Here is a 56,726-nt window from a genome sequence, read left to right as displayed (position 1 = left end):
GGCTCGGCTGGTCGCCCGGACCTCGCCGGACGTCATCGTCCACTGCGCGGCCAAGGTCGGGGGGATCAAGGCGAACGCAGCCGACCAGACCGGCTTCCTCATGGACAACATCGCCATCGACAGCGCGGTCTTCCGCGCCGCCATGCGCCTCGGCATCCACAGGCTCGTCTACCTGGGCAGCTCGTGCACCTATCCGCGGAACCACCGCCAGCCCCTCGTGGAGACCGATCTCCTGCAGGCTCCGCTGGAGCCCACGAACGAGGGCTACGCCCTGGCCAAGCTCGCAGGGACGCGCCTGTGCCAGTTCGCGAGCCAGGAGCGAGGTCTCGCCTACCGGGCAGTCGTCGCGTCCAACCTCTACGGACCGGGCGACCACTTCGAGGGGGACAGGGCGCACCTCGTCGCAGCGGCCCTGTCGAAGGTCCATGCGGCTCACCGCAGGGGGGACCCGACGGTGACCGTCTGGGGCGACGGCACGGCGAGGCGGGAGTTCACCTACGTCGGCGACCTCGCCCGGTGGATCGTGCAGAGCCTCCACCGGCTCGACGAGATGCCACCGGTGCTCAACGCCGGTGCAGGGACCGACCACAGCGTCACCGAGTACTACGAGGCGGCCCGTGCCGTCATCGGCTACGAGGGGAGCTTCGTCTACGACACGACGGCGCCCTCGGGAATGCACCAGAAGCTCATGGACTCCCGGCCGGCGCAGCGCTTCGGCTGGAACCCCACCACCACGCTGGAGGACGGCATGCGAGCCACCTACGAGCACTTCCTCGGCGCGGCGGTGACCGCGTGACCACGACCCCCGCTCAGGTCTCCGAGCTGCGCGTCGACCGCTTGAGCGCAGCCCCGGCCCCGTTGGCCCTGCCCCTCGCCACCAGCACGTGGGACCACCGCGAGTACGCGGCCCTCCAGGAGGTCATCGCTTCGGGCCAGTTCACCATGGGTGCGCACGTCCACGCCTTCGAGCACGCCTTCGCAGAGCAGTTCGGCGCCGCGCACGCAGTGATGGTCAACTCCGGTAGCAGCGCCAACCTCCTCATGGTCGCAGCCGCCGTGCTCGACGACCGGATCGACCTCAACCCTGGCGACGAGGTCCTCGTCACCGCCGTCTCGTGGGCGACGACGTACTACCCGCTGGCCCAGTACGGGCTGCGTCCGGTCCTCGTGGACGTCGACCCGCTGACCCTGAACATCGACCTCGACGCCGCCAGGGAGCGCTGCGGCCCGCGCACCAAGGGTCTGATGGCCGTGAACCTCCTGGGCAACCCCAACCGCTTCGACGACCTGCAGCAGCTGGCGGACGACTGCGGTCTGGTGGTCCTGGAAGACAACTGCGAGTCGATGGGGGCGACCTTCGACGACCGGTCTGCAGGGACCTTCGGCCTGATGGGCACCTTCAGCACCTTCTTCTCCCACCACATCTCCACGATGGAGGGGGGCGTCATCGTCACGGACGACGACCACCTCCGCGACATGCTCCTGTCCCTGCGCTCCCACGGGTGGACGCGCAACCTCCCGGCGGACAGCGCTCTGCGCTCCGCGGGCGTCCACGGGTTCCACGACCTCTTCCACTTCGTGCTCCCCGGCTACAACGTCCGCCCGCTGGAGATGTCCGGGGCCGTGGGTCTCCACCAGCTGGAGAAGCTCCCGACGATGGTCGCCATCCGCCGGGCGAACGCCGATGCCTTCCGGGACGCGATGTCGTCGGTCCCCGGTGTCCGGCTCCAGCAGGAGGTGGGAGAGAGCAGCTGGTTCGGCTTCTCCTGCGTCCTCGAGGGGCACCTTGCCGGTCGCCGCGACGAAGTCGTCGCCGCGCTCGCAGCCGCCGGTGTCCAGACGCGGCCCGTGGTCGCCGGGAACTTCGCCAGGAACCCGGTGATGCGTCACCTCAACGCCGACGTGTCTGCTCCCCTGCCGAACGCCGACCAGGTCCACGTGGACGGCTTCTACCTCGGCAACCACCACTACGCCCTGGACGGCGCGCTGCTCGAGGTCGCCGACGTCCTCGGCGGTCTGCGCTGACAGCACCGGCGCGGCTCCTCCAGCGACGGTCCCGGCTGCGGTAAGCAGCGGTGGTCACGCAGGCGCACCGGAGAGCCAGCCGGACACCCCCTACCAGACCAGAGGAAGCACACATGCCTTTCAAGGTCGTCGTCACAGGCGCCACCGGCTTCATGGGGATGCACCTCACGAGCCGCCTCATGTCCATGGGAGCAGAGGTCGCGATCGTGGTCCGGGGCACTTCACGCATCCCGGAGTGGATGGCCTCGAGGGCCCACGTGATCACAGCGGACGCTTCCGGCTCCTGGACCGGGGAGGTCAGGTCGTACGCGCCGGACGTCTGCTTCCACCTCGCGGCGCAGTCGATCCAGGTCCACGACGACTCGACCGTCGGCCACCTCCTCGACGCCAACGTGATCATGGGCACCCAGCTCCTCCAGGCGCTGTCGCACCTCGAGGGCGTGCGCTTCGTCAACGTGGGCAGCGTCTGGCAGCACCACGACAGCCGCCCGTACGGTCCGTCCTCCCTGTACGCGGCGACGAAGCAGGCCTTCGTCGACATCGTGCAGTTCTACGCAGAGTGCTGCGGTGTCAGAGCCGCGACCGTCGAGTTCCCCGACACCTACGGCCCGGCTGACGAGCGGAAGAAGCTGCTGCGGCTCCTGGTCGACGCCAGCGAGACGGGCGTCGCGCTGCAGATGTCGCCGGGTGGGCAGGTCATCGAGATGATCCACATCGACGACGTGGTGGACGCCCTGCTCGCCACCCTCTCCGCCGCGAGCCACGAGGCCCCGAGCTTCCGAGTCCCGGGCGAAGTCCTGCGGCTCAAGGAGTTCGTCGGCGTCGTCTCCCTCATGCTCGGCGCCGAGGTGCCGGTGCACTGGGGAGCCCGTCCCTACCGTCCTCGGGAAACCATGGAGACGTGGAACCACTTCCCGTGCGTAGCCGACTGGGAGCGCAAGCGGAGCCTCTTCACGGAGCTGCCGGTGGCCCTCGCCTCCCTGCGAGACAGGGCGAACACCTCGGTGCGCATCCCCGCTCAGCCCACCAAGCAGCCTCTGGAGATCACAGAAGTCTCCATCACCTCCTCTGACCGACTCACCACCTCCTGATCCTCAGCCCAGAGCGGAGACACCATGGTTTCGTTGCTCGTGCCCACCTATCGCCGGTGGGAGTCAGGAGACAAGCAGCGGGTCTGGGGTGACCTGCGAGTCCTCCTGGCCTCACTGAAGGAGTACGCACCCGGCTTCGAGGTGATCGTCGCCTGGGACGGCCCGGAGGAGCCGCGGCACCTCCCCGACAACCCCTCCGTCCGCCTCCTGAAGCGGCCTGAGGGGCTCACGACCTGCAGCGAGGCGTGGAACTGGTGCACGGACCAGACGGACTCAGAGGACCTGGTCTTCGTCGGTGACGACACCATCTTCCACCCCGACTCCCTCCGGCTGCTGCTCGAGGACGCGCTCATGCTCACCCAGCACGTCGACAGCCTCCGGGTGGGCATGGTGGGTGTCAGGTCGAACTTCGTGAAGGGCGCCCAGAACATCCGCGAGGCCAACGGTTCCGCTAGGGCCGGGATCGGGTTCGCCTCCGAGGGCAGCGTCGTCGAGACGGCCATGATCGCCCCCGTCGTCGCCTGGATGCAGCGCAGCGTCTTCGAGGAGGTGGGGCGCTTCCAGGCCACCAACTGGTTCCAGGACGACCTCATCTCGTGGGACCTGCAGCGGCTCGGATACCGGCACTTCGTGAGCCGCTCCTACGTCCACCACGTCGGCCAGCGCGGCACCGGGCAGGGGAAGAGCAGCCAGGACCTCCTGGACGAAGGCCTGTCGTGGCTCCGGAGCAACCGCCCCGATTACCTCACCCAGGTCCTCGGCATCCCCGCCTGAGCCGCGCCCCGGAGCTACCGGCTCAAGCCCTCGGCCCACTACGCCGATGAGGTGACATGAGCACCAGCACCGAGCACCGCGACGTCGTGCTCTCCATCGACGCGCCGCGCAGCCGGCCTTCTGCCCTCCAGCACCACCGCCTCGAGGACATGAAGGGCGGCTGGTTCATCGGGGACTTCGCACCCGCGGCGATGCGCTGCGCTGGTGCTGAAGTGGCTGTCAAGCACGTGCGAGCAGGGACGCACGAACCTCTCCACGAGCACCGGCTGGCCACTGAGGCGACCGTGGTGGTCGCAGGACGCATCCGCATCGGCGGCGAGGAGTGGCGCACTGGCGACATCATCGTGGTCCTTCCCCACACCAAGACCGACTTCACGGCGATCACCGACGCCGTGCTGGTGGTCGTCAAGACCCCATCCGTGATCGGTGACAAGTACGCCGTGGCGCTCGCCCCTGATCAGGTCGGGCTCGGCTGAGACGGCGCCGGGATCTCCTGCCTCGGCAGCCTCGCAGCACGAGCGCCGGCAACGCCGGATGACGGCGGGCATCGCGCGAGGGACTGTTCGTCGCGGGTGATCTGACCGGTTCTCCGGGTCTCGTCTCGTGGGCCGTCCAGGACGGCCCCCACCGTGCGGGGTCGTGCGACGACGTTCGTGACGCTGCCGCGACGCCCGCAGTGGTGCCTGTGAGTTGCCCGTCGTGACGCCCGCAGCTGCCGCACCTGTGCTTCGGAGACGACATGCGGCAGTGCACCCCAACACGGTCGTGGAGGCACTCCAACACGGTCGTGGAGCGCGCGCAGGGGTGTCTGTCACCTGCAGCTTCCACCTTCATGCAGGCAGTCCGTACAACACGGCCATCACACCGGTGGCGGACGACCTCCGGAGCCAAGTTCCGCTCCTGCGAGGTCGGCCGGGACAGCCGCTCGGGGACGGTACGCGCCTGCGGAGCTGCCTTCAGGTCACGAGGTGGGCGAGGACCCGGCTCCCGAGACGAGAGGTCTGCGAGGCGAGGGACTCAGCAGGTGAACCGGCGATCGATGTGACCGCCGCCTCCAGGCGCGCCGTCTCTGGCATGACGTAGGTGTAGGTGCGCTCGGAGTCGGCGACCGCAACCGTGAGCAGCACGGAGTCCTCGATCCGCCGCTTGGGCGCGGCTCCTCGACTGCTGCCCCCGTCCTCCGCCTGACGCGTGCTGGGGAGCTCCAGGACGCGGCCGGATCCCTCCGCCGAGCGGTCCCGGAACGTGATCGGCATGCTCATCGCGACCTCCTCGGTCATCGGGTCAGTGCTCCTTGCACTGTGTCCATCGGCCATCCGGCTGTCGCGTTCAACGCTTTCAAGCACAGATGCGGGGCACGTCACCCGGTCGGGCGTCCGGCTGGGTGACGCCCTGTTGCCGGCACACCGTCAGGGATCTTCTGCGGCACCGCGTGGCAGTCGAGTGCGCCCCCCTCGTGAAGGCGCCCGGCGTCGTGGACCGGGTGCATGCTGCCCTGGTCTGTGGAGCCTCGAAGCCTCAACGGCTCCAGCCCCCCCGTGAGCGTCACGCCTCTCAGGTGGAAGAGAGTCAGGTCGAAGACGCTCGCCCCAGTCACCGTGGGCCCAGCACGGAAACCCGTCATGGCATGCCGTGCCTCGTCAGCCAGCGCGGGGAACGGTGGCGCGTGGCCACCGTCAGTCGCGCGGGAGAGCGGAGCCTGGTCGGCGCGCCGCTCGCGAACAGGGGCGGCCTGGCGCACGTGGTGACGAGGCTCAGGCGATGGGCAGCCGCTCGCCTCGCCTGGGGCGTCGTCCGCAGCCGCCACCGCGCGGAGGATCCGCTCGGCGACGGGCAGCGCGGCGAATGTCTCTTCGTGGCCAGAGCGTCGCACACGGTCGCGATCTGACTGAGCATGAACGACGATGACGTGTCCTGGTGACGGTGCTGCACGGGCGCGGACAGCAGGACCTCGACGAACGGGCGGGCAACCCCACAGGCCCCGGGAGCGCTGGAGCGATCCACGCCCTGCGCACAGATCGGCACTGAGCTCGTCATCGCGAGGCCCTCGACCGCCAGGGGTCCACCTCGTGGCAAGAGCGGGCGCGTTCTGGGTCCAGCGGCTGGGTCAGCTTCTCGTGGCGAGACGGGGACTGGGGCAGGTCGACGGCGGGCGGAGATCTCCGTGCCGGCAGGCGGTGGTGCCGATGACCGCGTCAGGACGCCGACCAGAGGTGAGGACCACCGAGGCGCTGGATCGACCGCAGGTCACCGTCTGCAGCGAACGAGCGGCGCTGCTCTCTCGCGAAGTCTGCCACGGAGCCCAGCCCAGCGGTCCTGCCGCAGCCGCCCCGCCTGGATCTCGCGAGGATCTCCAGCTCTCAGTGCGCGTGGAGCGGCCAAGGGGCGTTGGTGGCAGCGGTGGTCCCGGTGGGGAAGTCACGGGACCACCGCTGCAGTTCGAGGAGCCCCGACGACGGGGCTCGGACCGGTCGAGCCGGCTCAGGCCAGCGCGGCCCAGCTGCCGGGCTCGACCGGCGATGCCGGCGCGGGGATGGCTGCGGGGACGGGCCCTCGCACAGCGGCCTCCGACGTCTCGGGCAGCGTCGCCATGGGCATCGCGGCGGCGTGCGCAGCCACGGCGGCGAAGTACGCCTGGCGCCGGCGGTCCACCACTCCCCCGGGCCGCTCGGCCCGCGCGACCAGCGCGGGCTCGAGGGCCGAGTTCATGCCGTCGCGCATGAGCAGCAGGGCCTCGGTGCGCAGCTGGCTGATCCGCGACTCCGTGACACCGAGCTCAGCCGCGACGTCGGTCACCGAGCGGTCTTCCAGGAACAGGCCGGAGACCACGGTGCGCAGCCGCTCGGGCAGCGAGGCGACGGCGGCGTGCAGGTACTTGACCTGCTCGTTCTGCAGGAGGTGCTCCTCGGGGCCGGGGCCCTCGTGCGGCAGCACCTCGGCCACGACGCCGTCGTAGGCGTCCATGCTCACCAGCGCGCGCTCGGTGGTGGCGCGGGCGGCGTCCAGCTCCTCCGGCGAGCAGCCGAGGGCCGCCGCGAGCTCAGCGCGCTCGGGCTTGCGTCCGAGCTGCGCGGCGAGCGTCTCCTCGGCGGCCGCCACCTGCCGGGTGCGGGAGCGCGCCCCGCGGGGCGCCCAGTCCATGGAGCGGAGCTCGTCGAGCAGCGCGCCGCGGATGCGCAGCGTCGCGTACCGGCTGAACGGCACACCCGTCTCGGCGGCGTAGCTCATGGCCGCCTGGGCCAGCGCCGCCATGCCGGCGGAGACGAGGTCGTCGCGCAGGACGTGACCGGGCAGGCGCGCCATCGTCTCGCTGACCTGGTAGCCGACGATCGGCAGGTGCGCGCGGACGAGCTCGTCGACCTCGCGGCCCGACCGGCGGGGCCGGTTCGGCGGGGTGCTCGCTGAGTTGCTCACGGAGAGTGTTTCGGCCGGTCGGGTGACTTCCTTGAGCCACACGGGTCACAGCCGGACCAGCAGCTCTTCGTGCACGTGCGGCGCGCGCCGAGGGAACGGCGTGGTCGGGCCGCGACGAGGCGTCCCCGTCCGCAGAACCCTCAGGGACGGGGGGCCGCCGCCGATGGACTGGCGAGCAACAACCCGACCGTCGTGCTGAGGAGGTGTCCATGGGCGTCGCCGAGGTGTCCAACGTGCTGTGGCGCGAGCGCGAGCAGCTCGACCTGCTGCTGTTCAAGCTCGAGGAGGAGCAGCTGGTCCTGAACAGCGGGCGCACCCGCTGGGTGGCGCACGCCACCCGCGAGGTGGAGATCGTGCTGGAGCAGGTGCGCCAGAGCGAGCTCCTGCGCGCCGTGGAGGTGGACGCGTACGCCGAGTCCGTCGGTCTGGGTCCCAACCCCAGCCTGAAGGACCTCGCGACGGCCGCCGGCGAGCCGTGGAGCGAGCTGCTGCTCGCCCACCGCGACGCCCTGGTGGAGGTCACGGACGAGATCCGCCGCCTCTCCGAGAGCAACCGGATCGTGCTGTCCGCCGCTGCGCGGGCCACCCACGAGACGCTCCTGAGCATCAACGGGACGCTCGAGACCTACGCCCCCACGGGTCGGATGACTTCCGCCGCCCCCGCCAACCTCGTCGACCGATCCCTGTAGAGGACCCCCACATGAGCTCCTTCTCCGGCCTGTCGACGGCGCTGTCCGCGCTTCAGGCGACCCGCAAGGCCATGGACGTCACGGGCAACAACATCGCCAACGTGGCCACTCCGGGCTACACCCGCCAGCGGGTCGACCTCCAGGCGGCGACCACCGCCGTCGGCCTCATGACCACCGGTCAGCAGGGCGGCAACGGTGTCGTCCTCACCGGCGTCTCGCGCCTGGCGAGCTCGTTCTGGGACGCCCAGGTGCGCTCCCAGACCTCGCTGCACGCCGACCTCGCCTCCCGCGCCGACGTCCTCAACAACCTGCAGGACCTCACCGGTGAGCCCAGCGACACGGCGCTGTCCGGCAAGCTCTCCGCGATGTGGTCGGCCTTCGCCAACCTGGCGGCCAACCCCACCAAGGACTCCGCGAAGTCGGTGGTCATCTCCGCCGCGCAGGACGTCGCCCAGACGCTGAAGAACTCCTCCGCCGGCGTCGTGTCGATGTGGAACGACCAGCGCACGCAGGCGACGTCGCTCGCCAACGAGGTCAACGCCACCACCCAGGCCGTCGCCACCTACAACAAGCAGATCAAGGCGACGGTCGCCGCCGGCAACAGCGCCAACGAGCTCATGGACCAGCGCGACCAGCTGGTGACGCGCCTGTCCGAGCTGACCGGCGCCACCACGGTGCAGGCGGCCAACGGGGTGGTGGACGTCTACCTCGGCTCCAACGCCCTGGTGCAGGACGGCTCCTTCAACACCGTCCAGGTCTCGGCGCCCACGACGACCAACACGCTGCCCCCGACCGCCTCCCCGACCCTGCAGTTCGCCGACGGCACGCCCGCGTCGGTGCGCGGCGGCCAGCTGGCCGGGGTGCTCGACGCGCTGCGCGTCGGCGGCACCCTCGACACGGCGTCCGCCAAGTACGACGCCGTGGCGGCCGCGGTCTCCACCTCGGTGAACGCCGCCTACGCCGCCGCGTTCAACCCCTCGGCCACACCGGCTGACCCGGTGCAGCCGTTCTTCACCGGGTCGACGGCCTCGGGCGTCACCGGGCTCACCGTGGCGGTCTCCCTCGCCGGTGCGCCCACCACGCCCGGGACGACGGCGCTGCGCACCGGCAACTCCACGCTCGGCTCCGCCGACGCGTCGGTGGCGCTGGCCATGAGCAAGCTGGGCAAGGCCACCGGGAGCCCCGACAACGTCTGGGCGACCTACGTCTCCCAGCTCGGCGCCGACGCCGCTGGCGCCACGTCGCGCACCACGGCGACCGCCGCCACCCTGAGCAACACGGTGGCCTCCCAGCAGTCCGAGACCGGGGTCTCCCTCGACGAGGAGACCGCCAACCTGCTGACGCTGCAGCGCGCCTACCAGGCCGCTGCACGGGTGCTCACGTCCGTGGACGAGGCGCTCGACACCCTCATCAACAAGACCGGTCTGGTCGGGAGGTAACGGACATGAGCGGACTCAGCCGGGTGACCCACCGGACGATCCAGGAGCAGTCTCTCGCGAACCTGCAGAGCAACCTGGCGTCGATGGCCACCCTCAACGAGCAGATCTCCACGGGCAAGCGCATCAACAAGCCGTCGGACGACCCGACCGGCACCGTCGACGCGCTGCGCCTGCGCACCCTGCAGCGCGACAACGTGCAGTACGGCAAGAACGCCGACGACGGCCTGGCGTGGCTCAACGCGACCGACACCGCGCTGAAGTCGACCACGGCGCAGCTCAACGTCGCGGTCAACCGCACGCTGCAGGCCCTGAACAGCGGCACCCAGAACTCGACGTCGCGCGCGGCCCTGGCCGCCGAGGTGGACGGGGTGCTGTCCGCCGTCAAGGGCCTAGCCAACAGCACCTACTCCGACCGCAGCCTCTTCGCCGGCACCGCCACGGGCGCTGCCGTCACGGCGTCCGGTGCCGCGGGGTCCCAGACGTTCGCGTGGGCGACGACGGGGGCGGGCACCGTGCAGCGGCAGATCGGCCCCGACGACTCCGTGCGCGTCGACACCGACGGCACGGCGGTCTTCGGTGCCGACTCGGGGTCCGACACCTCCGTCTTCACGGTGCTCCAGGGGCTGTCCACCGCCATCAAGACCGGTGACGACGCCACCACGCGGACGCTGCTCACCAAGCTGCAGGACCGCCAGGCCGTCGTCCTCACCGCCGCGACCGAGCTCGGCGCGCGGCAGAACCGGGTGATGGCTGCTCAGGACGCCGTGGCCGACCGCGACGTCTCCCTCACCAAGCAGCTCTCGGACGTGCAGGACCTCGACTTCCCCAAGGCGGTCATCGCCCTCACCTCGCAGCAGACGGCCTACCAGGCGGCGCTGCAGGTGACGGCGAAGACGCTGCAGACCAGCCTGATGGACTTCATCCGATGACGATGACGACGGGGAGTACGGTCGACATGACGAGCACCGCTGTGCAGCAGGACACCGTCCAGGACCAGGTGACTGTGGAGGACCAGGTGACCGTGGTCGTGAGCGGCCCCGAGGTGCACTTCTCCGCACCGCTGCTGGGCCTGGAGCACCTCACCCGCTTCGTGCTGGAGCAGGTCGAGGAGGACAGCCCGCTGTTCTCCCTGCGCAGCGTCGAGGACGCCGGCGTCAGCCTGCTGCTGCTGGCCCCCGAGGCCGTCTTCGAGGACTACGCGCCCTCCATGGACGCCGTCTCCCGCGCCGCCGTCGGCCTGCCCGCCGGTGACCAGGGCCTGCTCCTGACCGTGGTGAACGCCGCGGGGGCCGAGTCCCTGGAGCAGGCCACGGTGAACCTGCTCGCGCCGATCCTCATCAACCCCAACAGCGGCACGGCGGCGCAGATCGTGCTGACCGGTAGCGCCTACCCGCTGCGCCAGCCGCTGTCCGCCTGACGGGCGGCAGCGCAGAGCACCACAGCGACGACGAGGGCGCCGCGCAGGGACTCCCCCGCGCGGCGCCCTCGTCGTCGTCCTGCTCGGTCCGGTGGTCGTCGCCGGCGGCGTCAGACGCCGTCGGCCGCGGCCAGCGAGGACGCCGAGCCCGACAGGTCGGAGAGCTCCGACAGGATGCGCAGGTGGCGTGCGCGCAGCGCCTCGACGTCGGCGGCGGCGCGCGCCAGGGTGGCCTTCGCCTCCTCGCGGGTGCGCGCGGCGTCGGCGGCGGCCTCCTCGCGCAGGCGCGACACGTCAGCGGCGGCCTCGGCGAGCAGCCGCTCGCGCTCGGCTGACGCGGCGCGGCGGTCCTCCTCGGCCTCGGCGCGCAGCTGCTCGGCGGCAGCGCGCTCGGCCGCGGCGCGCTCGGCAGCGGCCTCCTCCTCGGCGCGCGCCTGCGCCAGCACCCGCTCGGACTCCTCGCGGGCCGCGGCGAGCGCGTCGGCGACAGCTGCGGCCTCGGCCTGGGCCTTGGCCCGCAGCTGAGCAGCTTCGTCGGCCGCCTGCTGGCGCAGCTGCTCACCGTCCTGCTGCGAGGCGCGGAGCATCTCGGCGGCCTCCTGGCGCAGCTGCTCGCTGTCGTGCTCCGCGGCGCGGAGCAGCTCGACCGCCTGCTCCTGGGCGGACACGAACACCTGCTCCGCCTCGAGCTCGGCCTCGGCCAGCGCGGCGGTGGCCTGCGCGTGGGAGTCGACGCGCAGGCGCGCCGCCTCGTCGAGCAGCTCGCACGCGCGCTGCTCGGCCGTGCCGACGATGCCCGCGGCCTCGTCCTCAGCGCTGCGACGCAGCGTCTCGGCGGCCTGCTCCGCCGTGGTCAGCTCGTGCTGGGCGTCCGCGCACAGGGTCTGCGCCTCCTGCTCAGCGGCCTCCAGCAGCGCGGCCGCCCGTGCCTGGGTGCGCTCGGTGAGCTGCTCCAGGCGCTGGCGCACCTCCTGCGTGTGCTCCGCGGCCTCGGCGTGGCTGCGCCGGCGGGCCTCGTCGACGAGCGCGATGGCCTGCGCAGCAGCGGCGGCGACGTCGCTCTCGGCCTGGGTGGTCAGCGCTGAGGCGTGCTGGGCGGCGGCCACGGTGACGCGGTCGGCGTCGGCGCGGGCCGCTGCCGCGAGGGCCTCGGCCTCCTCGCGGGCCTGCTCCCGCAGCGCGGTCGCCGCAGCCTCGGTCTGCACCCGCAGCGCGGTCGCCGCAGCCTCGGCCTGGTCGCGCAGCGCGCGGGCCTCGGCCTCGGCGTCCTCGAGGGCGGTGCGGGCGCGCTCCTTGAGGCGCGCGACCTCGGCGCGCAGCTCGCTGGCCTGGGCGACGGCGCTGGACACCACGTCGCGGGCCTCGGCCTCGGAGCGCTCGCGCAGCTCCTCCGCCTCGACCTGCGCTCGGCTCAGCTCGGAGCGGGCGCCGGCCAGCTCGGCGCGGGCCTGCGCCACCTCGTCGGCGGCCCGGTCGCGGATGGCGGCGGCGTCGCGCATGACCCGCTGCACCTGGGCCGCGGCCTCGGCGCGGGCCGCTGCGGAGGCGGTCTCGGACGCCGATCGCTCGCGCTGGGCGCGCTCGGTGGCGACCTCGACCACGCGGTCGGCCTCGGCGCGGGCCGCGGCGACGATCGCCTCGGCCGCAGCGGTGGCACCGACCTCGATGGCGTGCCGCGCACCCTCGGCGTCCTGCAGCAGCGCGTCACCGCGCTCGCGCGCCCGGGACAGCAGCTCGTCCGCCGCCAGGTGGGCGGCGCTGCGGACCCCAGCGGCCTCGGAGGCAGCGGCCGCGGCGATCTCCTCAGCCTGCTCGCGGGCCTGCACCATCACCTGGTCGGCCACCTGGACGGTGTCGGCGTGCAGCTGGTCGGCCTCGTCGGCGGCGGTGCGCCAGAGCCTGTCGACCTCCTCGCGCGCCTCGGCGAGCACCTCGGCGGCGCGGTCGCGGGCGGCGTCGACGAGGGTCTCCGCGTCGGCCCGGGCGACGGTGGAGTGCTCGCGGGACCGCAGCACCTCCTGCTCGGCGTCAGCGCGCATCGCCGCGGCGGACTGGCGGGCCTCGGCGAGCACCTGCTCGGCGTCGCGCTGGACGCTCTGGCGCAGCGACTGCACGTGGTCGCGGGAGGTGGTGGCGTGCTCGCGGGCGCCGGTGAGCAGCTGCTCGGCCTCGCGGCGGACCTCGCCGGCGGCGGTGCGGGCCACCTCGAGGGCGGCCTGGGCCTCGTGGAGGGCGCGCTCGCGCGCCGCGGCGCCCTCGGCGTGCGCGGCGGCGAGCAGGGCGTCGGCTTCCTCGCGCAGGCGCGCGGCCTCGGTGCTGGCCACCTCTAGGGTGGAGCGGGCCTCGGCCTGGGAGCGCTCGCGCAGCGCACCGACCTCGGTGCGGGCGCTCGCGATGAGCTTGTCGGCCTCGGTGCGAGCGACAGCCAGGACCGCGTCGGCCTCCTCGCGCAGGCGCGCGGCCTCGGTGCGAGCCGCCTCCAGGGCGGTGCTCACCTCCACCTGGTACCGCTCGCGCAGCGCGTCGGCCTCCTCGCGCAGGCGCGCCGCCTCGGCGGTCGCCTGGGCGAGCACACGATCGGCGTGCGCGGTGGAGCTGGCGGCGCCGGCCTCGGCCACAGCGATCAACCGCTCGGACTCGGAGCGGGCGTGCTCCAGCAGCGCCTCCGCCTCGCTGCGGGCGGCCACCATGAGGCGCTCGAGGTCGCGCTGCACGCTCTCCCGCTCGGCGTGCAGGGCGCTCAGCACCGCGGAGCGCTCGGCGTCCATCGCCTCGCGGGCCAGGGCCAGCTCCTGCTCCGCGAGCGCGCTGGCCTCAGTGCGGGACAGCTGCGCGGCGGCCACGGCCTCCGTGCGCAGCACCTCCGCCTCGGCGCGCAGCACCTCGGCCTCGGCGCGCAGCTGCTCGGCGAGCGCCACCGCCTCGGCGCGGAGGTGGTCGGCGTCCTGCTGGGCCTGGGCGAGGACCTGCGCGACGTCCTGCGCAGCGACGTCGCGCAGCGCCTGGACCTGCTGGTCGGCGAGCGTGCGGAGCACGTGCGCATCCCGCTCCGCCGTCGTGCGGAGCTCGTGCGCGTCCTGCTCGGCTGCCGAGCGCAGCAGCGCCGCGTCGTGCCGCGCGTCGTCGTGCAGCTGGGCGGCGTCACCGCGGGCCTGCACCAGCAGGTGGTGGGCGGCGGCGGTGGCCTCGTGGGCGCGCTCGTCGGCCTCGGCGCGCAGCCGCTCGGCCTCGGCGAGGGCGGCGTCGCGGCGGGCCTCGGCCTGCACCACCGCCTGCATGGTCTCGGTGCGGACGAGGTCGCGCTCGGCCTCGGCGTCGGCGCGGCTGCGCAGCGCGCGCTCCGCGACGCTCTCCAGCTCGGTGGTCCGCGCCGCGGCCGTGGCGGTCGCCTCCTCGACGACGACGTCGGCGATGGAGCGCAGCACGCTGATGCGGTCCTGCAGCGCGGTGGCCTCCGCGCCGATCTGGTGGCGGCGGTCGCGCAGCGCCCCGAGGTCGGTGCGCAGCAGCAGCACCTGCTCCCGCAGGGCGGTGCGCTGGGCCTCGACGGCCTGCACGGCGCGGCGGCCCTCTTCGGCGCGGTCGGAGACCTGGGCCACCTGCGCCTCGGCGTCGGCCTCCGCCTCGGCCACGAGCTCGGCGGCGCGGACCTCGGCGGCGCGCAGCACCTCGGCGGCCTGGAGGGTGGCGGCGGCGCGCTCGGCGTCGGCCTGCTCGGTGGCGCGCGCCAGCGCGGCCCGGGCCTCGGCCTCGACCTCGGAGCGCACCTGCTCGGCGTGCTTGCGGGCGAGCTCCAGCAGCTCGGCGGCGCGCTCGTAGGAGGTGCCCGACCGGGCGTCCCGCAGGTCGATGACCGACGAGGCCGGGTGGGCCGCGTGCGCCGTGTGGTCGGCCTGGCGGCGCGGCGAGGGCAGCGCCGCGGAGCGGCTCGTCACGGGCAGCGGACCGGTGGTGACCTCCAGGTCCACGCCGAAGTCGTCGTCCAACCCGCTGCCGTAGCCGTCCTGGGCGTCCCAGGGAGACAGCGGGGCCGGACGGCCGGTGCGCTCAGTCTCCATGCACGGATCGTGACACCCCGGACGCTCCCAGTGTGGGAACTCGGCTTCCTCGGCCTGTCACGCACGACTGGATCACGGGCCGGGACGACGGCGGACGACGGCGGAGGAGGGGGCCGGACCCGCAGGTCCGACCCCCTCCTCGTCCAGCCCAGGGCCCACCCGGCCCCCGCCGGGCGTCAGACCAGGACGATGGAGAGCGTCCCGGTGCCGTAGCCCTTGATGGAGACCGACCAGTCGACGCGACCGCCGAGGGCGGTCAGGTGACCGAGCACGTCGGCCGGGACCTGCTCGCCGAGGGCGTGGTGGGAGTACAGCTTGAGGTGCGCCGCGTCACCCACGTTGAACAGCGCCGCCATGACGTTGAGGACCTCGGCGGCGTTGGTGCGCAGGTTGGGGAACAGCTCCTTGTCGTCCACGGCGTCGGCTGCGGCGCCCGGGGGCAGCAGACCGATGGCCGCGCCCACGTACGCCGCCATCGGCAGGTCGAACGCCACGACGGCGCGCAGCTTGGTGGTGGCGTCGACGTAGGTGCCGACGACGCCGACGTGCCCGGTGGGGCGGTTGCCGTCGGCGAACGCGCACTCCTTGTTGAGGAGGCCCACGAGCATGTCGCGGGCGTCCTTGGCGACCGGCAGCTGGGTGGCGCCGGTGCCGGTGGTGGTGACGTGCTCGAGCTCGGCGCTGGCCTTGCCGCCCCCGAGGACACCGCCGAGGGCGGCCTCGAAGGTCTCGGCGGTGAAGGGCTTGGCGATGAGGAACATCGCGCCGGCGGCGGCCGCGGCGGCGCGCATCTCCTCGCTGCCCTCGGAGGTCACGAAGCCGAACGGCACGTCAGCGCCCTGCGCGCGCAGCGCGCGCAGGCACTCGATGCCGGTCATCTCGGGCATGTTCCAGTCGGACAGCAGCAGGTCGGGTGCCTCGCTGCTGACCTTCTCGAAGGCGTCGCGGCCGTTCTCGGCCTCGACGATCGTGTGGTCGTCGAAGCCGGCCTGGCGCAGGGTGCGGATCACGATCTGCCGCATGACGCGGCTGTCGTCAGCGATCAGGATCTTCACGGTGGGGTTCCTCGGGTCGGTGCGGGTGGTCGGGGGGGGTGGGTGGGGGGTGCGGTCGCCCTGGGCTGGACGGGACGGTGCGTGCGCCGGCTGGTGCCGGCGCGGGTGCGTCAGGGCGTCAGTGCTGCAGCGGGACGCTGGACAGGACGATGTCGACGCTCTGGCCGCGCCAGATGCTCTGGATGACGTGCGCGTCCTCGCCGTGGGCGGGCGGGGTGGCACCGACCAGCGGCAGGGTCAGCGTGGAGGCCTCGGGCAGCAGGGCCTTGAGGCCGCCGCCGACGACGTTGGCGAGCTCGCCGAAGCCGTCCTCGACGTCGTCCTGGGACAGGTCGCCGACGGTCTCCTCGCCGAGCAGGCAGCGGGTGAGGTCCTCGGCGACGCTGCGGTCGCAGGTGATGACCACGCGGCCGCGCCACGGGCCGTCGATGCCCACCCAGGCGCTGTAGGGGGAGGCGGGCGCGTCACCCTCGAGGGGGATCAGGAACTCCTCCGCCCCGATGAACGACAGCCAGATCTCCTCGGCGACGGCGCGCACGGAGTCCTCGGGGAGCAGCTCCGCCGCGGTCATCGTGCAGGTCTCGCCCGTCTCGAGCAGTCCCTCGCTCACGGCACCTCCACCGGGACCAGGCCCAGCAGCGACAGCTTGTCGCGCAGGGCGTCGGGGGTGAACGGCTTGATGAGGTACTCGTGGGCACCGGCGGCCAGCGCCCGGACGATCTGCCCGTGCTCGCTCTCCGTGGTGACCATCATGAGCGTGACGTCGCGCCAGGCCGGGTTGGCCCGGACCTGGGTGACGAAGGTCAGCCCGTCCATGACGGGCATGTTCCAGTCGATGCAGGCGAGGTCGGGGACCCGCCCGGAGTTGAGGAGGTCGAGCGCCTCCTGACCGTCGCCGGCCTGCTCGACCTCGTACCCGAGGTCCGTGAGGATGCCGCCGACGATCCGGCGCATCGCGCGCGAGTCGTCGATCACCAGAGCGTGCACTGCACTCCCCTTCTCAGTGGTGTCTCCCGCCGCGGTCCTGCAGCGGGTGGTGGTGGTTGGTGTGGTCAGCCCGCGATGGGCCGGTAGGCGGACGTGCGGCCGAGCGCGACGCGCTCCCAGGCGGTGTCGACGCCGAGCGTCGTCTCCGCGGCCCCGAGGAAGAGCCACCCGTCGGGCTTCATGACGGCGCGGATGCGCCGCAGGATGTCCTGCTTGGTGGGCACGTCGAAGTAGATGAGGACGTTGCGCAGGAAGACGACGTCGAACGGGCCCATCCGCGGGAACGGCTGCGCGAGGTTCAGCTGGCTCGCGGTGACCATGGCGCGCAGGGCGGGAGCGACCTCCCACTCGGCACCGGCGCGGGAGAAGTGGCGCACGAGCATGGGGGCGGGCAGGCCGCGGTTCACCTCGAGCTGGCTGAAGCGCCCGGCGCGGGTGCGCTCGACCATCTCCACCGACAGGTCGGTGGCCGTGATGGCCAGGCGCGAGCTGCCGCCGGGGATCGTCTCGGAGGCGACCATCGCGATGGTGTACGGCTCCTGCCCGCTGGAGGAGGCCGCGGACCAGACCCGCAGCTTCTCCCCCGCGGGGCGGGAGGCGAGCAGCTGGGGGAAGACGGTGGTCCCGAGCTGGGAGAACGGGTCCCCGTCGCGGTACCAGGAGGTCTCGTTGGTGGTGAGCGCCTCCACGATCTTCTGCGTGGTGGCGCGGTCGGGGTGGCGGCGCGCCTTCTCGACCAGCTCGGCCACGCCGGCGGCGCCGGCCTTGCGGGCCAGGGGCAGCAGGCGGGCCTCGACGAGGTACTCCTTGCCGGGCGCCAGGACGATGGCGCTCTCCCGCCGGACCAGGTCCGAGACGAAGGAGAAGTCGGCTGCAGCGAGCGTCATCGCGCACCTCCGTGCGAGGAAGAGGCCGTCAGGGACGGGGCAGGGGCGGACGTGGGGGTGGAGCTGGAGGCCGCGGGTGAGGGGCCGCGCGGCAGGCGTTTCACGATGGCGTCGGCCACGCCGGCCAGCGGCACGACCTCGTCGGCGAAGCCGGCGGTGGTCACGGCGCCCGGCATGCCCCAGACCACGGAGGACTCCCGGTCCTGGGCGATGACGTAGCCGCCGGCCTCGCGGACCCGGCCGGCGCCGAGCTTGCCGTCCGACCCCATGCCCGTGAGGACGACGGCGAGAACAGCGCCGTCGTAGGCCTCCACGGCGGAGCGGAACAGCGGGTCGACCGCGGGGCGGCAGAAGTTCTCGCGCGGCGCCTGGCTCAGCACGGTGCGCCGGTCGCGCTTGTCGCCGGAGACGGTGAGGTGCCAGTCGCCGGGGGCCAGGTGGATGGTGCCGGGGCGCAGCGGGGTGCCGTCCTTCGCCTCGACCACGTCGAGCGCGCAGGTGCGGTCGAGGCGCGCTGCGAACTGCGTGGTGAACAGGGGCGGCATGTGCTGCACGAGGAGCACGGGCACCGGCAGGTTGCGGGGGAGCTTCGGAAGCACCGCCGAGAGCGCCTCGGGGCCGCCGGTGGAGGACCCGATAACCAGGACGGCCGGCGTGCGCACCGCGCCGGAGCGGGGCGCGGGCACCACGGGCGCCGCCGCGGGGACGCCAGCACCGCCGGCGGGGCGGGCCGACACGGGGGCGGCCGGGCCGGCGCTGCGGCCGGTGAGGGCGAGCAGCTTGGGCAGCAGCTGCTCGCGCACCTGCGCCATGGAGGCCTGGACGCTGCCGACGTTGGCGGGCTTGGTGACGTAGTCCGACGCCCCGGCGCTCAGCGCCTCGAGCGTGGCGCTCGCGCCGCGGTCGGTCAGCGTGCTGAACATGATGATCGGCAGGCGCCGGTCGGTCTTGCGGATCTCCTTGACCGCGGAGATGCCGTCCATCTCGGGCATCTCGATGTCCATGGTGACCACGTCGGGTCGCAGCGCCGCGATCTTGCCGAGGGCGAGACGGCCGTTGGAGGCCGTTCCGACGACCTCGACCTGCGGGTCACCGGAAAGGCAGTCTGTGACGATCTTGCGGATGACGACGGAGTCGTCCACCACGAGGACCTTGACCGGCGGCACGCGGGGCCTCCCCTTTGTCAGCGCGTCCCGCGGAGCGGGGCGTACTGAGTCCATCGGCCGGGGAGGTGGCCGGGTTGAGCGACCGCGCCCGACTTCTTCGTCAGGTGCGGCCGCTCCCCGCGGGGTGGGGGGGCTCAGAGGCCGGCGAGCGCTCCGCCGGTCACGGTCCGCCAGGGCCGGGAGAGCACCTCGAGCGACTCCTCGCCGAGCATGTCGCCGACCAGAGCCGCCTGGACGCACCCGGCGACGGCGTTCCAGCAGCCGGTGGCGCCGTCCGCGGCGGTGAAGCCGCCGTCGAGGAAGGCCTGCACGGCCAGCAGCTGGGCAGCGGCCGCAGCTGCCGTGCGCCCCGACGCGTGGGCGGCCCAGCAGGCGTCGTGCATCGCCAGCGACCAGGAGCGCTGCTCGGCGCCCGGGCCGGCGGCGCCGCGCCCGGAGGCGCGCCCGGCGTCGACGGCGGCGCGCCAGCGCTGCCGGCCCGGACCGTCGAGGTCGCGCAGGGCCCGCAGCAGCTCGGTCAGCGCCGGCCCCCAGGGAGCGGCGGGGTCGGGGGCGAGGTCGAAGGTGCCCGGGACCGCTCCGGCGACGGCGCGCTCGTAGGGCTCGGTGAGGCGTCGGCGCAGCGCGGTCGGCAGCTGCCGCGAGGCGTACCAGGCCAGGGCGGCGTCCGCGAGGACGTCGGCGGCCAGCGCGCGCTCCAGCGCGGCGCCACCCGAGGGGTCCTCGTGGTCCAGGAGGTCGGCGGCACCCGCGGCGTCGACGGCCTCCTCGCGCACGAGGCGCTCCAGGGCTGCGGCGTTGCCGACCATCGAGCTGCGCAGGTGCTCGGCGAGCGCGGCCAGTCGCGCCCTCTCGACGGACTCCGCCGTACCCCCCGGTCCAGCCGTCGCAGCGTCGCTCACGCCGGCGGGCAGCGAGGACAGCTGCGGGGCACCGCCGGCGAGCTCGCGGGCGAGCGCTGACTCCTCGGCCGCCGTGAACGGGTCGCGGGTGGGGTCCGCGGTGCGCAGGGGGTGGTGCGCGGCGAGCAGCGCCCACTCGGCGACGTCGCTGCGCAGGGCTGAGACGAGGACCGCGGCGACCTGGCGGCCCCCGGGGATCCGGACCAGGTCGTAGCCGAGAGTAGCGGCGCTGGTGAGCGTGTACGGCATGGACGGAGTCTGCCGGTCACTCTGAGCCACCACCACCGCCGGAATCGCGTTCTCACCCGGACGCGCTAACGCAGCGTGACGGCGACACCGTCGTCACTGCCGTCCACCGAGCGGAGCCGGCCGAACCGCAGCCGCGGCTGGCCCGACGACGACGAAGGGCCCCCGACCTTCGCAGGTCGGGGGCCCTTCGTCGTCGTGCGGGCGGTGGCGTCAGCCGGCGACGGCGCGCTGGACGTCGAGCGCCAGCAGCAGCCGGCCCTCGGTCTTGTAGGCACCGCGCAGCAGGTCGCGGACCTCGCCGTCCAGGGTGTCGGGCACCGGCTCGAAACTGCGGTCGTCGAGCTCGACGACGTCCGCGATCGAGTCCACCAGGAGGCTGATCGACTCGCCGTGCAGCCGCACGACGATGTTCACCGCGTCCTGGCCCTCCGGCCGCGGGGGCAGCGACAGCCGCGCCCGCAGGTCGATGGCCGTGACCACCTCACCGCGCAGGTTGATCAGGCCGGCGATGGCGGCGCTGTGCAGCGGCACCCGCGTGACCTTCTGGGCCCGCAGCACCTCCTGCACCTGCTCCACCTCGAGGCCGTACAGGGCCCCGGCCAGCTCGAAGGTCAGCATCTGCGCGCCAGCGGTGCGCGTCGCCGCCTTCTTCGTCGTCGTCAGGGCAGCCACGTCAGACCTCCACCACGTCGGCAGCGCTGAAGGCGCTGTGCGAGAAGAACCCCGGGTCAGCGGTGAGGATCGCGGCCCTCACGTCGAGCATCTCGGTCACGTGGCCGGCGATGACGGCCGAGCCGAGCAGGCCGTGGTCGTCGATGTCGGACAGCACCGAGGCGGTGGCGCCGTCGACCACGTCGAGGATCGACTCCACCACGATGGCCACGCTGCGGCCGCCCTGGTGGGCGTCGGAGTAGACGACGACCTCCAGGTCGGTGCGGTCCACCTCCGAGTACGAGCCGAGGAAGCGGTCGAGGCGGACGATCGGCAGGATCTCGCCGCGGTACTGCACCACCTCGCGGGAGCCGACCACCTCGAGCGTCGCGGCCGGGATGCGCTCCAGGCGCGTGACCATGTCGAGCGGGATCGCCACCTGGCGGTTGCCGCCGATGCCGGCCACGAGCAGCCGGTCACCGCCGCCGGCGACGGCGTCGGTGTGCTCGTCGCGCTCGGCCTCGAGGCGCTCGGCGGAGATGCCGCGCATCGCGCGGCGCGCCAGCGACTGCACGTCGAGGATGAGGGCGACGGCGCCGTCACCGAGGATGGTGGCGCCCGAGAAGATGCCGACCGCCTTGAGCTGGTTGCCCAGCGCCTTGACGACGATCTCCTCGGTGTTGAGGACCTTGTCGACCACGAGGCCGAACCGGCGCCCCTCGGAGGCGAGGACGGCGATGGTGATGCGGCCGCCGTCGTCCTTGGGGCCGGAGACGACGCCCAGCACGTCGGCGAGGTTCACCAGGGGCAGCAGCTCGCCGCGCAGGCGGTAGACCGGCGCGCCACCGACGCTCTCGATGAGGCGGGGGTCGGCCTCGACGTCGAGCGTCACCAGCTCCTGCAGGTTGACCTGCGGGATGGCGTACTGCTCGGTGCCGGAGACCACCGTGAGCGCCGGCATGATCGCCAGCGTCAGCGGGATCCGCAGGCGGCAGGTGGTGCCGCGACCCTTGGTGGACTCCACCTCGATGGTGCCGCCGATGGCCTCGACGTTGGTCTTCACCACGTCCATGCCCACGCCTCGGCCCGACACGTTGGTCACGGCGGCGGCGGTGGAGAAGCCGGGGGCGAAGATCAGCTGGAGGATGTCGTTGGGCGCCATCCTCTCGAGGCGCTCCTGGGTGATGACGCCCTTGCGCACCGCCGAGGGACCGATGATCTCGGGGTCGATGCCCTTGCCGTCGTCGGAGACCTCCACGACGACCTGGCCGCTCTCGTGGCGGGCCGCGAGGCGCAGGACGCCCTCGCGGGGCTTGCCGGCGGCCTCGCGGTCAGCGGGCGACTCGATGCCGTGGTCGACGGCGTTGCGGACGAGGTGCGTCAGCGGGTCCTTCACGGCCTCGAGCAGCGTCCTGTCCAGCTCGGTCTCACGACCGACCATGTCCAGGCGCACCTGGCGACCGCACTGGGCGCCGAGGTCGCGGACGACGCGGGGCAGCTTGGCCCACAGCGCGTCGATGGGCTGCATGCGCGTCTTCATGACGCCCTCCTGCAGCTCACCGGCGATGAGGTTGAGGCGCTGCGCGGCGCGGGTGAGCTCGAGGTCGTCGGTGAGGATGGCGACCTGGCGCAGGATCTGGTTGCGGGCCAGCACCAGCTCACCGGTGAGGCGCATGAGGTCGTCGAGGACGTCGACGTCCACGCGGATCGAGGAGTCCGCCGCGCTGCGGCGGTGCTCCCCGTCGGCCGCGGGCGGGTGCGCTGCCGCGGGCGCAGCAGCCGGAGCGGGCGCGGGCGCCGCAGCCGGAGCTGGGGCCGGCGCGGGAGCAGGAGCCGGCGCGGCAGCGACCGGCGCGGGAGCCGGAGCCGGGACGGGCTCGGGGGCGACCTCGGCGACGGGCTCGGCCACCACCTCGGTCACGGGCTCGGCGACGGGCTCGGCGACCGGCTCGGCCACCACCTCGGCCACCGGCGCGGCGACGACCTCGGCCACCGGCGCAGCGGCGGGAGCCGCGGCGGCGGGGGCGCGGCCCTCGAGCACGGCCTTGATCTGGTCGACCGTGGCGGTGACGTCGAGGTCGCCCTCGGAGCCCTGCTCCTCGAGGTTGCCGAGCAGCGCGCGGATGGTGTCGACCATCGCGAGCAGCGCGTCGGCCGTGGCCGGCTCCATGACCATCACGCCGTCGCGCAGCTTGGCGAGCAGGTTCTCGCCGACGTGGGCGACGCTCTCCAGCTTGGACAGCGCGAGGAACCCGCTGGTGCCCTTGATGGTGTGGATGGTGCGGAAGACGCTGGCCAGCAGCTCTCGCGAGCCGGGCGCCTGCTCCAGCGCCACCAGGTCCCTGTCGAGCTGGTCGAGGTTCTCGTAGCTCTCGACGAGGAACTCGCCGATGATCTCATCCATGCCGTCCATGCGGCTGCCTCCTAGTCCTGGATCTGGCGGGTGGTGGAGCGGGGTCGTTCGGCTGGTCGGGGGACGGGGGTCACAGGCGGAAGGTGCCGACGGCGGCACGCAGCTCGCGGGCGGTGTGGGCGAGGTCCGCTGCCGTCGTCGTCGTCTCCGACGCCGAGGCCGTGGTCTGCACCGCTGCGGTGGCCACGCCGGAGATGTTGGCGCTGATCTCCTGGGTGCCGGAGGACACCTCGGTGACGCTGCGGACCATCTCGGCGGTCGTGGCCGACTGCTCCTCCACCGCCGAGGCGACGGTGGCCTGGAGGGCGTCGATCCGGCCGATGACCTCGCTGATCTGCTGGATCGCCGCGGTGGCGTCAGCAGCGTCGGCCTGGGCGGTGTGCACGCGGGACACGATCTGGTCGGTGGCCTGGGCGGTCTGGCGGGCCAGCTCCTTGACCTCCCCGGCGACCACCGCGAAGCCCTTGCCGAGCTCACCGGCCCGGGCGGCCTCGATGGTGGCGTTCAGCGCCAGCAGGTTCGTCTGCTCGGCGATGGAGGTGATGAGCTTGACGACCTCGCCGATCTCGCGGCTGGAGGTGCCCAGGCGAGCGAGGATCGCGTCGGCCTCGTGAGCGGTGGCCACGGCGGCACCGGCGGTCTGGGCGGCGGTGGCCGTGGAGGAGGCGATCTCCCCGATGGCGGAGGTCATCTGCTCGCCGGCGGCGGCGATGGTCGACATCGAGGAGGAGATCTCCTCGGAGGCCGCGGCCACGAGGCGCGCCTGCACCGAGGACTCCTCGGCGCCCGCCGACAGCTGCGTCGAGACGGTCGTGAGGTTGTCGGAGGCCACGGAGACGTGGTCGGCCCGCAGGCTGATGTCGCGGACGACGGCGGCGAGGTTCGCGATGGACGCATCGGTGGCGCCGGCCAGCTGGCCGACCTCGTCCTTGCTGGTGATGCCGGTGCGCTGGTCGAGGCGGCCCTCGGCGAGCCCCACCACCACGGTCAGCAGGCGGCTGAGCGGGCGGGTGATGCTCCGGCTGATGAGCACCCCGAGGAGGACCACCAGGGCCAGACCCACCGCCGCCACCGCGACGAACACCACGAGGCTGTGCTGGTAGGCCGCCTCACCGGCGGCCACCATGGCGTCGGCGGAGTCGGCCTCGGCCTTCTGCACCGCGTCCAGGGCGGTGAAGGCGGCGTCCGCAGCCGGGGTGACCTTGCTGTCGCGCAGCGCGTTGTAGCCGTCCACGTCCCCGGCCACCGCCAGCGCGACGGACTGGTCGCGCACGGTCCCCCACGCCTCCACGGCGGACCACAGGGCGGTGCGGTCCCGCTCCGCCGCCCGCGGGGCGGTCGCCTCGTAGGCCTTCCATGCCTCGCCCATGGCCGTGACGTCCTTGCTCAGGCCGTCCACGGCGCTCTGCTTCTTGGCCGCGCCGGCGAGGGCCACCCGCAGCACGTCAGCGCGCACGGTGAGCATGCTGGAACGCACCTGGGCGATGCCGGCCACCGAGTCGAGCTGGGAGTTGACCTCCGTGGCGCGCTGCTGCGCAGCGGACAGCTCGACCACGGCCGAGACCACCACACCGCCGACGAGCAGCACGCTCGACAGCAGCATGATCGTGAGCTTGACCGTGATCCTCAGGTCAGCGAAGCGCGTGGTCACCGTCGTCGGTCTCCTCGGGGAAGGTCCTCGTGGGGAGGACTGCAGTGCTTCCATCGGCGGGAGCGGGCACCGACCTGAGGGCCTGGGCACCGGCAACTGCTCCGCACCCGTTCAGACCCGTGCGCCCTCGAGCGCGGCACGGGGGCAGCGGGGGTCTGCCCGACGGCCGACACCCGGCAGGTGTGGCCGCCCTCAACAGGAGCGCCTCCGGTGCCGATGAGGAGGCATGTCCTCCACCACCAGCCCGCGCGCCGACGTCGAGAGCGCGGGCCGCGACCGCTGGACACCGGTGCGCCTGGCCGGTGCGGGCCTGGGAGCGGTGTACCTGCTCGTCGGTGTGGCCGGCTTCGTGCTCACGGGCGTCACGTCGTGGTCGATGCACCACAGCGAGACCCTGCTGGTGTTCCAGGTGAACCCGGTGCACAACGTCGCCCACCTCGGGCTGGGGGCGGCGCTGCTCGTGGGCGCGGTGCTCGGCACCGAGACCGCGCGCGGCGTCGACCGCCTCGTCGGGGTGGTCTTCCTGCTCCTGGGGCTCGTGGGCCCGTTCGTCATGGGCGGCCACGCGGACCCGCTCGCGCTCAACAGCCCCGACCACGCGCTCCACCTCGGCACGGCCGCCGTGCTGCTGGGCGTCGTCTGGGCCACGCGCACGCGCCGGACCGCCTGAGCGGCACCGCCGTGAGCCAGCTCGCCGACCCCGGCGCGCCAGGGCCCGCCGGCCCGCCGCCGGCCGCCCGGCGAGCCCTCCGGCGGCTGCGCGGAGCAGCCGCGCGCACGGTGCACCGCGCCTCCGCGCAGACCCCCGTCATCGTCAAGGTCGGCGGTCCCGTCCTGGCGGTGTCGCTGGGCATGGCCCTGTACCTCGAGGGCGCGCTGGACACGAGGGAGTGCGGGGCCGCACCCGCGTGCACGGCGATGACCCAGCAGGTGTCGCTGGTCACCACCGACGGCACCGCGCTGATGCTCGTGGTGCTGTGGCTGGTCTTCAGCGCGTTCGTCGGGCGGCGTGCCAAGCGCCTCGCCGACGTGGCACGGCGGGTCTCCGAGGGGGACCTCACGGCGCGCGTGGGCGGCTCCGCGGCCGGTGCGGGCGGTGAGGACGGCGGCGTCGGCCCCCGGCCTCCGCGCGACGAGCTGATGCTCGTCGGGGGCCAGTTCGACAGGATGCTCGACACCCTCGTCCTCGAGCAGCAGCGCCTGCGCTGCCTCACCGACGAGCTGGAGCACCGCGCCACCCACGACGCGCTCACCGGGCTGGGCAACCGCCAGCTGCTGCTGCGCCAACTCGAGGGGACGCTGGCCGAGCAGCGCAGCACCTCCCTGGCGGTGGTGAAGGTGGCGCTGGACGACCTCGCGACCATCGACGCCACCCTCGGCCACGACGTCGCGGAGCTGGTGGTGAGCACCACCGCGGCGCGCCTGTCGGCCGCCGTGCGCGGCGAGGAGCGCGTGGTCCGCGCCTCGGGCTCGGTCTTCGCCGTCCTCGTGGAGGACGTCGCCGACCCCGCAGACGCCGCCGCGATCGCGCTGCGCCTGGTGGACGTGGTGGACAGGCCGGTGGAGGTGGAGGGCGCGTCCATCGTCATCAGCGCCCGGGCGGGCGCGGTGCTCCACCTCCCCGGTGACGACCGCACCGCCGAGGACGTCCTGCGCGACGCCTCCCTCGCGCTGCACGCCGCCCAGGGCGGCTCCGGTTCCGGGACGACGATGCGGGCGGCGGTGTTCACCCGCTCCCTGCGCGAGGAGGCGCTGGAGCGCTCGCGCCTGGCCGACGAGCTGCGCGCCTCCCTGGCGGGCCAAGACGGCGCGGGCGACCTGCTGGTCCACTACCAGCCGTACGCGCTGCTCTCGCACCCCGCTGCGGTCGCCGGGTTCGAGGCGCTCGTGCGCTGGCAGCACCCCCAGCGCGGGTTGGTCCCCCCCGTCGACTTCGTGCCGGTGGCCGAGGAGGTCGGGCTCATCCGGCCGATCGGCCTGAAGGTCCTGCAGGACGCCGCGGCCCGCTCCGCCGCCTGGCACGCCCTGGCCCCCGCCCGGGCGTGGACCACGAGCGTCAACCTGTCACCGCAGCAGCTCCTCGACGTCGACCTCGTCCACCGCGTCACCGACGTGCTGGCGCGCACGGGGCTCGCGCCGCACCTGCTGGTCCTCGAGCTGACCGAGACGGCGATGATGCTGGACCTCGACGGCGCGGCGCGCCGCCTGCAGGCGCTGCGCGACCTCGGCGTGGGCATCGCCATCGACGACTTCGGCACCGGGTCGTCGTCGCTGTCCTACCTGCACCGGCTGCCGGTCGACGTGGTCAAGCTCGACCGCGCGTTCATCTCCCGCCTCGAGGACGACGCGACCGCGCTGGCGATGGTCCGCGCGGTGCTCGACATCGCCTCCGCGCTGGGCCTGACCACCATCGCCGAGGGCGTCGAGACGCCCGGCCAGCTGCGCATCCTCGGCGACCTGGGGTGCGACAAGGCGCAGGGGTACCTGCTCTCCCGTCCGGTCCACGCCGACGTCGCCCTCGACCTCCTCACGGGCGCCCGCCCCCTCGGCGCCGCCTCCCTGACCGCCCCCGCTCCTCGGGTGGGTCGGTGATGAGGACGACGACGGACGGTTCCAGCAGGCGCACGCCCGCCGCCGAGGCGGCTCGCGGCCTGGGGCTGATCGGGCTGCTCTCCTCGGCCTTCGTCCTGGTGTCCACCTTCACGCCCGGCCAGCACCTCGCCGTCGACGGCGCGGGCGTCCGCTGGGTGTGCCTGGCCACCGCCGTCCTGGCGGCGTCGATGTACCTGCCGGTGTGGGGCCGGCTCCCCCACCGCGCCACGCTCGCCATGGTGCCGCTGGCGCTGGCGCTCATCGCCGTCCACAACAGCGTCGGTGGTGACGACCCCTACCGGTACGGCGTCTTCTACCTCCTCCTGTACGTGTGGCTCGGCATCCACCACCCGCGGTGGACCTCGCTGTCGACAGCGCCGCTGGCGCTGGTCTCGTACACGGTGCCGCTGCTGCTGCTGCACCACCCGGGCTCGGCCTGGACCGCGGTGTACGCCGTCCCGGTCTTCGTGGTGGTCGGTGAGGTCATCGCGGCGCGCTCGCGGGCGCTGGGGCGCGCCAACGCCGAGCTGCGCCGGCTGGCGCACACCGACCCGCTGACGGGTCTGCTCGACCGCCGGGCGTTCACCACCTCCGCGGAGCGGCTGAAGGCGGGCGGCGAGACCGGCGTCCTAGTGGCCTTCCTCGACCTCGACGGCTTCAAGCCCGTCAACGACCGCCTCGGGCACGCGGCTGGCGACGCGCTGCTGCAGCGCATCGCCGCCTACCTCGTGAGCGACGTGCGCTCCGGAGACCTCGTGGGGCGCCTGGGGGGCGACGAGTTCGCGCTGCTCTTGCGCGGCGCCTCCGCGTCAGACGCGGAGGCCGTGGTCGAGCGGGTGCGGGCGGCGGTGGTGGAGGCCTCACCGCCAGGGGTCCCCGTCGGCGCCAGCGTGGGGCTGTCGCGGCTGGACGACCACCCCGACGTGGAGACCGCCCTGCGGGCCGCCGATGCCGCCATGTACGAGGTCAAGCGCGCCACCCACCGCGCGAGCGGGAGCGCTCCCCGGCCGGAGACCTCCCCGGCGGAGCGCTCCCGCGCCTGAGCGGAGGGCGTGGGATTCGAACCCACGGACTGGCATGACCAGTCAGCAGTTTTCAAGACTGCCCCGTTCGGCCGCTCCGGCAGCCCTCCTCGGCACGCCCATCCTGCCCCACCTCACTGCCCGCCGCGGCAGGACCGCACGGAGGTCAGAAGGAGGTGCCGTACTGGGGCTCGCGCTCGCCCAGCAGCGCGGCCCCGAGCCTCGCCAGGACGGCCGGCTCGTCGGCCTCCACGAGGCCGGCGCGCGCCAGCGGCCCCAGCCGCGTGCCGCCGAGGTAGGTGGCCCCCAGCGCGGCGACGCCGAGGCGGACGTCGGGCGCGGCGTCGGTGCGGGTGCACTCCGCGCCGTCCGGGCCCCCGCGCAGGCGGACGCGGCCGGAGGCGTCGACGCCGCCCAGGCCGCCGCCGTCGTCGACGTCGAGGACCACATCGACCTCGCACGCGTACGTGCGGGCGGCGAGCGCCGCGGGGACGTCGAGCAGCCGCACCCAGACGCCGTCCTCCACCGCGGTGGTCGTGACGACGGCGGGGTCCACCAGCAGGTGCGGCAAGGGGTCGTCGAGGGGGACGGCGCGGCCGGCGGTGACCTCCTCCACGAGGTCGAGCGCCAGCAGCGAGCGCCACAGCGAGGCGTGGGCGGCCGGGGTGGCGGCCACGAGGTCCACCACCCGGGCACGGGCGCCGTCGTCGGCGACCCGGTAGGTGGCGTACCCGTCGGGGTGGACGAGCACGAACAGCTCACTGCCCCCGGAGCGCTGGTCGGGGGTGTCGGCCAGCAGCCAGTCCCACCAGGCGGCGCTGCGGGCCATCGCACCGGGCGTGGCGGCGCACCAGCGCTCGTGGACGTCGGCGAGGTGCCCGCGGACGGCGGAGGCGGTGGCGTGGCGCGCGACCTCAGCGCCCGCCAGGGCCTCGGCGGCGGGAGCGAGGCGGGCACGGCGCCGGTCGACCCGCACGGAGCGGTTGGTGGTGGCGGCGCCGTAGCCGAAGCGGCCGTAGATGGTCGCCTCACTGGCCGTCAGCACCGCGAGCGCGGCGCCGTGGTCGACCAGGCCCGCGTGCAGGTCGGCGAACAGGCGCCGCAGCAGTCCGCGGCGTCGCTGGTGCAGGGCCACGCCCACCCAGGTGACGCCCGGTACCGGGAGCCGCGCGCCACCGGGCACGGTCATCGTCATGGAGTACGCGCCCGCCGCTCCGACGAGCGCGTCGGACGCGGCGAGGCCGGGAGCGGTGGGCTCGTGGGCCAGCACGAACCGCTCCGGCTCGAAGAGGGGCTCGAAGCCGGCGAAGTCGGGCTCGCCCCAGGTGAAGCCGAAGGCCCGGCTGTCGAAGACCCGCAGGGCGGGCAGGTCGTCGCGGGTCGCGCGGCGCAGGACGGGCTCGACGGGGGCGCCGGAGGGCACAGCGGGGCTCACGAGACCGACAGTGCCAGCCGCCTCGCCGCAGGCGCCACCGACTTCTTCCCGTGATCATGGTCCCCCGCAAGCGGGAGGTGCCCCCAGCTGCCGACAGCACGCCTTGTGATCATGGACGGCGGTGTTGGCAACGTCCATGATCACGGCCGGTGCTGCCGGCGGTGTCCATGATCACGGAGGGGTGGGATGGTTCAGGAGGCCGACGGTGTTGAGCGCACCAGGCGCAGTCTGCGCACGAGCGCGCGGAGGGACGGAGGAGCGGTGCTGGCACCGGAGGACCTGTACGAGGTGGTCGGCGAGCCGACCCCCCTCACGAGCGCGGCTGCTGGGGGCGAGGCCGCCCGGGGGCCCGTGCTGGTGCACGCCCTCACCGGCTTCGTCGACGCCGGGGCGGCGTCGCAGCTGGTGGCCACCCACCTGCTGGGCCGGCTGGAGTCGCGGGTGCTGGCGCGGTTCGACGTCGACCTCGTGCACGACTACCGCGGCCGCCGCCCCCCGATGACCTTCAGCGGCGACCGGTTCGAGGACGCCGACCTGCCCGAGCTCGTGCTCCACGAGGTGCTCGACGAGGCCGGCACGCCGTTCCTGCTGCTGGCGGGCTCCGAGCCCGACCTGCACTGGCAGCGCTTCGCCGCCGCGGTCCACCAGCTGGCGCAGCGCGCGCAGGCGCGCCTGGCGGTCTCGCTGCAGGGCATCCCGTGGGCGGCGCCGCACACCCGCCCGGCGTCCCTCACCGCCCACGCCAGCGACCGCGCGCTCATCGCAGGGCGGCCGCGGTGGTTCGACGCCGTCGTCGTGCCCGGTCACGCCGGTGCCTTCGTGGAGCTGTCGCTGGCCCGAGCGGGGCTGCCGTCCATGGGCTTCTCGGTGCACGTGCCCCACTACCTCGGCTCCACCACCTTCCCGCCGTCGGCCGTGGCGCTGCTGGAGGCGCTGGCCCAGGCCACGGGCCTGGAGCTGGAGGCCGCGATCACCGACCTCGCCGCCACCGGCGTCGAGGTGCTCGCCCAGGTGGACGAGCAGGTGGCGGCGTCCGCAGAGACCCGCGAGGCCGTGGCGGCGCTGGAGCACCAGTACGACGCCGTGGCCGCCGGTCGCGGTCTGACCGGACCGTCGCTGGTCTCCCCGCACCTGCCCGAGGACGAGGTGGCCGACGGCGACGAGCTCGCCGCGCAGCTGGAGGCCTTCCTGCGTTCCCAGGACGACGGGAACGACCCCCGCAGCTGACCCGCAGCTGACCCGGTGCTGACCCGCAGCGGACCCGGCGGGGGTCAGGACGGGTCGGCCGCCGGCTCCTGCGGCTGACCGCCGTCTGCGGCAGGGCGCGGGAGCAGCACCCGGGCGGGGATCCCGACCGCTGTGGCCCCGTCGGGGACGTCCACGAGGACGACGGCGCCAGCGCCCACGCGGGCGTCGTCGCCGACCCGCACCGCCCCCAGCACGGTCGCACCGGCACCGAGGACCGCCCGGTCTCCCACGGTGGGGTGCCGGCGTCCCTGCTGCTCGCCCTGCAGACCGCTGACGCGGCCGCCGAGGGTGGTGCCGTGGTAGAGCAGCACGTCGTCACCGACGACGGCGGTCTCGCCGATCACCACGCCCATGCCGTGGTCGATGACGATCCGCCGGCCCAGGCGCGCCGCGGGGTGGACCTCCACGCCGGTGCGGCGGCGGGCCCAGTGCGCGAGCAGCCTGGCCGGCAGCCGGCCTTCCGGGCCGCGCCGCCACAGGGCGTGCGCGGCGCGGTGGGCCCACAGCGCGTGCAGGCCCGGGGAGGTGAGCACCACCTCGAGGCGCGAGTGGGCGGCGGGGTCGCGCAGGAGCACCGCGTCGACGTCCTCGCGCACCCGCTCGCGCCACGAGCGCGGCGGCTGCTGGCTCACTGCATGAGGTCGCTGTAGAGGACCGTCGACAGGTAGCGCTCCCCGAAGCTGGGGATGACGACGACGACCAGCTTCCCCTCCATCTCGGGGCGGCTGGCCACCTGCACGGCGGCCGACAGGGCGGCGCCGGAGGACAGCCCCGCGAGGATGCCCTCCTCGGAGGCCGCCCGGCGAGCCCAGGCGACGGAGGTGTCGATGTCGACGTCGACGACCTCGTCGTAGATCGACGTGTCGAGGACCTCGGGCACGAAGTTGGGGCCGATGCCCTGGATTTTGTGGGGCCCGGGCTGCCCGCCGTTGAGGATCGGGGACTCCTTCGGCTCCACCGCGACCATCCGCAGGCCGGGCTTGCGCTGCTTGAGCACCTGCCCGACACCGGTGATGGTGCCTCCGGTGCCGATGCCGGCGACGACCACGTCGACGCGGCCGTCGGTGTCCTCCCAGATCTCCTCGGCGGTGGTGCGGCGGTGCACCTCGGGGTTGGCGGCGTTGGCGAACTGGCGCACCTGCACCGCGCCCCGCTCGGCGGCGACCTCGACGGCCCGGGCGACGGCGCCCTTCATGCCCTCGCTGCCCGGGGTGAGCACCACCTCGGCGCCGTACGCCTTCAGCAGCGCGCGCCGCTCCAGGCTCATCGTCTCGGGCATGGTCAGCACCACGCGGTAGCCGCGGGCCGCTCCCGCCATGGCCAGGCCGATGCCCGTGTTGCCGCTGGTGGCCTCCACGACGGTGCCACCCGGCTGCAGCTCCCCCGACGCCTCGGCGGCGTCGAGCATGGCGACCGCGATGCGGTCCTTCACGCTGGCGGAGGGGTTGTAGAACTCGAGCTTGGCGACCACCTCGGCCACCGCGCCCTCGGCGAGGCGGTTGAGGCGCACCAGCGGGGTGCGGCCGACCAGCTGCGTGACGTCGTCGTAGATGCGCACGTCCGCATCGAACACCCTGGGCGTCACGGATCTTCCGCAGGTCCCCCGGGTGGAGGGCACCGGCGTCCTGCCCTCAGGCGGCGAGCTGCTGCACCGCCAGCTGCACCAGCGTCACGAGGGCCTGCTTGGTGGCGGGGCGCGCGCGGGCGTCGGTGTAGAGCACCGGCACGTGGTCGGGGACGGCGAGGGCCTCGCGGACGTCCTCCAGCTCGTGCCGGGCCACGCCGTCGAAGCAGTTGACGGCCACCACGAAGGGGATGCCGCGCTGCTCGAAGTAGTCGACGGCGGAGAAGCACTGCTCCAGGCGCTCGGTGTCGACCAGCACGACCGCGCCGATGGCGCCGCGGACGAGGTCGTCCCACATGAAGAGGAACCGGTCCTGGCCGGGCGTCCCGAACAGGTACAGCCAGAGGTTGCCCGGCAGCGCGATGCGGCCGAAGTCCATGGCCACCGTGGTGGTGGTCTTGCGGTCGCTGACGCCGCCGGCGTCGTCGACGCCTACCGAGTGCTCGGTCATGGCCGCCTCGGTGCTCAGCGGCTCGATGTCGGACAGCGACCCGATGAAGGTCGTCTTCCCCACCGCGAATCCGCCGGCGATGACGATCTTGACGGTGGTCGGTGCCTCGCCGCCGGTCTCGACCACGGTGTCAGAGGCTGCTGATGCCATCGAGGACGCTCTCCAGGACGCTGCGGGGGGACGAGGGCGCCCAGTCCCCCGCGCGGCCGGCGGCACCGCCGCGCGAGGCCCCGACGGGGGGCAGGACGGGGGCGTGGACCCGCACGGCGCCGGAACGCTGCAGGTCGGCGATGACCACCCGCGCCACGGGCACGGGGAGGCGGACGTGCGCGGACAGCTCGGCCACCGAGAGCCACCCGGAGGCGGTGAGCTCGAGGATGCTGCGGCACTCGCGGGTCATGCCCGTCGCGGGGGCCCCCAGCGCCTGCACGAGCGCCTCCAGCGGCAGCTCGGCGGCGCTCGGGGCGCGCCGGCCCCCGGCCACGGCGTAGGGACGGACGGTGGGGAGCTCCTCGCCGTCGTCGTGGTCGTCGAGCGCGTCCGCGCGACGACCGGCGTGGTCGCTGACCACCGCTCACCCCTCCCGGGGGGAGCGTCCGGGCCCGTCCACCGGGAGGGCGGCGCGCATCTCCGCCACCAGCTGCGGGGTCAGCGCGGCGTCGGCGCGGGAGACGAGCATCGCCATCTCGTAGCCGACCATGCCGACGTCGCAGGAGGCGTCGGCGACCACGGCGAGCACGGACCCGTCCGACACGCTCATGGTGAACAGGAACAGCTCGTCCATCTCGACGATGGCCTGGCGGACCTCGCCGCCGCGCAGCTGGCGGGCCGCGCCGCGCGTGAGGCTCGACATGCCCGCCACGATCGCGGAGAGCTGGTCCCCCTCGGTGCGGTCGAGGTCGGCGGACATCGCCATGAGCAGGCCGTCGGCGGAGACCGCCAGGGTGTTGCGAGCACCCGGCACGCGGCGGACGAAGTCGTCCAGGAGCCAGCTGAAGCCCGCGGCGGTCGTCTCCCCTCCCGCCGGCGCCTGGGTGCTCTGGCCGGTCTGAGCTGTCACCGCTCCTCCTTGGTCTGGGTGTCGCTCTGGGCGCCCGCGGGGGTGCGGCGGGCGCGGCTGACGCCGCTGGTGTAGCCCGCCAGCATGCTCCGGACCTCGGACGGCTCGCGGCGGCGGGGCGGGTGCTGGGCCACCGCGCTGCGGGGGGCCGAGGAGGACGGCGACGACGACGGTGCCCGCCTCGCCAGGGGCGCTGCGCCCGAGGCGTGCGCTGACGGTCGGTAGGGCTCCCGGGGGATGCGACCGGTCTCGAAGGAGGCCAGGGCCGGGGAGACGCCGGTGGCCGGCGGCATCGAGCGCAGCGGCCGCAGCGGGGCGCCCGGCTGGGCGAGCCACCCGGCGGCCCGGTCGGACCCGCCCTCCGCAGCTGCGGGTGCACCCGGCGAGCGGCGCGGCAGCGACGCCGCACCGGCCCCGGAGGCCGAGGACACCGGCGTGAACGGGGTCTCGTCGGCAGGGAGGACGAGACCGGCCGGCAGCTGCGTCGGGCCGGTGATCGGCCCCGTCACCACGGCGGTGGGTGCGGGCACCAGCGGCGGCGCCACGGGCGCCGGGGCGGGCCGGGACGCCGCGGGCTCGGGCAGCGGCGCCGCAGAGCGCGAGGGCGGGGTCTGCGGAGCGGGCGGCAGCACCGCTCGCTGCGGACCGGTCTTCGGTGCGGTGGCGCGCTGCGGGCCCGTGCGCGGGCCGCGCACGGCGGTCAGGCGACCGCTCGCCTCCAGCGCGCGCAGCTCGCGGCGCGTCATGGGGCGCACCTCGGCCGCCTCGGCCGCCTCGCTCTGCTCCGGGGCAGCCGGGGCGGGCTCGGCAGCCGGGACGGCGGGCAGCGAGCCGGTGGTGAGCCGCTGGAACAGACCGCGCCTGGGGGCGGCGTGACCGCCGCGGGAGCGCTCGACCTCGCGGGCCGGCAGAGCCGCGCCCCCGCTCGCCGGGGTGGTGGTGGGCGAGTACGGCTCCACGGCCTCCTCGAGCGCCGAGAGCGAGACCGCGGGCGCGACGGCGCGGGGCTCCGCGGCGCTCGACGCTGCGGCCGGCGCCGTCGCGGCCCCCGTGGGCGCGGCGGCCTCCAGCGGGGACCGGAGGGCGGTGAGGTCGATCTCGCGGGGGGCCTCCGGGGCGGTCCCGAGGTCCGAGCGGCGCGAGGTGAAGGTGCGGAACACCGCGCTGCGGCGGGCCACCGCCGGGTCGACCGGGGCGCCGGGCCGCTCCACGGCGCCTGCGGCCGCCGGCTTCGGCGCCGCGGCCGGTGCCGAGGACGCTGAGGACGCTGAGGACACGGGCGCGACCGCTGAGAGCTGCCCGGTGGCCGCGCGGGCCCTCTGCACGCCCTGGGCCGCCTGCGCCGCGCGCGGGGCGCGGCGCGGGAGGCCACCCGTCGTCGTCGCAGCGGCGGGTGCCTGCTCGGAGGCGGCGGCCGCCGCCTCCGCAGCGCGCGCGGCGACGGGCAGCGGGCCGGGCACCGCCGCGGCGGCCGTCTCGGGCAGGCGGACCGCCGGGAGCGCTCCGGTGGAGGTCGCCCGCACGGGCAGCGCGGGCTGGGACGCCCGGGTGCCGGGGTCGGCCGCCTGGACGGTCCCGGCGAACACCGACGCCGGCAGCGAGACGGCCACCACGGTGCCCCGGGCGGCCCCGGCGTGGACCTCCACCGTGGCGCCCAGGCGGCGCGCGATGCGGCCCACCACGAAGTAGCCGAGCTCGGAGGCGCCGACGGCCGCGCTCGCCGACGGGTCGGCCAGGCGGGCGGCCACCTCGGCGCGCTGGGCGGGGGTCATGCCGATGCCCTCGTCGGTCACGGTCAGCAGCACGCCCCAGGGCGACGGCGACGTCGCCACGCGCACGCGGGTGGAGGGGTCGGAGGAGCGGGTGGCGTTCTCGAGCAGCTCCGCCAGCAGGTGCGCGGCGGGCAGCGCGAGGTGGCCCAGCACGGCCGGGTCCGCACCGAGCGCGAGGTCGACCCGGCGGTAGTCCTCGATCTCGCTGGACGCGGTGCGGACCACGTCCGACAGCGGCATCGGGGCGCGCAGGCGGCGCCCGCTGTCGATGCCGGCGAGCACCAGCAGCGACTCGGCGTTGCGCCGCATGCGGGTGGCGAGGTGGTCGAGGGTGAAGAGGTCCTCGAGGGTCTGGGGGTCCTCCTCAGCGCGCTCGAGGCCGTCGATGAACGCCAGCTGCCGGTTGAGCAGGGCCTGGTCGCGGCGGGCCACGGTGACGAAGGTGCTCGCGATGGAGGAGCGCAGCGCCGCCTGCTCCCGGGCCACCTGAACCGTCGTGGCGTTCACCTCGTTGAAGGCCGTGGCCAGGCGGCCGACCTCGTCGCGACCCCGCACCGGGATCGGCTCGAGCTCGGCCTCGGGCGCGGCGCCGTCGGCGCTGTCGGTGCCGTCCCCGGAGTGAGCGGCCTCCACGAGGCGGGGCAGGCGCTCGCGCACGTCGCCCGCGGCGCGGGTGAGCGCCCGCAGCGGCTCGGTGATGCCGCGGGCGATGAGCAGCGCGATGAGCAGCGGCACGAGGACGGCGGCGAGCGCCCCCGCGGTCACGGCGATCGCCGTGGTGCGGGCGCTGTCGGCCTGCTGGGTCACGGCGTCCAGGCTCGCGGCGGACAGCGCCTGCGCGGAGGGGCCCAGGGCGGCGATCTCCGAGTTCAGCGCGGAGCGCCAGGACTCGACCGACGGCAGGGCGAAGCCGGCGCCCGGGTCCGCCTCCACGGCGGTGCGCAGCTGGACGAACGCCACGCTGGGCTGGGGGATCTGCACACCGGCGCTGCGGGCGAGGCGCACGGCCTCGCTGCGGTTGGTGGAGATCTGCGCGGTCAGGCCCAGCAGGCTGGACCGCTCCGCCGTGCTGATGCCGATGCTCGTGGTGAGGGCGCGCGTGCCGACGTCGCGCTCGTCCGCGAGCAGGCCGATCTGCTGCTGGACCGCGCTGGCGGCCCGCAGGGCGTCGGCGCCGGCAGGGTCGGCGTCCTCCGCGAGCGCGCCGGGCAGCTCGCTCTGCGCGCCGATGGCCGTCTCGTAGGTGGCGGAGACGAAGGTGGGGCTCTGCTGGCCCTGGTCGACGAGGGCCCGGACGTCGCGCACCTGGCCGGCGGTGGCGAGCGCCGCGGCCACGGCTCGGCCGGGCTCCTCGCCGAGGCGGCCCGTGTCGACCTGCTGCAGGGCGCGGGTGGAGCGCTCGAGCAGGGCGTCGGTGGCGGAGCGGGCCTGGGAGAGGTCGGTGGAGGCCGCGGCGTCTCCGCCGAGCACCCTCGTGGACGCGGTGCGCTCGGTGTCGAGGGCGGCGACCAGGGCGGGGACGTCCCGCGCGGCCTGCACGGCGCCTCGCAGCGCGGCGGCGTCGCGCGCGGCGGCGAAGCCGTTCCAGGAGAAGACGGCCGCTGCCGCCACGAGCACCAGGACCGGCACCGCCAGGACGGCCAGGATCCGGGACCTGATGCTGAGGTTGCGGACCATGTCCACCTTCCGAGGTGCGTGCTCACGTCGAGTGGACCCGTCACCCGACCGGCGCACTCCGGGGCACATCCTCCCCCAGGTCTGGCGCTGCGTCGACGGGCCGACCGAGGGCGGCCCGCGGGAGGATCCCCGGGTGTCCGCCCCCACGCGCCCGCCAGCACCCGCGTGGGGGGTGGTCGTGCCGGCCGGTGGGCGGGGTTCCCGCCTGGGCGGCGTCGACAAGCCGGCGCTCGACCTGGGGGGCCGTGGCCTGCTCGAACACCTGCTGGACGGCCTGCCCGCCGGGGTGCCGGTGGCGCTGGTGGGGCCGCCGCGCCCGCTGGCGCTGGAGGTGGACCGGCCGGTGCTGCGGTGCCGCGAGGAGCCCCCGGGCGGCGGGCCCGCGGCGGCGCTGGCGGCGGGGGTCGCCACCCTCCTCGCCGGCGCCGTCCCGGCGGCCCGCGGGGACGGGCTCGCCCAGGACGGGCTCGACGTCGTCGTCGTCCTGCCGGGTGACGCCCCGCACGCCGCGGCGGCGGTGCCGGCGCTGCTGTCCGCCCTGTCCCGGAGCCCGGGGGCCGAGGCGGCGGTGGCGGTGGACGCGGGCGGCCGGCGGCAGGTGCTCGTGGCGGCGCACCGCGCCGGCGCGCTGGCCGGTCGCGTCGCGGAGCTGGGTCGCGAGCAGGGGCTGGCCGGGCTGCCGGCCGCCCGTCTGCTGCCCCCCGCGGACCGCCTCGTGGAGGTGGCCGTGGACGCGGACCTGCTCGCCGACGTCGACTCCCCCGGGGACCTCGAGCGGCTCGAGCACCTCCACCGCCTCCGCAGGGCGCGCGGGGCCGGGCCTGCGTAGGGTCGGCGAGGTGCGTGCCGTGCTGGTCCGATCCCCCGGGGGCCCGGAGGCGCTGGAGCTGGCCGAGGTGCCGGACCCGGAGCCGGGTCCCGGCGAGGTGCTGCTCGACGTGGTCGCCTCCGGGGTGAACCGCGCCGACCTCATGCAGCGCGAGGGGAAGTACCCGCCGCCTCCCGGAGCCAGCGACGTGCTCGGGCTGGAGGTCTCCGGCCGCGTCGCCGCGCTCGGCGCGGGCGTCGAGGACGCGACCGAGCTGCGCGTCGGCGACGCGGCCTGCGCGCTGCTGGCCGGGGGCGGCTACGCCGAGCGCGTGGCGGTGCCGGTGGGGCAGGTCATGCCGGTGCCCGCCGGGCTGGACCTCGTGGACGCGGCGGCGCTGCCCGAGGTGGCCGCCACCGTCTGGTCGACGGTGTTCATGAGCGCGGGGCTGCGACCGGGCGAGGTGCTCCTCGTGCACGGCGGCGCGAGCGGCGTCGGCACGATGGCCGTGCAGCTGGCCCGCCAGGCCGGGGCCGTGGTGGCGGTGACCGCGGGCAGCGAGCGCAAGCTGCGCGCCTGCGCCGACCTCGGCGCGACCGTGCTGGTCGACTACTCCCGCCAGGACTTCGTCGAGGAGGTGCGCTCGGCCACCGGCGGCCGCGGCGCGGACGTGGTGCTCGACGTGGTCGGCGGTCCCTACCTGGAGCGCAACCTGCAGGTGCTGGCCACCGGCGGGCGGCTCGTGCAGGTGGGGATGCAGGGCGGGCGGCGCGGCGAGGTGGACCTCGGCCTGCTGACGTCCAAGCGCCTGTCGCTGCTGGGCGCCACGCTGCGCGCGCGGCCCGTGGACGGACCCGACGGCAAGGCGGCGATCTGCGCGAGCGTGGTGGAGCACGTGTGGCCGCTGGTCGCCGAGGGCACCGTGCGGCCCGTGGTCTCCGAGCGGGTGGCCGTGCCCGCCGGGACGACGTCCGCCCAGGCCGCGGGTGCCGTGCGCAGGGCCCACGCCGACCTCGAGGCGGGCGCGCACGTGGGGAAGGTCTTGCTGGTGTGGGAGAGGAGCGTCGCGTGAGCGAGCAGCTGAGTGGTCAGGGTGGTCAGCGGGAGCAGTCGGACCCCGTGGTGGTGGTGTCCGGGACGGCCCTGACGGCGGGCGGGGAGGACTCCGACGCCGCCCGCGCGGTCGGCAGCGTGGAGCAGCCGGCCAAGGTCATGCGCATCGGCAGCATGGTGCGCCAGCTGCTCGAGGAGGTGCGGGGCGCGCCGCTGGACGACGCCGGGCGCGCACGGCTGGCCCAGGTGCACGAGCGCTCCCTCGCCGAGCTGGAGGACGGGCTGAGCCCGGAGCTGGTGGCCGAGCTGCGCCGCATCACGCTGCCGTTCGGCGAGGGCGAGACGCCCAGCGACGCGGAGCTGCGCATCGCCCAGGCGCAGCTGGTCGGATGGCTGGAGGGGCTGTTCCACGGCATCCAGACGGCGCTCGTGGCGCAGCAGGTGGCGGCGCGCTCGCAGCTGGAGCAGATGCGCCGCGCCCTGCCGCCGGGCCAGGGCGGGGCGGGGGGTCCGGGCGGGCTGGGCGGCACCGGTCAGCCCGGGCAGGGCTCCACCGGCCAGTACCTGTAGCCGGCCGACCGGGTGGTGCCTCCCCACCGGCGGTGGCGCGACGTCCTCGCGCGCCGCTCCCCCGACGACCTCGAGCTGGGCGAGGGCGGTGTGTGGCGGCGCCTGCACGACAGGTTCCGCCGCGCCGTCGACAGGTACCACCAGCTGCTGGAGGGCGTTCCCGAAGGGCCCCTGCGCGGCGCGCTGGAGCTGTGCGGCGCGCGCCTGGCGGTGTGCCTGGACGAGGTGCGCGCCGCCTGCGCCGCCGAGCAGGCGACCTCGCCGAGCACGGGGCTGGAGGTGCCCGGGGGTGCGGCGGGCGAGCACCACGCGCGCCTGTCGCGGGCGGCCACGCTCGCGGCGCAGGCCGCGGAGGCGGTGACGATGGCGCGCGTGCGCGCTCGCACCGACCCGTCGGTGCTGGCCGACGCCTCCGGCGCCGAGGCGGCCGACCGGGCCGTGGCGCAGGTGGAGGCCCTCGTCAGGGCGTGACCGCCCCTAGCGCACTTTCCGCGGCAAGTGCGCCACCGAGGCCCCTCCTTCTTGCACTTTCCGCGGCAAGTGCGCCAATGGCGGCGTGCATGTCGCACTTTCCGCGGCAAGTGCGGGGAGGGGAGGCGGGTCAGGCGGTGGCGAGCAGGCGCTCGAGGACCTGCGCCACGCCGTCCTCGTCGCACGGGGGTGCCACCGCGGAGGCGGCGGTGAGCACGTCGGGGTGTCCGCCGCCGACGGCGTAGGAGTGACCCGCCCAGCGCAGCATCGGGACGTCGTTGGGCATGTCGCCGAACGCGGCGACGTCGGCGGCGTCGACGCCGAGGCCGGCGGCCAGCTCGGCGAGCGCGCTCGCCTTGCTGACGCCGCGGGCGGAGACCTCGACGAGGCCGTCCATGCCGGAGTGCGTGGGCTCGACGAGGTGCCCGGCGGCGCGCTGGACGACGTCGAGGAGCACGTCCGAGGGGGTCGTGTCCTCGCGGAGCAGCAGCTTCACCACGCCGGGGTCGTCGGAGAGCAGCTCGGGCAGCTCGCCCACCACGGCCGTGCGGAGGGCGTCGTAGCGGGGCACGTAGGCCGGCTCGTGCCGGAACCCCGCGAGGGTCTCCAGCGCGGCGGAGACGCCGGGGAGCTCGCGACGGACCGCTGTCACGGTCTCCAGCACCGCCGCCGGAGGAACCGTGCGGGAGCTCAGCACCGAGCTCGTGGCGAGGTCGAAGGTGATCGCGCCGTTGGCGCAGACGACCACCACCGGCCCGAAGAGGTCGGCCAGGTCCACCACCCAGCGCGGCGGCCTGCCGGTCACGGCGACGACGTGCACGCCGGCCTCGCGGCAGGCGTCGAAGGCGGCGCGGGTGCGGACGGAGACGGTGCCGTCGGTGCGGACGACCGTGCCGTCGAGGTCGGTGGCGACGAGCCTCACACCCGCTGGCACGCTCACGAGGCGGCCCGCACGAGCAGGCCCTCGAGGACGTCCGCGAGCCCGTCGTCGTCGACCCCGGCGGTGACCTCGTCCGCGGCCTCGCGGACCTCGGCCGGCCCCTGCCCCATGGCCACGCCGCGAGCGGCCCAGCGGAGCATCTCGACGTCGTTGCGGCCGTCACCGACGGCCAGGGTGGCCGAGCGCGGCACGCCGAGGCGCACCCGCACCGGCTCCAGCGCGCTGGCCTTGGTGACGCCGAGGGGCGCCAGGTCGAGCCAGGCGGTCCAGCCGACGGCGTAGTTCACCCCGTGCAGGCCCACGCGGCCCACCAGCTCCACGAAGTCGGCGGTGGTGTGCTCGGGGCTGCGCACCACCACGCGCGTGGCGCGCTGCCCGGACAGCTGGGCGAACTCCACCGCGCGCAGGGCGCCGTCGAGCTCACCCTCCGGGAAGGCACCGGCCACCAGGACCCCGCCGTCGGCCACCTCCACGGCGAAGGCCGCGTCGGGCAGCTCGCGGTGCAGCAGCTCCAGGGCGTCGGCCGGGTCGAAGGTGACCACGTCGACCAGCTCGTGCCCGCCCGGCAGCGCCGGGTCGAGGCGTGCGGTGACGGCGCCGTTGCTGCACACCACGTAGCCGGCGCCGAGACCGAGCGCGTCGAGGACGGGCTGGGTCGAGGCCAGGGAGCGGCCGGTGGCCACCACCACGTGGTGGCCGGCGGCGGCGACGGCGCGGACGGCGTCGCGCACGCGGTCCGACAGGCCGAGGTCGTGGTCGACGATCGTCCCGTCCACGTCCAGGGCCACGAGCACGTCGCCACCCTACGAGGCCGCGTGCGGCCGGGCTCAGCGCGGCGCGCGCAGCCGCGGATCGGCGCGGATCAGCGCGGCGCGCGCGGGGGGAGCTCGCCGGAGCCGCGGACGATGAGCTGCAGCGGCACCTGCTCGTGCACCGGAGGGCGCCGGTCGCCGTCGATGCGCGCGAAGAGCAGCTCGGCGGCGCGGGCCCCCATCCCCTCGACGTCCTGTTCGAGCACGGTCAGCGGCGGGTTGAACGCGTCGGCGCCGGCGAGGTCGTCGACGGCGGCGAAGGCGAGGTCGCGCAGCCCCAGCCGGGTCATGGCGGAGGCCAGGCCCATGGTGACGCGGGCGACGCCGGACAGGACCGCGGTGATGCCGCCCCCGGGCGCGGCGGGGTCCGCGTGCTCCCGGAGCAGGTCGACGGCGCGCTCGGTGGTCTCGCTGGGCAGGTAGCCCAGCCACGCGGAGACCGGTTCGAGCCCCGCCTCGCGCATGGCGGCCTCGTAGCCGCGCCGGCGCAGCTGGACGGTGGTCGCCGCCGGGCCGGAGCCGACGAAGAGGACGCGCCGGTGCCCGCGGGCGAGCAGGTGCTCGGTGAGCAGCCGGCCAGCCCCCTCGTTGTCGATGCCCACCGTGTCGGAGTGGCTGCTCGCGCTCGGCGCGTCCACCTGCACCACCGGCAGCTCGGCCGCGAGCTCGGCGAGGTACCCCTCCGGGGCGCCGGCGGTGCCGGTGGCCACGACGAGCCCCGCGACGCTGCGGGACAGCAGCGGCTCGACGGCCTCCTCCTCCGACCGCCCGGACCCGGCGCACGTGATGACCACGCCGTACCCCCGCTCGTGGGCGGCCTGCTCGACCTGCGCCACGATGCGGCCGAAGAAGGGGATGGTGAAGTCCTCCAGCGCCACGCCGATGGCGGTGTCCTTGCCGCGGCGCAGGGTGCGGGCCTGCCGGTTGACGGAGTACCCGAGCTCCCGGGCGGCCCGGCGGACCCGCTCGGCGAGCTCGTCGGTGACCCCGGCGCCGCCGTGGAGCACGCGGGAGACCGTGGAGGCGCTGGTCCCGGCCGCCGCGGCGACGTCGACGAGCGTGGCGCGCCCTGCGCGCGGCGGCGCGGGCGGGGCGCTCGGTCCCGGGTCTGCCATGGGGTCACCCTTCCGGACGACCGTCCCGCTCCCACCAGCGGGTTCGGCGTCCGCACCCGGTCTGCCTCACGACGGCCTCACGACGGCTCGCCCCGCTGCAGGCGCTGCAGGGTCGCCCGGGCGCCGTGCTCGTGCAGCCCGCGCAGCGCGTCGAGGTACGCGGCGGTGAAGCGCTCGTCGTCGGCGAGGTCGCCGAACAGCTCGCGGTCCCTGACGAAGGCCAGCGGGTCCCCGCCCTCGGCACCGTCCCCGCCGAGCTGCCGCTGAGCCGCCTCCTGCACCCGCTCGCGGCGGCGGTCGACCACGGTGATCGGCTCGCCGTGCTCGTCGACACCCTCGGCGTACCGCGCCCAGCTCGCGACGACGGCCGCCGCGCGGTGCACGTCGCGCCCGGCGGCGAGGTTGGCCCGCACCACCGGCACCAGCCACTTGGGGATGCGGTCGGAGCTCTCCGCGGCCAGCCGCGCGGTGGTGTCGCGCACGTGGGGGTTGCCGAACCGCTCCTCGAGGGTGTCCTTGTACTCCTCCAGGTCCACACCGGGCACGGGTGCGAGCGTGGGGGTGGCCTCGGCGTCCATGTACGCCCTCACGAACGGCTTCAGGTCGGGGTCGGTGGCGGCGCCGTCGACCAGCTCGTGGTCGAGCAGGCGCCCGAAGTAGGCCAGCGCCTGGTGGCTGGCGTTGAGCAGCCGCAGCTTCATGAGCTCGTACGGCTCGACGTCGGGCACCACCTGCACGCCGACCTCCTCCAGCGGGGGGCGGCCGGCGCCGAAGGCGTCCTCGAGGGCCCACTGGGTGAACGGCTCGCACACCACCGGCCAGGAGTCGGCCACGCCGAACTCCCGCTCGACCAGCGCGACGTCGTCACCGGTGGTGGCCGGGGTGATGCGGTCGACCATGGAGTTCGGGAACCGCACGTGCTCGCGCACCCACTCCCCCAGGGCCTCCTCGCGCAGTTCCGCGAAGGCCGCGAAGGCCGTCTGCGCCAGGTGCCCGTTGCCCTGGAGGTTGTCGCAGCTCATCACCGTGAACGGGTCCAGGCCGCGCTCCCGGCGGCGCACGAGGGCCTCCACCACGAGGCCGAAGACGGTGGTGAGCTTCCCGGCGTCGGGGCCGGCGGCGGCGTCAGCGGCCACCGCGGGGGTGTCGGTGACGAACTCGCCGGTGATGTCGTCGAGGTTGTAGCCGCCCTCGGTCACGGTCAGCGAGACGATCCGCGTGGTGGGCGCCGCGAGCTTCTCGACCACGGCCTCAGGGTCGTCGGGGGCGAAGAGGTACTCGACCACCGAGCCGATGACGCGCGGCTCGAGAGAGCCGTCGGGGTGCTTGAGCACCAGCGTGTAGAGGCGGTCCTGGGCTGCCATGGTGTCGCGCATGCGGGCGTCCCCGGGGAGCACGCCCACGCCGCAGATGCCGTAGTCCTTGGCGGCCTCGAAGTCCTCGGCGAGCAGCCGGTCGAGGTACGCCGCCTGGTGCGCGCGGTGGAAGCCGCCCACCCCGAAGTGCACGACGCCGGCGGTGACGGCCGACCTGTCGTAGCCGGGCACCGGGACGCGCGTGCCGATCTCGGGGAGGTTCTGGGCGTTCAGCGCGGTGGCGTTCTCGGGCATCGGTGCCTCCGGGGGCGGTGCGTGGCGGTGCAGGTGGCGGTGGGGTGGGGTGGCGGGCTGCGCCAGCGCGTCAGCGGGCAGCCTCGTGGAAGCGCCGGTCGGCGTCCAGGGTCTGCGGGTGGGTGAAGAGCTGCTCGGCGAGGGCGGTGCCCAGGGTGGCGGCGGGGACCCCCGCGGCGGCCAGCGCCCCGACGGCGGCCAGGCTGCGCAGGCTCGCCGCGAGGACCTCGCAGCTGCCGCCGGCGCCGGCGGAGCCGCCCGCGGTGGACAGGGCGCGGTGCATGGCGACGACGACGTCGACGGCCCTGCTCTCGTCGTCGTCGACCTTGCTGACGTACGGGGCCACCCAGCGCGCGCCGGCTGCTCCCGCCAGCACCGCGTGGGCGACGGTGTGCGCCGCGGTGAGGAGGGTCGGCACGCCCTCGGCGGCGAGCTGCGCGCAGGCCGTGGTCCCGGCGAGCGTGGCGGGCAGCTTGACCACCACGCGCTCGCTGAGCGCCGCCAGCTGGTGCCCGCGCCCGGCCAGCTCCTCGGCGGTGGAGCCCCAGGTCTGCAGGAAGACCACCTGGGCGCCGTGGGCGACGGCCCAGTCGTGGACCGCGGGGATGTCGCCGCTCCCGAGGCCGGCCCGCTGGAGGATCACCGGGTTGGTGGTGATGCCGCGGAAGGCGCCGGTGGCGAGCAGGGGCACCGCGGCGGCGCGGTCTGCGGTGTCGAGGTAGAGCTGCACGGTCTTCTCACGGTCCTCGCGGTCGGGGCGGGCTGCCGGGGCTGGGCTGGTGGTGGTGGTGGTGCACAGGGTTCAGGAGAACCACATGCCGCCGTCCACCACCACCGACTGCCCCGTGATGTACGCGGAGTCGGGCGAGGCGAGGAAGGAGACCACCCCCGCGACGTCGTCGGGCGTCTGGAGCCGCCCGAGCGCGATCTGGCCGGTCATGGCGGCCATCGACGAGCCCCTCTCGGCGCCGGTGCGCTGGGCCAGCGAGGCGTCGATGCCGTCCCACATGGGGGTCTGCACCACGCCGGGGCTGTAGCAGTTGGCGGTGATCTGGTGCTCGGCGAGCTCGAGGGCGACGGCCTGGGTGAGCCCGCGGACGGCGAACTTCGAGGCGGAGTAGGCGCTCTGCCAGCGGCCCGCCCGGTGGGCGGCCACGGAGGCGGCGCCGATGAGCCGCCCGCCGCGCCCCTGGTCGATCATGATGCGGGCCCCGGAGCGGTAGCAGCTGGCCACGCCGCGCACGTTGACGGCCAGGGTGGTGTCCCACTGCTGCGCGGTGGTCTCCAGCAGCGGGGCCGTCACGGCGATCCCTGCGTTGGCGACGACGACGTCGAGCCCGCCGAACGCCTCCGCGTGGGCCTGGAACGCCCGCTCGACGTCGTCCTGGTCGGTGACGTCGACGTGGTCGGAGCGCACGGGCTGCGCGCCGGTCCCCCCGGAGGCGCGCAGCCCGTCCTCCACCCCGCGCAGCGCGTCGGCGCTGCGCGGGAGGTCCAGCAGGGTGACGGCGAACCCGTCGGCGCTCAGGCGGGCGGCGACCGCCCGCCCGATGCCCCCGGCGGCGCCGGTGACGACGGCGGAGCGCAGCGGGTCGGCCCCGCTCACTTCACCGCGCCGAGGGAGAGGCCCTGCACCAGCTTGTCCTGGGCGGCGAAGCCCGCGGCGAGCACCGGCAGGGAGATGACGACGGCGGCCGCGCACACCTGGGCCAGGAACAGGCCCTGGCTGGTGGCGAAGCTCGTGAGGAACACCGGGGAGGTGCTCGCCACGGTGGAGGTGAGCGTGCGGGCGAGCAGCAGCTCGTTCCAGCTGAAGATGAAGCAGATCAGCGAGGTGGCGGCGATGCCGGGCAGGGCCACGGGCGCCACCACCGAGCGCAGCATGGTGATGAGCCCGGCGCCGTCGAGCTGGGCGGCCTCCATCATCTCCACGGGCACCTCGGCCAGGAAGCTGCGCATCATCCACACCGCGATCGGCAGGTTCATCGAGGTGTAGAGCAGCACCAGGAAGCTGATGTTGTCGAGCAGCCCGGTGGCGTTGGCGAACAGGTAGAGCGGCAGCAGCCCGGCCACGATCGGCAGGAACTTGGTGGAGAGGAAGAAGAACAGGACGTCGGTCCACTTCTGGACCGGCTTGATGCTCAGGGCGTAGGCCGCGGGGACCGCCAGCACCAGCACCAGCAGCGTGGAGACCACCGACGCCGTGAGGGAGTTGATGAGCGGCGGCCAGGGCTGGCCCGCGAAGAACGAGCGGTACCCGTCGAGGGTGAGCGGGGCGAGCACCGACGGCGGGTTGGTGGCGGCGTCGGTCTCGGAGTGGAACGACGTCAGCAGCATGAAGAGCACGGGCGCCGCGAAGAGCAGTCCGACCGCCCACGCGGCGATCCCCCAGGCGGGGTGCCCGCCCTGCTCGGGCGTGCGCCGCTTCTTGCGGGCCGGGCCCTTGAACGAGGTGGCGGCGACGGCGGGGTTCGTGTGGGTGCTCATCGGCCGGTCTCCTCGTCGAACAGGCTGGACACGGTGCGCAGCGCGAACGTGGCGATGATGATCGTGCCGATCACCACGACCACGCCCTGCGCGGAGGCCAGGCCGTAGTTCTGCTGCTGGAAGAACGTCGCGTAGATCGTGTACGGCAGGTTCGCGGTGCCGAGGGCGCCGGCGGTGATGATGAAGACGGAGTCGAAGGCCTGCACGATGTAGATCGACCCGAGCAGGCCGCCCAGCTCCAGGTAGCGGCGCAGGTGCGGGAACGTGATGTAGCGGAAGATCTGCCAGTTCCCGGCGCCGTCCATGCGGGCCGCCTCGACGACGTCACCGGGCTTCGACTGCAGGCCGGCCAGCAGGATCAGCATCATGAACGGCGTCCACTGCCAGATGAGCGACAGCTCGATCGAGAGCAGCGGGTAGTCGGTGAGCCAGGCGGGCTGCGGCGGGCTGTCGGAGCCGAACAGCGCCCAGACCCACGTCAGCACGCCGTTGAGCAGGCCGTAGCCGGAGTTGAGGATGCCGTGCTTCCACAGCAGCGCGGAGGCCACGGGGACGACGAGGAACGGCGCGATCATCATCGTGCGGACCGCTCCGCGGCCGATGAACTTGCGGTCCAGCAGCAGGGCGATCGCGGTGCCGAGGACCAGGCTGGCGATGACGACGGTGGCCGTCAGCAGGATCGTGGTGAGCACCGCGCCGCGGATGGCCGGGTTGGTGAAGACCTGGACGTAGTTGTCGAACCCGGTGAAGCCGCGCTGGTCGGGCCGCAGGGCCCGGTAGTCCATGAACGAGATGACGATGGTGGCGAGGAACGGCAGCTGCGTGGCGGCGATGGTGAAGACGAGCGCCGGCAGCAGCGGGATCCGGCGGCGCCGGGCCTCGCGCCTGTCGCGGGCCGCCTGCCCCTGGGGGGCCTGGTAGGTGGTGCGCTGCTCCGGCGTCAGCTCCGACGCCGCAGGTGTGGCTGTGGTCACGGGAGTCCTTCTTCCGCCGGGTGGGCGTCCCCGCCGCCCGCCGTCCTCACCCCGGAGGGCAGGAGGAGGACGGACGGCGGGGTGCGCTCACCACCGGATGGGTGGGCCTACTTGTTGGCGTCGGCCGCGGCCTGCGCCAGGGGCTGTCCGGTGTCGAGGGCCTGCTGGACGGTCTGCTGCCCGGCGATCGCCGCGCTCACGCCCTGGGAGACCTGCGTGGCCATGCCGGCGAACTCGGGGATGGCGACGAACTGGATGCCCGGCGCCGGACGGGGCTGCACGCCCGGGTTGTTGGGGTCGGCCGCGTTGATGGCCGCCTCGGTGGCCTGGTAGAACGCCTGCGCCGACGCCTGGTAGTCGGCGTTCTGGTACGTCGAGGAGCGCTTGCCGGCCGGGACGTTGGACCAGCCGATCTGCTGGCCGACCAGCTGCTCGTACTCCTTGCTGGTGGCCCAGGAGATGAACTTCCAGGCGGCGTCCTTCTTCTGGGAGGACTCCTGCGTGGCGAAGGCCCAGCTGTACAGCCAGCCGGAGGAGGCGGTCTCCTTCACCGGGGCTGCGACGTAGCCCATCTTCCCCTTGACCGGCGAGCTGTCCGCCTCGAGCGAGCCGGCGGCCGACGTCGCGTCGTACCACATGGCCACGCCGCCCTGGGTCATGGCGTTGAGGCACTCCGTGAACCCGGCGTTGGCGGCGTCGGGCTCGCCGTGCTGCTGCACGAGGTTGACGTAGAAGTTGGTCGCCTCGACGAACGGCGGGGCGTTGACCTGGGCGTTCCAGTCCTTGTCGAACCAGGTGCCGCCGAAGGTGTTGACCACCGTGGTGAGGGGGGCGAAGACCTGGCCCCAGCCGGCCTGGCCGCGCAGGCAGATGCCGCGCATCCCGCCCTGGCCCTCGTCGGCCTGGGCCGCGAGCTGGGCGACCTGGTCCCAGGTGGGGTTGGCGGGCATGGTCAGGCCCTTGGCCTCGAAGACGTCCTTGCGGTACATGAGGAACGAGCTCTCGCCGTAGAAGGGCTCGGCGTACTGCGAGCCGTCGGCGCCCTTGAGGCCGTCGGCGATGGGCCCGAGGATGTCGTCCTGGTCGTAGGCGGAGTCCGCGGCGATGTTCTCGTCGAGGTTGGCGATCCACTTGTTGGCCGAGAAGAACGGCACCTCGTAGTTGGAGATCGTGGCGACGTCGTACTGGCCGGACTGCTGGGAGAAGTCGGTCTGGATGGTGTCGCGGGCGTCGTTCTCGGGCAGCACCTTGTAGTTGACCGTGATGCCGGTCTCCTTGGTGAAGTTGTCCGCCGTCAGCTTCTGCAGGTCGACCATCTGCGGGTTGTTGACCATCACCACGTTGATGGAGTCTGCGTCACCGCCCCCGGTGCCGCCGCTGCCGCTGCCCCCTCCGCCGCCGGCTCCGGCGCACCCCGCTGTCAGGACGGCGAGGCCCGCGGCGGCGGCGATGGAGGCGAGGACACGTCGTCGTGCTGCCATGGTGGAGACCTTCTTCCTCGGAGGTGACCGGGCACCGGCGGCGCCGGCGTCGAGCGTTCTGGCGGCGCGGGCCCTGCGGGGTCGCGCCATGGGGAGCGGCGGAGAGCCGCGTCCGGGTGTCGGGACGGGCCGCGGAGGGGCTGTCCCTTGACGTCGTCGTCGTGGTGGCTGAGAGTCTGCCGATAGTCTGCAAACGTTGTCAACCGACGATCGGTAACGAAGCAGTCACGGGGCGCTGCTCCCCTGGCGAGCTTCGGGGTGTGCTCCCATGGGGCCGTCGACGACGACCGGAACCACCACGAGCGAAGGAGCCACAGGTGCGCGCAGCGTTCTTGCCGGGAGGCAGCCGGGTCGAGCTGAGGGAGGTCCCCGACCCCACCCCCGGTCACGGCCAGGTGCTGCTGGCCACCAAGGCCTCCACCATCTGCGGCTCGGACCTGCGGGCCATCTACCGCGAGCACCTCGGCGAAGGCCCGGAGGCCTACCAGGGCGTGGTCGGCGGCCACGAGCCCGCTGGCCAGGTCATCGCCGTCGGCTCCGGCGTGGAGCGCATCCGGGTCGGAGACCGCGTCGTCGTCTATCACATCTCCGGGTGCGGGCAGTGCGACGAGTGCCGCCGCGGCTACCAGATCTCCTGCACCGGCGCCGGACGCGCCGCCTACGGCTGGCAGCGCGACGGCGGCCACGCCGACCACCTGCTCGCCGAGGAGCGCGACCTGCTGGTCCTGCCGGAGTCGCTGACCTACCTGGACGGCGCGGTGGTGGCGTGCGGGTTCGGCACCGCCTACGAGGCCCTGTGCCGGGTGGACGTCTCCGGACGCGACCGGGTGCTCATCACCGGCCTGGGACCGGTCGGCGCCGCGATCGGGCTGCTGGCCAAGAAGATGGGCTCACCCCTGGTGGTGGGCACCGACCCCTCCCCGCAGCGCCGGGCGCTGGCGCTGGCGCTGGGCGCCGTCGACCACGCGGTGGCCGGTTCCGACGAAGAGCTGGACGCGCTGCTGGGTGATGGCGCTGAGGTGGCGGTGGACGCCTCCGGCAACGGCCGGGGCCAGCTGACCGCGCTGCGCCACACCCGCCGCTGGGGCCGTGCGGCGCTGGTGGGTGAGGGCGGTCAGCTGAGCGTGGACGTCTCGGAGGTGCTCATCCACCGCCAGCTGACGGTGCACGGGTCGTGGGTCACCTCCACGGGGCGGATGAGCGAGCTGCTGGTCAACCTGGCTCGGTGGGACCTGCACCCGCAGGTGCTGGTCTCCGACACCTTCCCCCTCGCCGAGGCCGCCAGGGCCTACGAGGTCGCCGACGCCGCCACCGGCGGCAAGGTCGGCATCACCTGGCCGTGACAGCGCGCGGACGCCGTCAACCGGGACGGCGGGCGGTCGACGAGCCGTCGGTCGGAGGACGCAGGGACAGCGCCATGCGCGGGCACTCCGCCACGGCCAGCCGGGCCGCTCTCCGCAGCGACCGCGGGACGGCGGGAGCGACCTCGCCCGTGGTCGAGACCGGGTAGCCCCAGTCGTCCTCGGCGAGCAGCTCGCCCAGCAGCTCGGTGCACAGGCCCCGGCCGTCGCAGCGGGTCCAGTCGACGTGCACCCGCTCCACGCCGTCGACGCCTTGGCCGCGCTCGGCCTCGGCCCGGGTGGTCAGCTGCACGGGGACCTGCGCCGTCGTCGTCCTGCTCATCTCGCGCTCACCGCTCCTCCTGGGCCAGGCAGCGCCCTGCGAGGTGCGCCTGGACGTCGTCGGCGAAGGTCATGAGGGTGCTGCGCACCAGCCGCACCGACCCGCTGGGGTGGTGGCAGGCGCCGCGCCCCTCCACCAGGCCGGCCACGCGGTGCAGCTCGGACACCCGACGCGCCAGCCCCTCGCGGCTGTGCGGCCGTGTCGGCTGCCGCGCGCCGGCGTCGGCCAGCGCCACCAGGTGCTCGGCCAGCGTCGGCAGGCCGTTGACGCACGGCCCGCACTGGCCGGCGGTCTGCCCCGCCAGGTAGCGGGCCACCTCGGCGCCGGCCCGCAGCCCGCAGGCGCGCGCGGGCAGGGCGATGACCACCCCGGCGCCGGGGTCCGCGCCCCAGGGCGCCAGCGCAGCGCGCGCGTGCGGCAGGTGAGCGGCGTGAGGGGCACGGTCGCCGTAGGGCACCCAGCCGCCGTGGTAGCCGCCCACCAGCAGGGCTGACAGCGGTTCGGACGGTCCGCCCGCCAGCTCCAGGAGCTCGCTGAGCGGCGCTCCGCCGGCCACCTCGGCGACCCGCGGCGAGCGGACGGCGCCGCTGACGGTGACGAGGCGCGTACCCGGCTCGTCATCGGCGCCGACCGACCGGAACCAGCCAGCGCCGTGGCGGGCGAGCAGGGCCAGGTGCGCGAGCGTCTCGACGTTCACGACCAGGGTGGGACGCCCGGGGCGCTGGGCCGTGCCGGATCCGACGAGCCGCGGCGGCGGCCACGGCGTGCGCGGCAGGGCCGGACCGCCGGCCACGGCGGAGGCGACGGCCGAGGACTGGCCGGCCACGAAGCGGTCGGGGGCCGAGGTCCCCTCCACCACCACCTCGTCGACGGCGAGCCGTTCGGCCAGCACGGGCGCGAGGCTGAGCAGGACCTCCGCGGGGGCGTACAGGTGGGCGCTGACACCTCCGGCCGCTCCCCCTGCGGCGCGGACCGCCAGCGCCAGCCCGTCCAGTACCAGGTGGGGTGCGTGGGCGAGCAGGGCGTGGTCCTTGCTGCTGGCCGGCTCCCCCTCGGCCCCGTTGGCGACGACGACGGGCGGCCGTCCCCGGCGCGCTGCTTCCGCCAGGGAGGCGAGCTTGCGACCGGTGGGGAAGGCAGCCCCTCCGCGCCCGGTCAGGCCCGCCTCGTGGACCAGCTCCACCAGGCGCTGGCCGGTCAGCTCCGACGCCGCCGGCAGCGGTCCGACGAGGGCGAGGTGGCCGGCCAGGTCGCGGGCCGCGCTCGCCATGAGGCGGGTGCTCCCCGCCGGCGCGGTCACCGGTGAGGGGGACGGCGCAGGTGCGGCCAGCGCGCTCATCGCCGACCTCCCGCACCGACGGTCTCGCGGGCGACGGGCTCGTGGCCGGCGCCCCGGGACGCTCCGGACAGACCGCCGGACAGCCCCGACAGGCCGCCGGGGAGGTCGGCGGCCCGGGAGGTGCCGGCCACCGCCGCGGCGCTCGGCAGCGCCACCCGGCGCGGCAGCAGCCGCAGCACCACCGCACCGCCCACCGCGGCGGTGCACGCCACGACCACAGCGGTCATCCACCAGGTGCCCGCGTCGGTGCCGGTGCCGAGGGTGTGGAGCACCGCGCTCGGCCAGCACAGGTAGGCCGCCCAGTGCACCGCACGCCAGGTGCGGTGGCCCAGGCGGTGGCGCAGCAGGCTCGTCACCACGAGCGCAGCCACCAGGTCGAGGGTGAGGGTGCCGAGCCCCAGCCAGAACGGGTTCCACGCGCCGAGGAACGGCACGACGACGTCGACCAGCTGGAGCTGGGCGTAGGGGTCGACGAGCATCGTCGCCACGTGGACGACGAGGAACGCCAGCGCCGACAGGCCCAGCCAGCGGTGCACGGCGGCGACAGCAGCGCGCGAGAGGCCGGGGGCGGCCTCACCGCGGCGCACGAGGACCCCGGCCACCACGACGGCGGTGAAGAGCACGAGCGCGGAGACGCCGGTGCCGCGTCCGAGGTACCACGCGGCGTCGACGAGGGTCTCGCTCACCGGGGCTCCCCCTCCGCGGCTACCAGCGCGGACGTCTGCACGGACGTCTGCCACGACGCCTGCGCGGACGTCTCCTCGGAGGGCCAGGGGCCGACGAGCACGACGTCGCCGTCGTCCCCGACCAGCCGCGCGGTGGCCCCCTGCCGCTGCAGCCAGGCGGGCGCGAGGGCGCCGAGCACGAGGGCCGCGGTGCTCAGCGCGTTCGCCTCCGCGCACGACGGGGCGACCACGGAGGCGGTCCGCCAGACCGGGTCGGCCGGCAGCCCGGTCGCGGGGTCGAGCACGTGGTGCGCGGGCCCGTGCGCGGTGGTCCAGCGGCGGTGGAGCGTGGACGAGGTCGCCACGCCGCGCACGCCGCCGAGCGCGAGGCGGCTGCGGGGCTCCCCGTCGCCGTCCTGCACGTCGACCTGCCAGCCCCCGTCGGGCTCTCGGCCGGCGGTCGCGACATCTCCGCCCAGGCTGACGAGCGCTCCCCCGCCGAAGCGCTCGACCACGGCGGCGGCGCACAGGTCGGCGGTGCGGGCCTTGGCGGTGGCGCCCAGGTCGAGCAGCACCCCGGCCGGCAGCCACAGCAGCGCACCGCCGCCAGGCGTGCTGTCGGGGAGGACCACGACGTGGCGCCAGGCCGCTGACGGGCGCGGAAGCGCCGCGGGGTCGGCGCTCGCGGTGGCGCGCACGGGGCGGACGGGCACCGGCGCCTCGCCCACCGGTCGGGTCGCGGGAGCACGGGTCGGGCGGGCGCGCACGGCGTCGAGGTCGTCGTCGTAGCCGAGCTGCGCCAGAAGGCCGCCCAGGGTCGGGTCGACCGCGCCGCCGGTGCGCTCGGCGGCGTCGAGGGCCACCGCGACCAGGTCGGCCAGCAGGGCGCTGACGCGCACCGGGACCCCGGCCTCGGAGGCCCGGGAGGCACCGACCACCTCCGAGTCGGGGCGGAAGCGGCTGGCGGCGGCGTCGACGGCGGCCAGCCGCTCCTCCACGAAGGCGCGCGCGGCGGGCAGGACGGCGGGGTCGGTGACGACGAGCCGAGCCGTCGTCGTCCACACCGACCACTCGACGGCCGTCGGGCGGGTGGCGGTCCGCCGGGTCCGGGTGGTCTTCCGGGTGGAGGCCCTGCGGGTCAGGACGGCGGTGCTCATGACCCGCTCGACCCGCTGTCCGCAGTGGTGCCCGAGCTCCCGGAGGAGACCCAGCCCTGGTTCGAGCTGCTCGTGCTGCTGGAGCTGCCCCCGCTGGTCGTCGTGCCGGTGGTGCTGGTCGTGCTGGCAGCGGCCTCGGTGCTGGAGGTCTCAGCCGCCGCCACCCCGGCGATGGTGGCGGCGCCGAGCAGCGCCGCTCCGGTCGCCGCGGCGACGACGAGGCCCGCCCACCGCCTGCTCGTCTCGCGCTGGCCGATCATCGTGAGGTCTCCTCTCGGGTGGTGCTGGTCGCGGTGGCCGGTGAGGTGGTGGCGCCGGGGAACACCCACCGGCGCAGGAGCAGGAAGCGCATCGCGGTGGCCGCTGCGTTGGCCGCCACCAGCACGGTGATCTCGACGGCGCGCGACGGGTCCGCGAGCGCGTGCAGCGCCGCGAGGGCTCCCGAGGTCAGTCCGAGCGCGGCGGCGAAGACCACCAGCCCCTGCGCGTGCTCGCGCAGGAGGCCACCGGTCCCGGTGACCCCGAAGGTCAGCCGGCGGTTGGCGGCGGTGTTGGCCAGGGCGGTGAGCAGCAGCGCGACGAGGTTGGCCGCCTGCGGCCCGACGACGCCGCGCAGCAGCAGGTAGAGCCCCAGGTAGGCCAGGGTGCTGGCCACCCCGACCGCCCCGAAGCGCACCACCTGCCCGAGCAGGCCCCGCGGCACACCGGGCACGGTCGGCTCCAGCGGGGCGCGGCCGAGCTGGGCGCGCAGCGCCGCCAGGGGCAGGGCGCCGGTGGCGAACGCCCGGGCCAGCCGGAGGATGCCGCGCACGTCGTCGGTGGCGGTGCGGAGGATGTCGACGCTGCTGTCCGGGTCGTCCACCCAGTCCACCGGCACCTCGGCGATGCGGGCGCCGGCGCGCTCGGCCAGCACCAGCAGCTCGGTGTCGAAGAACCAGCCGGTGTCCTCCACCAGCGGCAGCAGCTGCTCGGCGACGTCCTTGCGGATGGCCTTGAAGCCGCACTGCGCGTCGCTGAAGCGGGCGCCCAGGCTGCGGCGCAGCAGCACGTTGTAGGAGCGGGAGATCAGCTCGCGCTTGGGGCCGCGGACCACGCGGGAGCCCCGGGCCAGTCGGGAGCCGATCGCGATGTCGGAGTGCCCGGAGATGAGCGGGGCCACGAGCGGCAGGAGCGCGGCGAGGTCGGTGGACAGGTCGACGTCCATGTACACGAGGACCGGGGCGTCCGAGGCCGACCACACGGCCTTCAGCGCCCGGCCGCGTCCCTTGGCGGGGAGGTGGACCGCCACCACCTCCGCGATCGCGGCCTGCAGGGTGTCGGCGACCGCGGCCGTGGCGTCGGTGCTGGCGTTGTCGGCGATGGTGATGCGGAAGGGGTACGGCAGCGCCCGGGTCAGGTGGGCGTGCAGGCGGCGCACGCACGGCTCGAGGTCGTCCTCCTCGTTGAACACGGGGACGACGACGTCGAGCAGCGGCCGGCCCGGCTCGGCCACGAGGAGCCCGCGCTCGGTCCGCAGGGAGGGGCCGGGCGCCGAGCCGTCCAGCAGGAACGTCGTCATGCAGTGAGGTTCGGTCCGGCACCTCTCGCACGGTTGCGCCGGTGCTGTGCCCCACCTATGACCACTCCCACCTCTGTGATCATGGACGCTGCGAACAGTCACGTCCCGTGAAGTGGTGTAGATCCCGGAGTCGCTCCCGGTGATCAACGCGGTCGTCTTCGTTGACGACGGCGTAGCGATCAAGTTGAACGGTCACCGCGCGATGTCAGTGAGACCTGCCTAGGGAACTCACCGAAGGACACCACGCGATGACC

Annotated in this window: 51 protein-coding genes, 1 tRNA gene and 1 pseudogene (1 of these 53 running past the window's edge); 18 read left to right on the top strand and 35 right to left on the bottom strand. The window is 74.6% G+C overall.

Annotated elements, in window-relative coordinates; translation table 11 throughout:
- From FMM08_RS16330 to FMM08_RS16310, 5 genes are all read left to right on the top strand, one after another.
- Nucleotides 1-796, top strand: partial view of an NAD-dependent epimerase/dehydratase family protein gene (locus tag FMM08_RS16330; RefSeq protein ID WP_147927452.1) — the 3' portion only. The gene continues 209 nt to the left of window position 1, outside the view; 796 of the gene's 1,005 nt are visible here — the last part of the coding sequence; its start codon lies off the left edge, out of view; the stop codon is at nt 794-796.
- The gene (locus tag FMM08_RS16325) at nt 793-2,025 is read left to right on the top strand and encodes a DegT/DnrJ/EryC1/StrS family aminotransferase (RefSeq protein ID WP_222710850.1); all 1,233 of its coding nucleotides are present in this window, start codon (nt 793-795) and stop codon (nt 2,023-2,025) included. Before FMM08_RS16330 ends, FMM08_RS16325 begins: the two co-directional genes overlap by 4 nt.
- Before the next feature lie 113 nt (nt 2,026-2,138).
- Nucleotides 2,139-3,116, top strand: a complete 978-nt coding sequence (locus FMM08_RS16320) for an NAD-dependent epimerase/dehydratase family protein (protein WP_147927451.1) — start codon at nt 2,139-2,141, stop codon at nt 3,114-3,116.
- A 39-nt stretch (nt 3,117-3,155) separates the two neighbouring features.
- Nucleotides 3,156-3,890, top strand: coding sequence for a glycosyltransferase family 2 protein (locus tag FMM08_RS16315; RefSeq protein ID WP_187279800.1), 735 nt, complete (start codon nt 3,156-3,158; stop codon nt 3,888-3,890).
- Nucleotides 3,891-3,946: 56 nt separating this feature from the next.
- Nucleotides 3,947-4,366, top strand: coding sequence for a cupin domain-containing protein (locus FMM08_RS16310; protein WP_222710849.1), 420 nt, complete (start codon nt 3,947-3,949; stop codon nt 4,364-4,366).
- A 480-nt stretch (nt 4,367-4,846) separates the two neighbouring features.
- On the opposite strand, the gene FMM08_RS16305 is transcribed toward FMM08_RS16310, so the two are convergent.
- Both FMM08_RS16305 and FMM08_RS16300 read right to left on the bottom strand, forming a co-directional pair.
- Entirely contained in the window at nt 4,847-5,152 is a 306-nt protein-coding gene (locus FMM08_RS16305; protein WP_147927449.1) for a hypothetical protein, read from the bottom strand.
- Between the two features lie 1,219 nt (nt 5,153-6,371).
- Nucleotides 6,372-7,304, bottom strand: coding sequence for a sigma-70 family RNA polymerase sigma factor (locus tag FMM08_RS16300; RefSeq protein WP_147927448.1), 933 nt, complete (start codon nt 7,302-7,304; stop codon nt 6,372-6,374).
- 209 nt (nt 7,305-7,513) lie between these two features.
- Between FMM08_RS16300 and FMM08_RS16295 the strand changes: the two genes are divergently transcribed.
- The 4 genes from FMM08_RS16295 to FMM08_RS16280 are packed head-to-tail and all read left to right on the top strand — an operon-like array spanning nt 7,514 to nt 10,849.
- Nucleotides 7,514-7,993: a flagellar protein FlgN gene (locus FMM08_RS16295; RefSeq protein ID WP_147927447.1), complete on the top strand. Its 480-nt coding sequence runs from the start codon at nt 7,514-7,516 to the stop codon at nt 7,991-7,993.
- 11 nt (nt 7,994-8,004) lie between these two features.
- On the top strand, nt 8,005-9,432 hold the full coding sequence (gene flgK, locus FMM08_RS16290) for a flagellar hook-associated protein FlgK (protein ID WP_147927446.1): 1,428 nt from the start codon (nt 8,005-8,007) through the stop codon (nt 9,430-9,432).
- 5 nt (nt 9,433-9,437) lie between these two features.
- Nucleotides 9,438-10,361 carry a flagellin N-terminal helical domain-containing protein gene (locus FMM08_RS16285; RefSeq protein WP_147927445.1) on the top strand — a complete coding sequence of 308 codons (924 nt, stop codon included), beginning with the start codon at nt 9,438-9,440 and terminating at the stop codon, nt 10,359-10,361.
- A gap of 26 nt (nt 10,362-10,387) precedes the next feature.
- Nucleotides 10,388-10,849, top strand: coding sequence for a flagellar assembly protein FliW (locus FMM08_RS16280; RefSeq protein ID WP_187279799.1), 462 nt, complete (start codon nt 10,388-10,390; stop codon nt 10,847-10,849).
- Nucleotides 10,850-10,959: 110 nt separating this feature from the next.
- Here FMM08_RS16280 and FMM08_RS23125 read toward each other — a convergent pair whose 3' ends face one another.
- The 10 genes and pseudogenes from FMM08_RS23125 to FMM08_RS16220 form a co-directional block, all read right to left on the bottom strand.
- On the bottom strand, nt 10,960-14,907 hold the full coding sequence (locus tag FMM08_RS23125) for a hypothetical protein (protein ID WP_187279798.1): 3,948 nt from the start codon (nt 14,905-14,907) through the stop codon (nt 10,960-10,962).
- A gap of 695 nt (nt 14,908-15,602) precedes the next feature.
- Nucleotides 15,603-15,962 (bottom strand): annotated as a pseudogene (locus FMM08_RS24150) (response regulator); the annotation flags it as partial.
- Between the two features lie 118 nt (nt 15,963-16,080).
- Complete coding sequence (locus tag FMM08_RS16255; RefSeq protein WP_147927442.1) at nt 16,081-16,572, bottom strand: chemotaxis protein CheX; 492 nt, start codon at nt 16,570-16,572, stop codon at nt 16,081-16,083.
- Nucleotides 16,569-16,949, bottom strand: a complete 381-nt coding sequence (locus tag FMM08_RS16250; RefSeq protein ID WP_147927441.1) for a response regulator — start codon at nt 16,947-16,949, stop codon at nt 16,569-16,571. The genes FMM08_RS16255 and FMM08_RS16250 overlap by 4 nt, the downstream gene beginning before the upstream one ends.
- 65 nt (nt 16,950-17,014) lie before the next feature.
- Complete coding sequence (locus FMM08_RS16245; protein ID WP_147927440.1) at nt 17,015-17,836, bottom strand: CheR family methyltransferase; 822 nt, start codon at nt 17,834-17,836, stop codon at nt 17,015-17,017.
- Nucleotides 17,833-19,002: a protein-glutamate methylesterase/protein-glutamine glutaminase gene (locus FMM08_RS16240; protein ID WP_147927439.1), complete on the bottom strand. Its 1,170-nt coding sequence runs from the start codon at nt 19,000-19,002 to the stop codon at nt 17,833-17,835. Before FMM08_RS16240 ends, FMM08_RS16245 begins: the two co-directional genes overlap by 4 nt.
- A gap of 134 nt (nt 19,003-19,136) precedes the next feature.
- Entirely contained in the window at nt 19,137-20,153 is a 1,017-nt protein-coding gene (locus tag FMM08_RS16235; protein ID WP_147927438.1) for a hypothetical protein, read from the bottom strand.
- Between the two features lie 210 nt (nt 20,154-20,363).
- The gene (locus FMM08_RS16230; protein WP_147927564.1) at nt 20,364-20,771 is read right to left on the bottom strand and encodes a chemotaxis protein CheW; all 408 of its coding nucleotides are present in this window, start codon (nt 20,769-20,771) and stop codon (nt 20,364-20,366) included.
- Nucleotides 20,772-20,826: 55 nt separating this feature from the next.
- Nucleotides 20,827-23,217: a chemotaxis protein CheA gene (locus FMM08_RS16225; protein WP_147927437.1), complete on the bottom strand. Its 2,391-nt coding sequence runs from the start codon at nt 23,215-23,217 to the stop codon at nt 20,827-20,829.
- Between the two features lie 70 nt (nt 23,218-23,287).
- Nucleotides 23,288-24,868 (bottom strand): methyl-accepting chemotaxis protein, encoded by a 1,581-nt coding sequence (locus FMM08_RS16220; protein ID WP_255472486.1) that lies wholly within the window; start codon nt 24,866-24,868, stop codon nt 23,288-23,290.
- A 226-nt stretch (nt 24,869-25,094) separates the two neighbouring features.
- On the opposite strand from FMM08_RS16220, the gene FMM08_RS16215 reads away from it, so the two are divergent.
- From FMM08_RS16215 to FMM08_RS16205, 3 genes are read left to right on the top strand one after another with little or no spacing between them, the layout of a single operon-like run.
- Nucleotides 25,095-25,538 (top strand): DUF4383 domain-containing protein, encoded by a 444-nt coding sequence (locus tag FMM08_RS16215; protein WP_147927435.1) that lies wholly within the window; start codon nt 25,095-25,097, stop codon nt 25,536-25,538.
- 11 nt (nt 25,539-25,549) lie between these two features.
- Nucleotides 25,550-27,460, top strand: coding sequence for a putative bifunctional diguanylate cyclase/phosphodiesterase (locus FMM08_RS16210; RefSeq protein ID WP_147927434.1), 1,911 nt, complete (start codon nt 25,550-25,552; stop codon nt 27,458-27,460).
- A complete protein-coding gene (locus FMM08_RS16205; RefSeq protein WP_147927433.1) occupies nt 27,460-28,503 on the top strand; it encodes a GGDEF domain-containing protein in 1,044 nt (347 codons plus the stop codon). The genes FMM08_RS16210 and FMM08_RS16205 overlap by 1 nt, the downstream gene beginning before the upstream one ends.
- Before the next feature lies 1 nt (nt 28,504).
- On the opposite strand, the gene FMM08_RS16200 is transcribed toward FMM08_RS16205, so the two are convergent.
- Together FMM08_RS16200 and FMM08_RS16195 are read right to left on the bottom strand one after the other, a co-directional pair.
- A tRNA-Ser gene (locus FMM08_RS16200) sits at nt 28,505-28,592 on the bottom strand.
- 56 nt (nt 28,593-28,648) lie between these two features.
- Nucleotides 28,649-29,917 (bottom strand): GNAT family N-acetyltransferase, encoded by a 1,269-nt coding sequence (locus FMM08_RS16195; RefSeq protein ID WP_147927432.1) that lies wholly within the window; start codon nt 29,915-29,917, stop codon nt 28,649-28,651.
- Nucleotides 29,918-30,178: 261 nt separating this feature from the next.
- Here FMM08_RS16195 and FMM08_RS16190 point away from each other — a divergent pair, with 261 nt between their 5' ends.
- Nucleotides 30,179-31,144, top strand: coding sequence for a PAC2 family protein (locus FMM08_RS16190; protein WP_147927431.1), 966 nt, complete (start codon nt 30,179-30,181; stop codon nt 31,142-31,144).
- 44 nt (nt 31,145-31,188) lie between these two features.
- Here FMM08_RS16190 and cysE read toward each other — a convergent pair whose 3' ends face one another.
- The 6 genes from cysE to FMM08_RS16160 form a co-directional block, all read right to left on the bottom strand.
- Entirely contained in the window at nt 31,189-31,797 is a 609-nt protein-coding gene (gene cysE, locus FMM08_RS16185) for a serine O-acetyltransferase (RefSeq protein ID WP_147927430.1), read from the bottom strand.
- On the bottom strand, nt 31,794-32,723 hold the full coding sequence (gene cysK, locus FMM08_RS16180) for a cysteine synthase A (RefSeq protein WP_147927563.1): 930 nt from the start codon (nt 32,721-32,723) through the stop codon (nt 31,794-31,796). Before cysK ends, cysE begins: the two co-directional genes overlap by 4 nt.
- Before the next feature lie 73 nt (nt 32,724-32,796).
- The gene (locus FMM08_RS16175) at nt 32,797-33,366 is read right to left on the bottom strand and encodes a GTP-binding protein (protein ID WP_255472483.1); all 570 of its coding nucleotides are present in this window, start codon (nt 33,364-33,366) and stop codon (nt 32,797-32,799) included.
- Nucleotides 33,367-33,370: 4 nt separating this feature from the next.
- Complete coding sequence (locus tag FMM08_RS16170; RefSeq protein ID WP_147927428.1) at nt 33,371-33,811, bottom strand: DUF742 domain-containing protein; 441 nt, start codon at nt 33,809-33,811, stop codon at nt 33,371-33,373.
- A 3-nt stretch (nt 33,812-33,814) separates the two neighbouring features.
- Nucleotides 33,815-34,300 carry a roadblock/LC7 domain-containing protein gene (locus FMM08_RS16165; protein WP_147927427.1) on the bottom strand — a complete coding sequence of 162 codons (486 nt, stop codon included), beginning with the start codon at nt 34,298-34,300 and terminating at the stop codon, nt 33,815-33,817.
- Complete coding sequence (locus FMM08_RS16160; protein ID WP_187279797.1) at nt 34,297-37,749, bottom strand: ATP-binding protein; 3,453 nt, start codon at nt 37,747-37,749, stop codon at nt 34,297-34,299. The genes FMM08_RS16165 and FMM08_RS16160 overlap by 4 nt, the downstream gene beginning before the upstream one ends.
- Nucleotides 37,750-37,882: 133 nt before the next feature.
- On the opposite strand from FMM08_RS16160, the gene FMM08_RS16155 reads away from it, so the two are divergent.
- From FMM08_RS16155 to FMM08_RS16140, 4 genes are read left to right on the top strand one after another with little or no spacing between them, the layout of a single operon-like run.
- Nucleotides 37,883-38,578: an NTP transferase domain-containing protein gene (locus tag FMM08_RS16155; RefSeq protein WP_187279796.1), complete on the top strand. Its 696-nt coding sequence runs from the start codon at nt 37,883-37,885 to the stop codon at nt 38,576-38,578.
- Nucleotides 38,579-38,588: 10 nt separating this feature from the next.
- Nucleotides 38,589-39,629: an NAD(P)H-quinone oxidoreductase gene (locus tag FMM08_RS16150; RefSeq protein ID WP_147927424.1), complete on the top strand. Its 1,041-nt coding sequence runs from the start codon at nt 38,589-38,591 to the stop codon at nt 39,627-39,629.
- Complete coding sequence (locus FMM08_RS16145; RefSeq protein WP_147927423.1) at nt 39,626-40,180, top strand: bacterial proteasome activator family protein; 555 nt, start codon at nt 39,626-39,628, stop codon at nt 40,178-40,180. The genes FMM08_RS16150 and FMM08_RS16145 overlap by 4 nt, the downstream gene beginning before the upstream one ends.
- Nucleotides 40,181-40,192: 12 nt before the next feature.
- Nucleotides 40,193-40,651 carry a hypothetical protein gene (locus FMM08_RS16140; protein WP_147927422.1) on the top strand — a complete coding sequence of 153 codons (459 nt, stop codon included), beginning with the start codon at nt 40,193-40,195 and terminating at the stop codon, nt 40,649-40,651.
- A gap of 130 nt (nt 40,652-40,781) precedes the next feature.
- Here FMM08_RS16140 and FMM08_RS16135 read toward each other — a convergent pair whose 3' ends face one another.
- The 9 genes from FMM08_RS16135 to FMM08_RS16095 all read right to left on the bottom strand — a co-directional run bounded on the left by FMM08_RS16135 (nt 40,782) and on the right by FMM08_RS16095 (nt 50,070).
- Nucleotides 40,782-41,591, bottom strand: coding sequence for an HAD family hydrolase (locus tag FMM08_RS16135; protein WP_222710848.1), 810 nt, complete (start codon nt 41,589-41,591; stop codon nt 40,782-40,784).
- Complete coding sequence (locus FMM08_RS16130) at nt 41,588-42,385, bottom strand: HAD family hydrolase (RefSeq protein WP_147927421.1); 798 nt, start codon at nt 42,383-42,385, stop codon at nt 41,588-41,590. The genes FMM08_RS16135 and FMM08_RS16130 overlap by 4 nt, the downstream gene beginning before the upstream one ends.
- Nucleotides 42,386-42,453: 68 nt before the next feature.
- Nucleotides 42,454-43,518 carry a LacI family DNA-binding transcriptional regulator gene (locus tag FMM08_RS16125; protein WP_147927420.1) on the bottom strand — a complete coding sequence of 355 codons (1,065 nt, stop codon included), beginning with the start codon at nt 43,516-43,518 and terminating at the stop codon, nt 42,454-42,456.
- Between the two features lie 77 nt (nt 43,519-43,595).
- Nucleotides 43,596-45,128: a mannitol dehydrogenase family protein gene (locus tag FMM08_RS16120; RefSeq protein WP_147927419.1), complete on the bottom strand. Its 1,533-nt coding sequence runs from the start codon at nt 45,126-45,128 to the stop codon at nt 43,596-43,598.
- A 70-nt stretch (nt 45,129-45,198) separates the two neighbouring features.
- Nucleotides 45,199-45,858 carry a transaldolase family protein gene (locus tag FMM08_RS16115; RefSeq protein WP_187279795.1) on the bottom strand — a complete coding sequence of 220 codons (660 nt, stop codon included), beginning with the start codon at nt 45,856-45,858 and terminating at the stop codon, nt 45,199-45,201.
- A 72-nt stretch (nt 45,859-45,930) separates the two neighbouring features.
- Complete coding sequence (locus FMM08_RS16110) at nt 45,931-46,734, bottom strand: SDR family oxidoreductase (protein ID WP_147927417.1); 804 nt, start codon at nt 46,732-46,734, stop codon at nt 45,931-45,933.
- Nucleotides 46,731-47,615 carry a carbohydrate ABC transporter permease gene (locus FMM08_RS16105; protein ID WP_147927416.1) on the bottom strand — a complete coding sequence of 295 codons (885 nt, stop codon included), beginning with the start codon at nt 47,613-47,615 and terminating at the stop codon, nt 46,731-46,733. The genes FMM08_RS16110 and FMM08_RS16105 overlap by 4 nt, the downstream gene beginning before the upstream one ends.
- Nucleotides 47,612-48,589, bottom strand: coding sequence for a carbohydrate ABC transporter permease (locus FMM08_RS16100; RefSeq protein WP_255472479.1), 978 nt, complete (start codon nt 48,587-48,589; stop codon nt 47,612-47,614). The genes FMM08_RS16105 and FMM08_RS16100 overlap by 4 nt, the downstream gene beginning before the upstream one ends.
- 107 nt (nt 48,590-48,696) lie before the next feature.
- On the bottom strand, nt 48,697-50,070 hold the full coding sequence (locus FMM08_RS16095; RefSeq protein ID WP_147927560.1) for an ABC transporter substrate-binding protein: 1,374 nt from the start codon (nt 50,068-50,070) through the stop codon (nt 48,697-48,699).
- Between the two features lie 317 nt (nt 50,071-50,387).
- Here FMM08_RS16095 and FMM08_RS16090 point away from each other — a divergent pair, with 317 nt between their 5' ends.
- Nucleotides 50,388-51,413 carry a zinc-dependent alcohol dehydrogenase family protein gene (locus FMM08_RS16090; RefSeq protein ID WP_147927415.1) on the top strand — a complete coding sequence of 342 codons (1,026 nt, stop codon included), beginning with the start codon at nt 50,388-50,390 and terminating at the stop codon, nt 51,411-51,413.
- A 16-nt stretch (nt 51,414-51,429) separates the two neighbouring features.
- Here FMM08_RS16090 and FMM08_RS16085 read toward each other — a convergent pair whose 3' ends face one another.
- From FMM08_RS16085 to FMM08_RS16060, 6 genes are read right to left on the bottom strand one after another with little or no spacing between them, the layout of a single operon-like run.
- Entirely contained in the window at nt 51,430-51,753 is a 324-nt protein-coding gene (locus FMM08_RS16085) for a ferredoxin (protein WP_147927414.1), read from the bottom strand.
- A gap of 7 nt (nt 51,754-51,760) precedes the next feature.
- Nucleotides 51,761-53,092, bottom strand: a complete 1,332-nt coding sequence (locus FMM08_RS16080; RefSeq protein WP_147927413.1) for an NADH-ubiquinone oxidoreductase-F iron-sulfur binding region domain-containing protein — start codon at nt 53,090-53,092, stop codon at nt 51,761-51,763.
- On the bottom strand, nt 53,089-53,778 hold the full coding sequence (locus FMM08_RS16075; RefSeq protein ID WP_147927412.1) for a ferric reductase-like transmembrane domain-containing protein: 690 nt from the start codon (nt 53,776-53,778) through the stop codon (nt 53,089-53,091). Before FMM08_RS16075 ends, FMM08_RS16080 begins: the two co-directional genes overlap by 4 nt.
- Entirely contained in the window at nt 53,775-54,914 is a 1,140-nt protein-coding gene (locus tag FMM08_RS16070) for an FAD:protein FMN transferase (RefSeq protein WP_147927411.1), read from the bottom strand. The genes FMM08_RS16075 and FMM08_RS16070 overlap by 4 nt, the downstream gene beginning before the upstream one ends.
- Nucleotides 54,911-55,174 carry a hypothetical protein gene (locus FMM08_RS16065; RefSeq protein WP_147927410.1) on the bottom strand — a complete coding sequence of 88 codons (264 nt, stop codon included), beginning with the start codon at nt 55,172-55,174 and terminating at the stop codon, nt 54,911-54,913. The genes FMM08_RS16070 and FMM08_RS16065 overlap by 4 nt, the downstream gene beginning before the upstream one ends.
- On the bottom strand, nt 55,171-56,472 hold the full coding sequence (locus FMM08_RS16060) for a dolichyl-phosphate beta-glucosyltransferase (RefSeq protein ID WP_147927409.1): 1,302 nt from the start codon (nt 56,470-56,472) through the stop codon (nt 55,171-55,173). The genes FMM08_RS16065 and FMM08_RS16060 overlap by 4 nt, the downstream gene beginning before the upstream one ends.
- Nucleotides 56,473-56,726: the final 254 nt, after the last annotated feature.

Source organism: Quadrisphaera setariae, from assembly GCF_008041935.1.
GTDB lineage: Bacteria > Actinomycetota > Actinomycetes > Actinomycetales > Quadrisphaeraceae > Quadrisphaera > Quadrisphaera setariae.
Note: the sequence above shows the minus strand (reverse complement) of the source record. Positions and strands in the feature narration are given on the sequence as shown.

Excerpts from the sequence above, each read along its gene's own strand:
- FMM08_RS16215 (WP_147927435.1), top strand. The coding sequence starts at position 25,095 with ATGTCCTCCACCACCAGCCCGCGCGCCGACGTCGAGAGCGCGGGCCGC.
- FMM08_RS16310 (WP_222710849.1), top strand. The coding sequence starts at position 3,947 with ATGAGCACCAGCACCGAGCACCGCGACGTCGTGCTCTCCATCGACGCG.
- FMM08_RS16280 (WP_187279799.1), top strand. The coding sequence starts at position 10,388 with ATGACGAGCACCGCTGTGCAGCAGGACACCGTCCAGGACCAGGTGACT.
- FMM08_RS23125 (WP_187279798.1), bottom strand. The coding sequence starts at position 14,907 with ATGGAGACTGAGCGCACCGGCCGTCCGGCCCCGCTGTCTCCCTGGGAC.
- FMM08_RS16245 (WP_147927440.1), bottom strand. The coding sequence starts at position 17,836 with ATGACGCTCGCTGCAGCCGACTTCTCCTTCGTCTCGGACCTGGTCCGG.
- FMM08_RS16120 (WP_147927419.1), bottom strand. The coding sequence starts at position 45,128 with ATGCCCGAGAACGCCACCGCGCTGAACGCCCAGAACCTCCCCGAGATC.
- FMM08_RS16235 (WP_147927438.1), bottom strand. The coding sequence starts at position 20,153 with ATGCCGTACACGCTCACCAGCGCCGCTACTCTCGGCTACGACCTGGTC.
- FMM08_RS16105 (WP_147927416.1), bottom strand. The coding sequence starts at position 47,615 with ATGAGCACCCACACGAACCCCGCCGTCGCCGCCACCTCGTTCAAGGGC.
- FMM08_RS16065 (WP_147927410.1), bottom strand. The coding sequence starts at position 55,174 with ATGATCGGCCAGCGCGAGACGAGCAGGCGGTGGGCGGGCCTCGTCGTC.
- FMM08_RS16295 (WP_147927447.1), top strand. The coding sequence starts at position 7,514 with ATGGGCGTCGCCGAGGTGTCCAACGTGCTGTGGCGCGAGCGCGAGCAG.
- FMM08_RS16225 (WP_147927437.1), bottom strand. The coding sequence starts at position 23,217 with ATGGACGGCATGGATGAGATCATCGGCGAGTTCCTCGTCGAGAGCTAC.
- FMM08_RS16085 (WP_147927414.1), bottom strand. The coding sequence starts at position 51,753 with ATGAGCAGGACGACGACGGCGCAGGTCCCCGTGCAGCTGACCACCCGG.
- flgK (WP_147927446.1), top strand. The coding sequence starts at position 8,005 with ATGAGCTCCTTCTCCGGCCTGTCGACGGCGCTGTCCGCGCTTCAGGCG.
- FMM08_RS16095 (WP_147927560.1), bottom strand. The coding sequence starts at position 50,070 with ATGGCAGCACGACGACGTGTCCTCGCCTCCATCGCCGCCGCCGCGGGC.
- FMM08_RS16080 (WP_147927413.1), bottom strand. The coding sequence starts at position 53,092 with ATGAGCGCGCTGGCCGCACCTGCGCCGTCCCCCTCACCGGTGACCGCG.
- FMM08_RS16285 (WP_147927445.1), top strand. The coding sequence starts at position 9,438 with ATGAGCGGACTCAGCCGGGTGACCCACCGGACGATCCAGGAGCAGTCT.
- FMM08_RS16125 (WP_147927420.1), bottom strand. The coding sequence starts at position 43,518 with ATGGCAGACCCGGGACCGAGCGCCCCGCCCGCGCCGCCGCGCGCAGGG.
- FMM08_RS16320 (WP_147927451.1), top strand. The coding sequence starts at position 2,139 with ATGCCTTTCAAGGTCGTCGTCACAGGCGCCACCGGCTTCATGGGGATG.
- FMM08_RS16205 (WP_147927433.1), top strand. The coding sequence starts at position 27,460 with ATGAGGACGACGACGGACGGTTCCAGCAGGCGCACGCCCGCCGCCGAG.
- FMM08_RS16305 (WP_147927449.1), bottom strand. The coding sequence starts at position 5,152 with ATGAGCATGCCGATCACGTTCCGGGACCGCTCGGCGGAGGGATCCGGC.
- FMM08_RS16060 (WP_147927409.1), bottom strand. The coding sequence starts at position 56,472 with ATGACGACGTTCCTGCTGGACGGCTCGGCGCCCGGCCCCTCCCTGCGG.
- FMM08_RS16160 (WP_187279797.1), bottom strand. The coding sequence starts at position 37,749 with ATGGTCCGCAACCTCAGCATCAGGTCCCGGATCCTGGCCGTCCTGGCG.
- FMM08_RS16230 (WP_147927564.1), bottom strand. The coding sequence starts at position 20,771 with ATGCTGACCTTCGAGCTGGCCGGGGCCCTGTACGGCCTCGAGGTGGAG.
- FMM08_RS16070 (WP_147927411.1), bottom strand. The coding sequence starts at position 54,914 with ATGAGCACCGCCGTCCTGACCCGCAGGGCCTCCACCCGGAAGACCACC.